Below are 56620 nucleotides of genomic sequence, written 5' to 3'. Positions count from 1 at the left end.
CGGCGAACTACCGGATCACCGTGACCCCCGAGGGCCACGAGGACGGCAACTGGGCGATGAGCGGAGAAATCACGCTCAGCAACCCGAACGACTGGCAGGACGCGCCGGTTACGGTGCAGGACTTCGCCGATGTCGGCGGGGACGTGGCCTGTACGATCACCGGGGTGCGCGGCGAAGCGGTGGCGGACATGTCCGCCGAGCAAGCCGGCTTCCAGACGGTGATCCCGGCAGGGGCCGAATGGGTGATGACCTACTCGTGCACCTTCGAATCCCAGCCTGACTACGACGGCAGCAATACCGCCACCGTGGATTGGGATGCCCAGGCGCTGAGCACGGTCAACAGCCAGGACTCGGATACCGTGGGGATCTCGGAAGCCGACTGGACCCAGACGCCGCTGAATGACACGGTAACCATCACCGACAGCGCCCACGAGTTCGATCCGCCATGGATCGTGGACGTCTCCGATGGGCCGCAAAGCCGGGACTACTCGGTGACGTGGACCGTGGACGAGGCAGGCGCCTGCCAGGTCTTCGAGAACGTCGCCACGCTCACCGGAGATGACGGCTTCACCGCGACGGACAATGCGCTCGCCGAGGCCTGCCGCGAGGCGGCCCTGGAAATCAGCAAGACCGTTGACGCCCAGTACGACCGCACCTACCAGTGGCAGATCGAGAAGTCGCTGGCCGAAGGCCAGGACGAGAAGATCACCACGGACGGTGCGGCCAGCGAGCCGGTGGGCTACGTGGTCAAGGTGGAGAACACCGGGCACGAGGATTCGGGATGGGTGCTGGAAGGGAAGATCACCATCACCAACCCGAACCAGTACACGGGTATCGATGCCACCATCCAGGACGTGGTCGATCTGGAGGGCATCACCTGCACCACCTCGGAATCGCTGGTGAGCATCCCGGCCAACTCGACGGTCACCGTCGGCTACAGCTGCGATGTCTCGGCAGGAGTCGATCCCGGCTCCTACAGCGGCGGCACCAACACCGCGACGGCCAGCTGGGGCGATGACCGGGCATCGAGCACGCAGGTGCCGATCGAGTTCGCCCTTGACACCGAAATCGACCGCGAGGTCGAGATCTGGGATGACCAGACGAATCCCGAGGAACCGGTGCTGCTTGGCACCGTGGGCATCGTCGATTCGCCGGTGCTCATCGAATACCAGCTGGAGCATGATGCTCCCGCCGGCGAATGCATGAGCTACACGAACACCGCCTGGGTTGATATCGATGCGGGTGAGGATCCGCGGGATGACGCGACCGTGCAGCTGTGCGGCCTGCTCGACCTGATGCTCACCAAGGACGCCGAAGCCAGCTTCGACCGGACCTACTTCTGGGATCTTGAGAAGAAGGCCGACCGCACCGAGGTCACCGTGGCCGAGGACGGCACCGCCGACTTCTCCTACACGGTATCGGCCATTCCGATGGCTCGGAGGATTCCGGGCATGAAGTGCACGGCATGATCGTGCTGGTGAATCCGAACCGCTTCGCATCGGCCTCGACGGTGGCCACCATCACCGACGAGATCAGCATCGAAGGGGTGACGTGCACCATCGAAGCCGAGGATGCCGATCCGCAAACCGAGGGCCTGCAAGTCGCGGTCCCGGTGGGCGGCGACGGGGTCGGCGCCACGGTGCAGCTGCCCTACAGCTGCTCGGGCACCCCGGATGAGCTCAGCGGCAGCAACACCGTCACGGCTACCTGGGGCGAGGATTCGATGGCCACGGCCACCGCGCCGGTGGACTACCTGCTGGATGCCGAAACCGACAAGCAGGTCACCGTCATCGATGACAAGACCCACCCCGAGTCGCCGGTAGTGCTGGGCGAAGCGATCTGGAATGCCGAAGGCACCCCGATCGACTTCGACTACACCCTGCGCCACCAGGCCGAAGCCGGCACCTGCACCGAGTTCACCAACACCGCGGTGATCAAGCAGACCGGGGCCGAGGACTCGACCACCGTGACCCTCTGCGGCCAGAAGGCCCTGGGCCTGCAGAAGACCGCACAGGGGCTGGTGGACCTGGATTACGAATGGGAGGTAGAGAAGCGGATCGACCAGAGCAAGCTCACGCAGAATGAGGATGGCACGTTCACCGCGCACTACTGGGTGGAAGCTCGCAACACCGCAGTCGCCGAGCAGAATTTGCGGCTGTCCGGTGAAGTGATGGTGCAGAACCCGAATGAGTTCGGTTCCATCACCGCCACCTTGGAAGACCGGATCGATACCGCTGGCACCAGCTGCCGGATCGATGCGGAGGATGCCGATGAAGCGGCAGCTGGATTGCAGGTCGTGCTCGATGCCGGGGAGAACTTGGGGGCCCGGTATGAATGCGAACTGGCCAGCTGGCTCACCACCGATGCCTTCGAGGGAGCGGTCAACACCGTGATTGCCACCTTCGATGACCGCGAGGTGCGTGCCGAAGCACCGATCGACTTCACGATCGATGCAGTCACGGACGAATCGGTGACGGTCACCGATGACATGATGGATCCTGAGGCCGAACCGAAGGTGCTCGGGGTAGTCCATGTCCCGCAAGCGCCAATGCAGTTCGAATACGAACAGCTATTGGAGCCCGAAGCGGGTACCTGCACGGTATACATCAATACCGCGGCAGTGCACGAGGAAACGGACGGCAACGGCAAGGACGAATCCTCGGTGGACCTGCAACTGTGCATCGAGCAGGGACTGATGATCGCCAAGAGCGCCGACGCCCAGTACGCCAGGGACTACGACTGGTCGATCCGCAAGGATGCGAAGGAGACGAAGTTCGAGGTTGAACCGGATGGGCAAGCCACGGCCGAATACACGGTCGAGGCAAACCTGGAGGGCTACGAAGACCAGGACTTCACCGTCACCGGTGAGATCACCGTGGCCAACCCGAATGACTTCAAGGACACGCAAGTGCTCCTCGAAGACAAGCTGTCCATCGAAGGGGCCACCTGCTCCATCGAAGGATTGGCGGATGGGAAGCTGATGCTCCTGGCCGGGGAGACCCGGACCGTGAAGTACAGCTGCTCCTTCGAATCCCCGGTTGCCGAGGCCGATTACACCGGCCACGAGAACACGGTGAACGCCAGCTGGACCGACGTGGAAGGAACCACGCAGACGGTCAGTGCCAAGGCACCGCTGGAGTTCGAAGCGGCATCGGCCACCGATGAGATGGTGACGGTCTTCGATGACTACACGAATCCCGAGAATCCACGGGAACTGGGCAAGGTCAAGGCCGAAGAGCAGAGCAAGAAGTTCACGTACGAACTGGTCGTGGACGGCATTGCCGGCAAGTGCCGGACGATGACGAATACCTCGATAATCCCGGAAGCATCCGGCGAGGACTCGAACAATTCGGATTCGGCGGACGTGGAAGTTTGCTCCGAGGCTCCGCAGGCAGCGCCACCGGCACCGCCAGCTCCTCCGGCACCGCCAGCGCCGGCAGCACCACCTGCCCCGCCAGCACCGCTCGCAGCAACCGGCCTTGACCAGGGCACGTTGTGGCTGGCAGGGGCTGCAGGGATGGTGATTATCGCCGGAGCATTGATCCTGCTTCGGTACCGTCGCCGGAACCCATAGTCCGTGCGCCAGCTGGATGCCGGTCCTGCCTTTCGGGGCAGGGCCGGCATTCGGCGTGCCGGGCAAATGCAGAATCAACAGAGCAGGCCCGGACCTCTTATTCGCATAAGAGGTCCGGGCCTGTTGCCGCGCTCAAGCCTTCAGGCTAGATCTGCGATGCGCTCTGGGCTGCAGCTTCGCGCTCATGGGCTTCGCGCATGGCGCGTTCCACGCTGTCGACGTCGCGGACCGCACCCTTGTCTGCGGACAACGCCATGGCGGCGTAGGCGCGCAGTGCAGGGGAGACCACGCGTTCGCGGTTCTTCGGGTGGTAGCCGGTGGTGGCGATCAGGCGCTCGCGGCGCTGAGCCAACACCTCGTCGGAGACGTTCAGGGTCAGCTCGCGGGTCGGGATGTCGATGGAGATCGTATCGCCATCTTCCACCAGCGCGATCAGGCCGCCGGAAGCCGCCTCGGGGGAGACGTGGCCGATGGACAGGCCCGAGGTGCCGCCGGAGAAGCGGCCATCGGTGATCAGCGCGCAGGACTTGCCCAGGCCTCGGCCCTTGAGGAACGAGGTCGGGTAGAGCATTTCCTGCATGCCGGGACCGCCCCTCGGTCCTTCGTAGCGGATGACCACTACGTCGCCTTCCTTCACCTGCTTGTTCAGGATCTTCTCCACTGCCTCGTCCTGGGATTCGCAGACCACAGCCGGGCCGGAGAAGGTCCAGATCGATGGGTCGACACCAGCGGTCTTGACCACTGCGCCGTCCACGGCGATGTTGCCGCGCAGCACGGCCAGGCCACCGTCCTTGGAGTAGGCGTTCTCTACCGAGTGGATGCAGCCTTCGGCGTCATCGGTGTCCAGTGCCGCCCACTTCTCGGACTGCGAGAACGCGGTCGAGGAACGCTTGCCGCCCGGGGCCGCATGCCACAGGTCGAAGGATTCCTGCGTCGCCTTGCCGCCACGGATATCCCAGTTATCGAGCCATTCGCCCAGGGTTGCCGAGTGGACGGTGTGCACGGTTTCATCCAGCAGGCCGCCACGGCGCAATTCGCCGAGGATGGCAGGGATGCCGCCGGCGCGGTGGACATCTTCCATGTAGTAGATGGTGCCGTTGCCGGCAGCGTTCGGTGCCACCTTGGCCAGGCATGGCACGCGGCGGGAGACTTCATCAATCTCGTCCAGGCCGAAGTCCACGCCGGCCTCGCGGGCGGCGGCCAGCAGGTGCAGGATGGTGTTGGTGGAACCGCCCATGGCGATATCAAGTGCCATGGCGTTGCCGAAGGCCTTCTTGGTGGCGATGCTGCGTGGCAGCACGGTCTCGTCGTCTTCGCCGTAGTAGCGGTTGGCGATATCGACTACCAGCTTGCCGGCGTTCTGGTACAGGTCCTTGCGCGCGGTGTGGGTGGCCAAGGTGGAGCCGTTGCCTGGCAGCGAGAGGCCCATGGCCTCGGTCAGGCAGTTCATCGAGTTCGCGGTGAACATGCCGGAGCAGGAGCCGCAGGTAGGGCAGGCGGACTCTTCGATACGCAGCAGGTCGGCATCGGAGACGTTCTCGTTCACTGCCTCGGAGATGGCATCCACCAGGTCCAGGGTGCGCACGGTGCCGTCAACCAGGGTGGCACGGCCCGATTCCATGGGGCCGCCGGAGACGAAGACGGTCGGGATGTTCAGGCGCAGTGCGGCCATGAGCATGCCGGGGGTGATCTTGTCGCAGTTGGAGATGCAGATCAGCGCATCGGCGCAGTGGGCGTTGACCATGTACTCCACGGAGTCCGCGATCAGGTCGCGGGACGGCAGGGAGTAGAGCATGCCGCCGTGGCCCATGGCGATGCCGTCATCCACCGCGATGGTGTTGAATTCGCGGGGAATGCCGCCGGCTGCCTCGATGGCCTCGGACACGATGCGGCCAACCGGCTGCAGGTGGGTGTGTCCGGGAACGAATTCGGTGAAGCTGTTGGAGACCGCGATGATCGGCTTGCGCCCGAGGTCGGCGCCGTTCACGCCGGCTGCGCGGAACAGTGCGCGAGCGCCGGCCATATTGCGGCCATGGGTGACAGTGTGTGAACGAAGTGTGGTCATACCTAAAATCTCACCATATATTTGCCGTCAAACCCAGACGGTGACAATACTAGTAGTACTACTACCATGCAGAGGGTGGACCCAGTGAATCCAAGCCAGAGACGCAGAGAAGAGCTCGCGGCCTTCCTCAAGGACCGCAGAGCCCGGGCTGACAGGGCATCGCACGGACTGCCGGAGATCGGGCGCAGCCGGGTGCGCGGTTTGCGCCGCGAAGAAGTCGCCACCTTGGCCGGCGTTTCTGTTACCTGGTACACCTGGCTGGAACAGGCCCGGGACATCAATCCCTCCCGCCAGGTCTTGCAGTCATTGGCGCGCTTATACCGGCTGACCCCGGTGGAATCCTCGTATCTGTTTTCACTGGCAGGGCACGGCGAGCTGGAACCAATCGGCAACGGCGGCATGACCCCGGCCCTGCAGCGATTGCTGGATGCGTTGCAGTTCCCTGCCTTCCTGCTTTCGGCTGACTGGACCATCCTGGGATGGAACCGGGCCTACGCGGAACTGTATCCAAGGGTGGAGTCGCTGGAGAGCGAGGACCGGAATCTCTTGTGGCTGGTGTTCACCGACGCGCAGCTGCGCGAAATGCTGCCGGACTGGGAAGTGCAAAGCCGAGGTTTCGTCGGAAGCTTCCGTGCTGAAACGCGTGGGTGGCTCAGCCCTTCGGGAGAGAGCGGAATCGTTGCCCGGGTCTCGGCGGCCTCTCCGGAATTCGCCGCCATTTGGAATGAACGGGACGTTGCTGGGTTCCGCACGGGGGAACGGGTGTTCCGGCACCCTAAATTGGGGCTGACCCGCTATGAGCAGCACAATCTGACGCCTACCGAAGCCACCGACCTGACCTTGTTGATGTACACGCCGCTGTAGTCTCGGACTACGGCGCTGGTCCGATCTGATTCGGGAGTATATAAAGCTAAACTGCCCTACGGAAAGATCCGTAGGGCAGCCAACTGGTTGTGGGATTACGCCTAGGAATTCAAGAACCCCAGTGCCTTTTCCTTGAACTCGCGGCTGGTAACCGCGTTGGCGTGATTGCGTCCTGCTAGCCACAGCACTTCATTGCGTGTCCCCGCATTCTTCAGCAACCGACGCAGGTGCGGCATGGTCGTGGCGAGATCATCTTGGTCTCCAGCCACCAGCAAGGTCGGGACTGACGGTACCTTTGCGGCAGGGTCATACGGCTCGGACTTGATGGCTTCGATCAGCTCAAAGAGCGCCGAGAGATCATTGGACGGCTCAGCCTTGGCAATCTGCATGATGGTGGCAGTGTAGTCATCATGGATCTTTTCGCCCGTCTCGACATGGGCGCGGGCCTGATCCAATTCGAAGGCAGCCAGCGGATCGCCGGCCCCTGGACCTCCGATGACCAGGTGATTCACCAGGTTTGGATTGTATGCGGCGAACTCCCAGGCAAGCCGTGAACCCAACGAGTAGCCGATGACATCGACTGGACCTTCATCCAGATCCATCACAATGGCCGCCAGCGCCTGGCGAATCTGGCTTGGTGCCCAGCTGCCGTCGTTGCGTCGAGGGTCTTCTCCATGGCCGGGCAAGTCAATCAGAAGGACATCGCGTCCCGCATCGGTGAAATATTTCAGCCAACGCGAGCGGTCCCAATTCAATTCGCCGGATGAGGCGAAGCCATGGATGAAAAGCACGGATAGGCTTTTCACCTCAGCGTTTGCGCGAACCACTCGAAGATTCAGATCCAAAGTCATGCCATTGATCATAGGCTATCCGCCGGCGAAATGAGATCCGGGCTAGCGTGCCAAGAGTGTTAATGTCAGAATGACTCTAACGAAATCGAATGCTTTGAAAACGAGGCAAGAAAAAATGTCATCCGTACCTGGCTGGGCGAACGTCGAAGAACGCCGCAACCTGCCACCCGCTCTTGCGGTTTCCACGGTGATCCTGGGAATCCGCGAAGGCAAGGACGGTGGCCCTGACAAACTCTGCTTGCCCGTGGTCCGTCGAGTTCGCCAACCCCACGCCGGAATGTGGGCGCTGCCGGGCGGTCCAGTTGATCCGCGCGAATCCCTCGGCCAAGCGGCCGGGCGCAACTTGGCCGAGACCACAGGTCTACGCCCCACCTACCTGGAGCAGCTCTACACTTTCGGCGATATCGACCGCTCGCCAACTCACCGGCTGGTCACCATCGCCTACTTTGCGCTGCTGAACGCTGACCAAGTCGGCGCCACGGTCCAAGACGACAATGTGGCCTGGTTCGATATTGATGACCCGCGGATCGCGCAGATGGCTTTCGACCACCGGAAGATCCTGGACTACGCCATGTGGCGGCTGCGAAACAAGACCGAATACGGGCAGATAGCGCATCGGCTGCTGGGAGAGCGCTTCACCTTGGCGGCTCTGCGCGGAGTCTACGAGGCCATCCTCGGACGGCGCCTGGATCCCGCGAACTTCCGCCGCACGCTAAAGAGCACGGCTTCCATCGAGGAAACCGATGAGTATCTGGCCGGCGGACAGCACCGGCCTCCTCGGCTCTACCGCTACGTGGGCCATGGGCCGGACCCATTGGAAGTCGACCCGCTGCACGGCTAGCAAGCATCATCCACACTTATTTACCGTCATCCTGCAAGAAACGGACGAACCCATGAGCACCCAAATCACTGACAACGCCAATGCCTCGGTAGCCCAGAACATCGCTCGACTCAATCTGCTGGCACCGGGCTCCACCTGCTCCACCGACCTGGCGTCCAACCCGTGGGACACGCCGGCAGGCTACGGGCCCGGCGCCTCCCAAGGCGATTCGGTGCCAGCAGGCTACCCGGTACAGGGTTCCATCCCGGAAGAATATCTCAAGGCCAGCGACGCCGAGCTTGATGCTCGCATCATTGCTGCCAAGGAAACCCTGGGGGACAAGGCAGTGATCCTCGGGCACTTCTACCAGCGCGACGAAGTGGTGAAGTACGCGGACTTCGTAGGCGACTCCTTCCAGCTGGCCAATGCGGCCCTGACCCGCGACAAGGCAGAAGCCATCGTGTTCTGCGGCGTGCACTTCATGGCCGAAACCGCGGATATCCTCAGCCGCGAGGACCAGTCGGTAATCCTGCCGAATCTTGCGGCAGGCTGCTCGATGGCGGATATGGCCGACGGCCCGAGCGTGCAGCAGTGCTGGGAAGAGCTCACCGCGCTCTACGCGGATGAAGCCGATGACGGGCGGATGCCGGTGATTCCCGTGACCTACATGAACTGCTCCGCCGAGCTCAAGGCATTTGTCGGTCGCAACGGCGGACTGGTTTGCACCTCTTCCAACGCGGCAACCGTTTTGGAGTGGGCTTTCGAGCGCGGACGCCGTGTCCTGTTCTTCCCGGACCAGCACCTCGGACGCAATACCGCCAAGGCCATGGGCATTCCATTGGAGCAAATGCCAACGTGGACTCCGCGCAAGGAACTGGGTGGCAACGAAGCTGCTGCGCTCCTCGATGCCAAGGTTATCTTGTGGCACGGCTTCTGCTCAGTGCACAAGCGCTTCAACCCGGCGCAGATCGTCAAGGCGCGCCAGGACTTCCCGGGCGTGCGCGTTATCGTGCATCCTGAGTGCCCGATGGAAGTCGTCGACGCCGCGGATGAAGCCGGTTCCACCGACTACATCCAAAAGGCCATTGCCGCCGCAACCGAACCGACGGGTTTCGCCATCGGTACCGAAATCAACATGGTCAACCGCCTGGCTGCCCAGTACCCGCAGCACAACATCTTCTGCCTTGATCCAGTGATCTGCCCATGTTCCACCATGTACCGAATCCACCCCGGCTACCTTGCCTGGGTGCTCGAAGAGCTGGTTGCCGGACGTGTGGTCAACCAGATTTCGGTGCCGAAGGAACAGCAGGCAGATGCCAAGATCGCCTTGGAGCGCATGCTGGCTGCCAAGCCATGAGCCAGGAGCAGCGAACACCAGAGAAGCTGGTGATCATCGGCTCGGGCGTGGCAGGCCTGTGCGCTGCCCTGCAGGCCGTGCAGCTGGGCATCCGCCCGGTACTGCTGACCAAAGGCAAACTCGGCGACTCCAATTCCGAGCACGCGCAGGGTGGCCTGTCGGCTGTCACCGAAGCATCCGTAGCCCACGGCGACTCGGTGTCCAAGCATGTTGCCGATACGCTGAAAGCGGGCGCGGGACACTGCCGTCTGGAACCGGTGGAACACCTGTGCTCCTCGGGCGACAAGCTGGTGCAGGCCTTGGAAACCTACGCGGTGGAGTTTGACCGAAATTCAGACGGCTCCTACCAGCTCGGCCTAGAGGCCGCGCACAGCGCCCACCGAATTCTGCATATCAACGGGGATGCCACCGGCGCCTCATTGGTGAAAACGCTGGTTCGAGCCGTGCGCCAGCTGGAGGCAGAAAACAAGCTCAGCATCATCGAGGACGCGCTTGCCACCGACCTGCAGCTGCAAGATGGCAGAGTCTCCGGGGTGCACTATCTGCGCCACGACGCGGAGCAGCTGCTTGAAGCCGCGTCGGTGCTGCTGGCTACCGGCGGTATAGGGCAGTTGTACTCGGCGACCACCAATCCCCACGGCGCAACCGCCGACGGCCTTGGCCTGGCCGCCCGGGCCGGTGCTGTCATTGCTGACGCCGAATTCATCCAATTCCATCCAACACTGGTTGACCCTGCCAAATATCCGAAGGCCGGCATGGTGTCCGAAGCCGTGCGTGGCGAAGGAGCCATCCTGGTCAACGAGGCCGGGCACCGCTTCATGCCTGGACTCCACCCGGACGCCGAACTGGCGCCCCGTGATGTCGTGGCCCGAGGCATCCATGGGCAAATCCAATCCGGGCACCAGGTTTTCCTTGATGCGCGGGCAGTGGAAGCAGCCCGTGGCGCAGGATTCCTCGCAACCCGTTTCCCTTCCATCACGGCCAAGCTCGCCTCGTGCACCGAAGACGGTTCTGGATTGGACATGGCTCATGACCTGATTCCGGTGGTGGCTGCCCAGCATTACTTCATGGGCGGGATCTACACCGACACCTCAGGTCGAACCAGTGTCCCCGGACTCTATGCCGCCGGTGAATGCGCCAACACGACAGTTCACGGTGCCAACCGTTTGGCCAGCAACTCCTTGCTCGAAGCCATGGTCTTCGCCCGGGATGCCATCATCGCTTTGAACAGCGACCCGGCGGATGCCCGCTGCGCTACCGATGCGCTGGATATCCGGCAAATCTCCGAGCCCATCCCGGAAGCGCCACTGGATCTTGAGCGGCTGCAAGCCGCTGCCAGCAACAGCCTTGGCGTTTACCGCACCGGTGGGCAGCTGGAGGACATGGCCTACATGCTGGCGACGAGTGCCCCGGTAGCCGCCACGGCGCGAGAGCAAGCAGAACTGTGCAATCTGTGGATCGCCGCACGGATCATTGCCGCAGGTTCCATGGCGCGTACCGGAAGCCTGGGTGCACACCATCGCCTGGATTCAACCGAAAGCACCAGCAACGGGCCAGGCCAGAGCGTGCGCTATGGCTGGACATTGCACCCAAGCGAGCTGAATAACAAGAACTTCTTGAGCAAGGAACTGAACGCGTGAACACTCTGATCCATCCGGTACCCACCGCAGCAATGGACCGCATCATTGAAATGGCGCTCGCCGAGGACAATCCGCGTGGCGACCTCACCGCCCTGACCATTGTGCCCGAGGGGGCGAGAGCCACTGCTGTGGTGCAGGCCCGCCAGCCTGGGGTGCTCTCCGGAGGTGCTGTATTCGCCCGGACTATGCAGCTGGTCGATGCGCAGCTGGAGGTCGAGCAGCTGGTAGCCGAGGGAAAGGCTTTCGCCACCGGGGATAACTTGCTGAAGGTCACCGGGCCGGCGGCGAGCTTGCTGACCGCTGAACGTGTGGGACTCAACCTCTTGCAGCGCATGAGTGCCATCGCCACCGCAACCGCCGAACTGGTAGGACTGGTTGCGCACACCAAAGCCCGCATTGCCGATACCAGGAAGACAACGCCAGGACTTCGCGTCCTCGAACGCTATGCTGTCCGTTGCGGTGGGGGAGTCAACCACCGCGACAACCTGTCCGATGCTTTCATGGCCAAGGACAACCACCTGGCCTTGCTGGATAACGGCGAGCAGCTGACCGCAGCCCTGAAATCCGTGCGCGCCCGGCTGGGGCACACCACGTCGATGGAAGTTGAAGTTGATTCCATTGAGCAGATTCCGCCGGTGCTCGCCGCTGGAGTGGACATCATCATGCTGGACAACTTTGATCCGGCTGACATTCCCGCAGCGATTGAACTGATCAACGGGCAAGCAGTGGTCGAAGCCAGCGGGAACATCAACGCGGCCACCGTAGCGGCAGTCGCCGAGGCCGGTGTCCATGTCATTTCTTCGGGTGCCATCACGCACTCGGTGAAAGCAATTGACCTTGGTCTGGATATGGTTATTGCATGATCTACATGGATGCCGCATCCACTGCGCCACCTCGCCAAGACGTTCTCGACATGCTCAACCCATTGCTGACCAAGGATTTCGGCAATCCGGCATCCTTGCATGAAGCCGGCCAGCAAGCCAAGCGGGCCAATGACTGGGCAAGAACGCAAGTAGCTAGCCGGCTGGGTGTGGCGGCAGAAGAAGTGTATTTCACTTCCGGCGGCACCGAGGGAGCTAACGCTGCCGTCATCGGCGCGGCCTTGGCAAAGCCCCGCGGACGTGTGGTGGTCTCCAGCGCCATTGAGCATCCAGCCGTGCTGGAAGCCTGCAAATATCTTGTTGAATTCCACGGATTTGAACACCGCATCATCCCAGTTTCGGCCACAGGTCTAGTAGATCTGGAAGCGGCCGGCCAGCTGATTGATGCGGATGTTGCTGTGGTTTCGGTGATGGCGGTGAACAATGAGGTCGGCACCATCCAGCCGGTAGAGCAGTTGGCCCAACTGGCACATGCGGCTGGGGCGATCATGCATACGGATGCCGTGCAGGCCGCCGGCTGGATCGATCTCAAGCCATTGTGCGCCGCCGTGGACGCATTGAGCATCTCCGGGCATAAGATAGGCAGCCTCAAGGGCAGCGGAGCAATGTACCTGTCAGCCAAGCACCGCTTTGTGCCGCTGATGCACGGTGGCGGGCAGCAGGGCGGACTGCGTTCGGGCACCGAGAACCCGGCTGCCGCCGTTGGCATAGCTGTGGCATTGCAAGCGGTGACTGCGCAGCGCGAAGCCGGACTAGGCGACAACTATGGCCCGTACCTGATTGAGAGGATTCTCAATGAGCTCAATGCCAAGCATCCGGGAAGTGTCCAGCTCACCGGAGATCCGGTGCATCGCGTTGGCGGCATCGCCTCTTTCGTCTTCCCAAAGACCGCTGGCGAAACGGTGCTGATTGAGTTGGCCCGCAGGGGAGTCCTCTGCTCTTCGGGTTCTGCGTGCGCGGCAGGCTCGACCGACCCTTCCGCAGTGCTCACCGCAATGGGCTATGAAGAAGAATTGGCCCACACGGCTGTCAGGCTGTCGTTCACACGTACGGCGAAAGAGAACGAGATCAGCCAGGTAGCGTCGGCTGTCGTTTCCTGCGTTTCCGGGCTTCTGAAATAGCCAAGGCTATAGCCTGGGTTGTCCAATGTTGTGTTTTCAGATTGGTGACATTGGCTCCGAGGGACTTCTTGACACATGGCAGCATCCTGCGATGTCCTAGTACGAATATTTCCCCAAAAGCTGTGATCGGCTGCTCCAGCTTTTGGGGAATCGTTCGAGATCGCTTGGCTATCAGTCGTCGGTTTCCTGTTGCTCATCGTTCGGAGCAGCGGGGAGTGCCTGTTGGTGTTCGGCTCGCTTCTTTCCGCCAAGTCGTCCGCTAGCTGCACCGGCCAACGATGACCCAAGATTTTTCGCCTTTGATACGCCAGCAGAAGCTCCAGACAGGCCACCTTTTACCAAGTTGCTGTCGCGCACGGAATCCGATACCTTGTGTGCCTTGTCACGGATAGAAGCTCCTGCTGAACTCAGCGTCGCCGACAGACCATTCTCGGTTTCGGCATTGTCCAGATCCTGAAGGGCAGCCAAATACTCCGCTGCGTCAACTAGCGGTGGCGGAAGCTCGCGCAAGTGCTGCTTCAGCCTATTGGACTGCACCTTGAGCGTAACGAAGGTCAGCCCTCCCGAGACCACACCGCCAACGACAGGAACAATCTTGCTGACGCTCTTCGCAAAGCTTTGCTTGGTGACATTGACGCCAATCAACTTCAGCGTTTGTTTCATCGGACCATACCAGGCGGTTTTTGTCAGAGCCTGTTTGGCTATATTCTTCTGAATAGCCGGTCCTGCTACCTGGGCAGCGAACCGGCCTACCGTGGTCGATGCACCGCTGACTCCCATCATCACGCCGAGAAAACCAGCAAGCTTGCCCAAGGTTTCATCATCGATATGATCCACGTCGTCGAGGAAAGATTGCCAACCGTAGGTGTAAGCAATTTTTTGCATGACCCTGAACGCATGGATATAGAACTGCGTGATATCCGCCGGGATGGTTCCGAACATGAACAAACCGCCGGGTAATCCACTGGCAAATGACAAAGCAGTGGATTTGCGGGTTTCAAAATCAATGGATTCGGAAGCGATTTCATCCAAGATCTTGGGCCCGATGCCTGCCGCGGCTGGGTTGGTAGAGACTGCTCTATCTATCTGATCGCGGCTGCATCCCTTTTTGTGCAGCTCTGCCGTGAGGAAATGATCACGATCGATTTTCACGCCTCTGAGCCGAATTACTTTCTTGAGGAAAGCAGTAGCGAATTGCTCGGCATCGACATTCTGATCCTTGAGCATATCGGAGAGGGTCTCGTCCGCTCCTTGATCCGGATTTGTGGCGTTCGGATCCACAGCACCTAGTTCTTCCTCCTGCTGGCTGGGGAGATCAGATTTCTGGTTCGTGCTTTCCTGCAATGTATTTCCCCCAAAGTTTTGTGCTGGAAACCAGCTGCGCGAAGTGTAGGCAAGTTGCTCTTAGCCTATCCAATAAGTGCTAGGAAACGGGATTCGTTTGGAACCATGAAGCGGCCAATCCTGTATCTGCCAGTTAGCGACTTGCGAACTTGCTATTGACCGTCGAAGCAAGTAATTGACCATGAAGCGGCAATTTCGCCGTACCTCGGGGAAGTGCAACAGCAAAAAGATAGGCGATTCATCTGAGAATGAATCGCCTATCTTTCACAATGCGGACACTGGTGCGCTAGTTCAAAGATTTAGCGCAGGTACTTGCCGGAGACCCAGCCGTTCTTCCCTGCATACTTCACCGGGTACCAGCCTGACTTCTTCGCACCGCGGAGAGTCACCGTCTTGCCCTTTGGAATGGTGAGGATGACTCGCTTACTCGTCCCAACACCGGTGCGCATGTTCAAATTAGCGATGGTCTTTTTTGACGAAGATTTCGAAGTCTTGGGCTTCGTCGTCTTCGGAGCGGTACCGGACGAGGAGAAACTGCTCAGGTAGGTACCCGAGACCCAGCCGTTCTTTCCCGCGTACTTCACCGGGTACCAGCCGGACTTCTTGGCGCCGCGAATGGCTACCTTCTTGCCCTGCGGGATGGTCAGCACGATGCGATTACTAGTGCCTGCCCCGGTACGCATGTTCAAGTTGGCCGTGGTCTTGGCCGACTTGGCGTTGCTGGTGTTCTTCTGCGGTGTGCTCTTTTTCGTATCCTTCTTTGGCGCAGATGGCATCGAGACGTTCTTCAGATACTTGCCTGAAACCCAGCCGGTCTTCGAGCTGTAGCGAACCTGGTACCAACCGGACTTCTTGGAACCGGTCAGCTGGACGGTCTTGCCCCTCGGAATGGTCAGCAGCACGCGATTGCCGGTGCCCGCCCCGGTGCGCATATTCAGATTCGCGGTGGTCTGGGCAGTGCCCTTGGATTTCTTCGGAGCGCTGTCAGACTTCTTGCCGGAAACACCGTAGTAGGCTTCGAGGCTCTTGGCCCCTGACTTCTTGACGCTCTTGGCCAGCGAGGTGCCCAAGTAGCGGAAGTGCCATGGTTCGTAGGCGTAGCCGGTAACGGATTCCTGGCCCTTCTGGTAGCGCATGATGAAGCCGTACTTGTGCGCATTCTTGCCAACCCACTTGCCCACTGGAGTGTTGGCGAAGCAGGCTTGCAATCCGCAAGCGCCGTTGGCATTTCCAACGTCAATGGCCAGACCGGTTTGGTGCTCGCTGGTGCCTGGTACAGCAGAAATGCGCGAAGCGTAGCTCTTGCCGTAGATGCGCGAGTAGTAGTTGAACAGCTCCGCCTGGCGGTTGTATGAACGGTATCCGCTGACGGCGCGAATCTTGACGCCATCCTTGGCCGCTGCCTTCACCATCTTGGTGTAGGCCTTGGCGGCCGAGGACCTCAGTCTGACGTTGGTGCCTTTGACGGCCACCGTCTTCGGAGCGTACTTCACGGGACTCAGCGGGTACTTCTTATTGACGAAGACATCATCCTTGCTTGGATTGCGCTGGATTTTCTTGGCAGCAATCTGCAGTCCGCTGTCAACTGCGAGCACTTGTGCCTGGGGCACTGACACGGCGGAGGCAGGAGCTGTGGCTAGTGCCGGATTTGCCGGCAGCACTGTTGCGAACAGCGCAGCCGATAGCGCGGCAGCCATGGAAATCTTGAACGCCCGAGGCTGTTTCATGGAATTCTCCGGTAGAGGTGACAAGCGATGCGACCATCATTCCATCACTTATCCATGAGCCATTCAAGGTGTTACTGCAAACGTTGGAGATGAAGCGGGCCTATTGCGACCGAACTTCTGCGGAAGCAAGCGGACCGTTTTATCCCGATGAAGAAGGCACGTGCCATCATCAGCGATGCCTTGCCTGCACCAGGAGAAGCATCTTCCCACGTGGGGGGAATCGGAAAATGTCCAGGTGCTGTGGCCCCTGCCCAGCAGCAAGCGGGAATTCCATTCAGCCTCGTAGTTCTACGAGGCCGGTTGCGCGGGAAATCGCGGTCCCAGACTTGCCCGCAAGTTGCTGCAATCTTTTCTCCAGCAGGCGCGGAGGTGCCTTGGGCAGGCGTTCTGGCAAATGGAAGACTGCGACGAGTCAATTTTTCTAGTTGGGCGAGATTTGGTAGGTTTGCGTGCATGCGTATCCGTCCAGAAGTCTTCGATGACCGAGCTGCGGTGTATGCAATTACGCACGCTGCGTTCGCCGGAATCGATCCGATGGTTGAGCCAGAGGAAGTCGGACTGCTGCAGCAGCTCTTCGAGTGCGACCAATATGACAACCGCTTCTCAATCGTTGCCCTGGACGACACAACGGTTATCGGCCATGTCATCGCGACATGGGGCACAGTCAATGGGGAACCCTTATTGGGGCTAGGTCCGCTGGCTGTCGCTCCGGAATACCAGCACCGGGGTGTCGGATCGATCCTGATGCAAGAAATTCATGACAGGGCTGAGCAAGAAAGCATCAGCGGCATTGTCCTGCTCGGTGCCCCAGGCTATTACAGCCGCTTCGGCTACGAAGCTGCCCAGCCCCGAGGTATCCACCCTTCGGTTCCGTCGTGGGGCGAGCACTTCATGGTACGCGTCTTCGATGACAGCTGCCTGCCGAGCGGCGACTACCGTTATGCCAAGCCGTTCGGCGTTTAGCCGCTAATTTTCGCTGGGAATTTTCTCGCTCCTATTGTCTCCTGTTCCCCTCGGGCGTAAACCTGACGTATGGAAACACATCAAGAGCTTCGCGAACTGTCCTTCTCCGTCTCAGGCATCATTTCCAAGTCGATCAGGCAAGTATTCGAAGCTGTGGCTGATCCGGAACAGCTTTCCCATTACTTCACTACCGGGGGAGCTGAAGGATACTTGGAAAACGGTGCCACCGTTAGCTGGGACTTCCATGATTTCCCCGGAGCTTTCCCGGTCAAGGTCTTGGAGGTCGAAGAACCAAAACGCATTGTCTTCCAATGGGGAGGCCAGCAATCCACGGCTGAAGATGGCATGAATACCGTGAGATTCGACTTCGAGTCCCTGGAGGACAGCACCCGAACCAAGGTGACCATCAGCGAAGCGAGCTGGATTGCCACCGATGAAGGGGCCAAGGCCGCCTTCGGCAATTGCGAAGGATGGACCGGAATGCTGGCCGCCATGAAAGCGTGGCTGGAATACGGGATCAACCTGCGCGAAGGCTTCTACAAATAGTTGGTGCCTGAGCTAGCGGCGCCGATGGTAGTACACGTGCGTCACGAGTGAAGTTTCACGGCGGGAAACGCGATCCATATGCGTTTCTATATCTTCAATCGTGATCGGCTCGCCGCGTCCCAGGCGGATCGGTGCGATATGCAGGCGCAACTCGTCAATGAGGCCGGCTCGCAGGAATTGCACGATGGTACTTGCACCGCCGGCAATGGCCACAGGATTTTCGCCAGCGGCTTCCCGTGCCTCGGCAAGGGCTTCCTCGATCCCCTCCGAGATGAATTGGAAGCTGTTCCCGCCCTGCAGGCAGATCATCGGCTTCGGATGATGGCTCAGCACGAAGACCGGGGCATGATACGGAGGATTCTCGCCCCACCACCCGATCCAGCCCGCGTCGTCTTCTCCGGCTGGAGGGCCGAACATCTTGCTGCCCATGATGAAAGCCGACGCCTGGGTAATGGCAGAAATTTCGGCCTGGTTTTCCTCAAGATTCTCGAACTGCCAACGGTGCAGCGTTTCGGCTCCTTCGCCCAGCGGCTGCGCCATGCTCTGATTGGGACCAGCACAGAATCCGTCCAAGGAGACGGTGACATCGCAAACTACCGGGCCCATGGCAAATGCCTCGATTCAACCTGTGTGCTGGCGGGAGGGTGGCTACTCCAACAATGAACCTGCACGCAAGCAGAATCAACCCCAAGCTCGGGAAAATCCAGCAGGGGGACTCAGTTCCCGGCATCCTTCGGCGCACCGGCAACATTCCACAGCGTAGCGTGGTATTTCCGGATCAACGCGGCTTCCAGCAGCAGGGCAGCCTTGCGGTGGATGCAGGTCACCCACCGGCCTTCGAGATGCAAGCGGTCAATGGCCAAGCGCGCCACTTGCTGGACGGTCCGGGACTCGCCGCGATCGGCCTCGGCTGCCAGTTCCCGAAGCCACTGCGGGTCAGCCAACGCTTCGTCGAAGGCGTACTTGCCCATGCCGGAGGTCGCACCCTTGCCGCTGGAATAGATCTTCAGCCGTCCGCGCAGGCCCTTGCCGCTGCGCTCGCCGGCCTGCCCCACGTAGATGGGCTCGTTGTCCCCGGCGCCGGCCCGGCGGAACATGTAGACTCCCGGAGCCACGGGTGCCGAGTCGGCTGTGGCTCCGAAGGATTCCCACGGCGACCATTCCAGCGAATCAATGACCTGGTCATCGACGGGCTTGAGGGCAATGTCCATTCCCGGTGCGCCGGCGAACTGCAGCTGGGCCAGCAAGGTGGTGGACACATGCCACGTGCCGCCTGGCTGGGGCGGCTTCTGGATTGCGCCCTTGGGACGATGCTGGCGCAGGTAGCTGCGCAGCTGCTTGGTGTCTACCCCAAGGGTGCCGGCGGCTTCTTCCAAGCTGAATAGCTTCTCGTCCTTCAAAAGTGATCTGCCTTCTGGGTGCCGTGAATGAACAGGTGATGATGAATCAATTTAATCCCATGCAATGCCAAAGAGCCCGGAAGGAGCTGCCTCATGGCATGTCCTTCCGGGCTCGGCTGATCCGCTACTGCACCGCATCTCGCAGCTTGGTGCTCAGGCGCTGCAGTTCATGGAATTCGTCTTCGCTCAGCGCGCTGCCCAGCAGGTTGTGCAGGTGCTTGACGTGCTCGCGCCCGATTTCCTGCTGCAGCTTGCGTCCCTTCTCGGTCAGCGAGAGCTGCATGGCACGGTGGTCATCCGGGTCGGGCTCGCGAACTACCAGCCCCTGGTCTTCCAATCGGGTGACCATGCGGCTCAGGCTGGGTTGCGAGATCAGCAGCTGCTTATTCAGGTCAACCAGCCGGCTCTTGCCTCCGGGGCAGGTGCGCAAGTTGAACAGTACGTCGTACTCGCGCATGGAGAGCTTGCCGAATTCCGGCATTGCGGTGATCTGGCGCATGACCGCCACCTGTGCGCGGAAAAGCGCTTCCCAGGCATCGGTGGTGACCTTCAATGAGGCTGCTGGATTACTGGTCCCGGTCACTTGCTGCTGGCTCCTTGGTGGTTGCTTGCTCAGCGACCAGTTTAGCGTTGCGAGCGGCCACCAGGCCTTCATGCGTTGGTGCCGGGGTGAGGTCCTTCGGTGCGCGGGACTCCATTTCCTTGTGCAGTTCAGGAAGCACGTACTCGCCGAACATGTCCAGCTGGTTCAGCACGGTCTTCAGCGGAAGGCCCGCGTGGTCGATCAGGAACAGCTGGCGCTGGTAGCTGCCGAAGTATTCCTGGAAGGACAGGGTCTTCTCCAGCACCTGCTGCGGCGAGCCGACGGTCAACGGGGTCTGCGCGGTGAAGTCTTCCAGCGATGGGCCGTGGCCGTAGACCGGGGCGTTGTCGAAGTAGGGGCGGAATTCCTTGACCGCCTGCTGGGAATCCTTGGCCATGTAGAACTGGCCGCCCAGTCCCACGACTGCCTGGTCTGCGCGTCCGTGGCCGTAGTGCTCGTAGCGCTCGCGGTACAGGCCGATCAGCTGCTGGTAGTGCTCCTTCGGCCAGAAGATGTTGTTGGCGAAGAAGCCGTCGCCGTAGTAGGCGGCGATTTCAGCTACCTGCGGGGTGCGGATCGATCCGTGCCAGACGAACGGTGCCACGTCATCGAGCGGGCGCGGCGTCGAGGTGAAGTTCTGCAGCGGGGTGCGGAACTTGCCTTCCCAGTTCACCACATCCTCATCCCATAGGCGGCGCAGCAGGTGGTAGTTCTCCACGGTCAAGTTGACCGAGTCCTGCATGTTCTTGCCGAACCATGGGTAGACCGGGCCGGTGTTGCCGCGGCCCAGGACCAGGTCCACGCGGCCATCGGCCAGATGCTGGAGCATCGCGAAGTCTTCGGCGATCTTCACCGGGTCATTGGTGGTGATCAGCGTGGTCGCCGTGGACAGGATGATGCGCTCGGTCTGCGCGGCAATGTAGGCCAGCGTGGTGGTGGGGGAGGAAGAGAAGAAGGGGCGGTTGTGGTGCTCGCCGATGGCGTAGACATCCATGCCGATCTCTTCGACCTTCTTGGCGATGGCCACCGATGCGTCGATGCGCTCTTTCTCGGTGGGGATGCGGCCGGTGGTCGGGTCGCGGGTGATGTCGCTGACTGAGAATACTCCGAATTGCATGTCCACTCCTGTTACAACGGGGCAAGCGTTTTATCCTGTCACCAATTTATATGCGTATGCATGTAATAACAAGTTGATGTGTCAAATATTCCCGTGAGGTTGACTGTGTCCTTCCCCATAGCCAACTATTGAGCGGCAATGCTGTTAACGATGGAACTCCCAGGGCGCAGCATGGAATCACACGGCGCCCTGGGAGTGCACGCAAAGCCGGAGGTTCGACTACATCGGAAGCTCGTAGCGAAGGGGCCATTCCTGGGCTTCGAGTATGGCCTGCAGGCATTGCCCGTTCGATGCATTGACCAGCAACGGTGCGAAAAGATTCGCGCTCGGGCGCACACCCGAAGTGGTCACCACGGCCAGGACCAGCAAGTCGCCATCCCCTGGATTGCCCACTAGAGATAGCTGGTTCTTGGAGAATTCCGGCGCGTAGTGGCGGATGTGCGCCGCAGTGTCCAAAGCGAACCAGTGCAAGGTTGGGGCCTGTGGAGAGGACAGGGCGAAGAGGCCTGCGGCACCTTCCACCGGAGACAGGGTAAGCGTGGAAGCCAGCGGGAAACCGGGCAGCGGCGCGGCGAGGGACAGGACCCGGCTCATCGCAGGAAGTCCATCAACGAGGGCTGCAGCGTGCGCGCCGTGGCCGACAGCGCCGCCTGGTAGGAGACCTCCTGGGTCTTCAGTTCCAAGATCGCGCTGGCCAGATCGATGTCCTCCAGACCAGCCCGTCGACCTTCCAAGGAGACGGCGTCACCGAGCAGGGATTCCTCCGCGGCGAGCACGGTGGAATGCGTGGCGCCGACCGTGGCCTGGGCCGCCAGCAGGTCCTGCATCCGGGCATCGACTGCTTCAAGCCGGCCGGAGGCACTCAGGCCATTGCGCAAGTCTGCGGCGATCCCCGCAACCAGCGCAAACACGCTGTCCGGTCCTTCCCCGAAGGCCGCCGCGCCGCTGGTGTCCACCCGCACGGTGGCGACAGGGCCAATGCGCCGCTCGACTGCTGTGCCGGCCGGGAACTGGTGGTTCGCGTCGACGGCCGCCGCGCCATCATGGGTGCCGGCGAAGACGAAGCGCCCGTTGAACTGGGTGTTGGCCGCCGCAGCCATTGACTCGGACAGCTGGTCGAGCTCCAGCGCAATGGCTTGCCGGGCCTCGGGGGACAAGGCCCCGCTGTTGGACCCCCGCATGGTCAGGTCGCGGACCCGGTGCAGCAGGTCGGTCGCGGTCCCCAGGGCGACATCGGCGGTGGACAGCCAGCCGGCGGCATTCGAAGCGTTGCGGGTGAACTGCTCGTTCTGCCGCTGCTGGGAGTGCAGCGACATGACTTCCGCGGCGCCGGCCGGGTCATCGCTGGGCCGGTTGATCTCTTTCGTGGAACCGATCTTGTCCTGGATAGCCGCCAGCCGGGAAGCTGCCGCGTTCAGGTTGCGTTCGGCATTGAATGCCATGGTTGCCGGGGTGATGCGCATGGTCATCGCTCCTATCGTCCTACCAGGCCGGTTCGGTTGATCAGGGTATCGAGCATTTCATCGACAGCGGTCAGCACCCGCGCGGCCCCCTGGTAGGCGTGCTGGTTGGTGATCAGGGCGACGTTCTCCTCGTCGATGGACACCGCCGAGGCCGACTGGCGCGCGGTGATGGCGCTGTCCGCCGCGACGGCGCTGGACAGGGCCTGCTGGGCTTCGGAGTGGGTGGCGGTGCCGATGCCCAGCACCATGGTCGACCAGAGCTCGTTCGGGCCTCCGGCAGCATCGGCCAGGGCCGCCAGCTTCTGGGCATTGGAGCCGTCCAGGGCGCCGGTTGACGGTGCGCCCGTGGCCAGGTCGCCCGCACCCGTGGCCAGCACGCGCAATGACCCCGCGGGGTTGCCCGGATCGAAGGCGAAGAAATCGCTACTGGGCATCCCGGCGGTCGTGGAGCCCTGGGAGTGCACCTCGTTGACCATCGTGGCCAGGGTGCGTGCGGTCTCGTCCAGGGAGGCGGCGGCCGTGGCCAGCGGCCCGCCGGAGCCCGAAGGTCCGGCCGGCGCGAGCAGGTACAGGGCACCGGCGATGCGTCCGGAGTCCAGCGCCGCGGCATCCTGCGGCCGGTGGCTCCAGCTGACCTTCACCGGTTCGCCGTCCATGGATTGCCCGCCAGAGACCCGAAGGGACCGTGCGGTACTGCCGGTGACCAGGGGGCTGCCGTCGATGAGCACGTCCACGGTGCCATCGGGCAGTTCCCGCACGGTGGCTCCTGAGAGGCCCGCGATGTGCTCGGCCAGCTGCGAGCGCTGGTCCAGCAGGGCATTGGCGTTGCCGCCGCCGGCCAGGGTGCTGCGGATCTGGGCATTGAGCTCGGCGACACCCTGCGCCGAGACATTGACGTCCGTGACCCAGGTTTCCAGCTTTTCATGCTGCTGTACCCAGAGATTGTCGATCTCGCTGCTCATCAGGGCCATCCGGTCAGCGACCGACTGCCCGCCCTGGATCACGACCGCGGCGGCCGCCTCGCCGCCAGGCTGGTTGGCCACCTCGGACCAACCGGCCCAGAAGTCGTTCAGCAGGGACGACAGGCCGTTCTCCCCGGGTTCACGCAGGAGTCCTTCAAGCATTTCCAACGCATCGGCCCGCACATCCGTCTGCGAGGCCAGTGCAACGGTGCCCCGAACGCGGGCGTCCAGCTCGGCATCGGCCAGCCTGGCAATGCTGCCCACGATCACGCCCTGGCCGATGGATTCGCCAGAACCCAACTTGCCCACCTGTGCCAGCGGGGCGGCTGCCTGCAGTTCTGCACGCTGCCGGGTGTAGCCGGCCGAACCGACATTCGCCAGGTTGTTCCCGGCCACCTCGATGGCGGCCCGCGCCGCATTGAGCCCGGACAGGGCGGTATTCAAGCTTCCAAAAGTGCTCACGTGATGTCCTTAGAGGTTCGTATCCAGAATGCGAGCGCCCGGCTGGTCGTGCTTCGGGGTGCTATCTGGTCCGTAGGTCGCAGGCGACGTGCCAAGATTGGCTAGTGATTCCTGAGTGGATCTGAGAGCGGCACGCAAATGCTCGTCGTTTGAATCGCGAATGCCGGCAATCGATGCGGCGAGTTCCCGAAGCGCCTGAAGGTGGGAACGCAGGATCTCGCCCCACATCTGGTTCGGCACGAGGTCGGCGAGCTCCGCCAAGGTCGCCTCGGTGGCTGCTCCCAACTGCTTAGCCACCGCTTGTGCCACCATGCTCCGTTCCAAGCTTGCATGATGCAGGCTGTCGAGCACTTGTTCGATTTCCGCCGAAGCCCTGGAAATCCATTGCGTTTTCCCCGAGATCAGCAGAAGGCGTTGTTCCTCCAGCTTGAACCGCAACAGGTCCAGGATTTCTCGTTCCTTGAATAGCAAGGCCGATAAATCATTAATGCGTGTAGTCATGATTCCCCAATCCACCGCCATCCCACAAAGCGTTGTACCTAACATTATCGGTCGACTTGGCGCAGGCGTAAGTGAACGGACCTTTAATGCGGTAAGAACGGCCAAGATCACGGCTGAACTGCATATGAGCGAATGGGCTGCGGGACAGTGAGGCTGCTTTGATTATTTTCCATGGAACCTCTAAGGTTTGTGTGCGTGGCTGGATTTCTGCATGGGGCGGAAACAGGGTCGCGCACTCGTAGATTAAGGGAATAGCTGTGGAGCAAGCCGCGCGCAATGAGTTGGTTCTGGAAAACCTTCCACTTGTTGGCTACCTCGCCTCCGAACTCGTCGCCAAGGCCACGCATCTATCCCACGAAGATCTGGTGTCCGTCGGAACCCTGGCGATGATTGCCGCGGCCGATGCCTTTGATGCATCTCTGGGTGTGCCCTTCGGAGCCTATGCCCGTCGCCGCATCCTAGGGGCGTTTGCCGATGACATGCGGTCCAATGACTGGGCAACGCGTGGTGCTCGGAAGAAGATCACCGCTCTGCGGTCGATCGAGGAAAGTCTCACCGCTGCACTGGGCCGGAATCCCAGCGTGCGTGAAATGGCAGATGCCTTGGGCGTGGCCGACTCGGAAGTCCGCTCCATCATGGAAGATGCCGAGCGCACCGTCGTCACCCTGGAAGGATCCGACCACAACCACTTGGCGGCGGCCTTCGGCATTCCCGGCGAGGAATTGCTGGACAGCGAGCGACGCAGCAAGATCCACGGTGCCGTCGAGGCGTTGCCGGAGACGATGCGAACCCTGATCCGCCGCCTGTATTTCGAAGGTGCCACCGTCAAGCAAATCGCAGCCGAAGCAGGCGTGACCCATTCGGCCATCTCGCAACAGCGTAGCGCGGCCATCAAGCTGCTGCATGAGGCACTCCAAGGCAACTACTTCACCGAGGAAGCGCCACTTCCTGAAGCCAAGCTCACCAAGTCTGCTGCCGCCCGGCGCGAGCAATACCTAGCGAATTTCGAACGTCTCAACGCCCGGTCCATCCCGGCTAGCACCGCGCTGCCTGTCGCGTAAAGCGTCGCTTCTGGTGGCGGGAAGAACCTTTACCTACCATTCGATTGCCGATTCAACTAACAGCATTCAGCGCTCTGACGATAGTCCTCTTTGAGGTCCACGGATGGACCTCGTAGAACAGTAAGCCCGTTCTCATGGAGGAAAACATTATGGGTATGCAGATCAACACCAATATTGCGGCGCTGAACGCTCACCGCAACCTGTCCAACACCCAGAACGACCTGTCGAAGTCGCTGGAAAAGCTGTCCTCGGGCCTGCGCATCAACCGTGCAGCCGATGATGCCGCTGGCCTGGCGATCTCCGAGGGCCTTCGCTCGCAGGTCAACGGACTGAACGTTGCGGCCCGCAACGCGCAGGACGGCATTTCGGTGATCCAGACCGCTGAAGGTGCCCTGACCGAGGTGCACTCGATCCTGCAGCGCATGCGCGACCTAGCTGTCCAGGCAGGCAACGATTCAAACAATGCAGATTCTCGCGCAGCTATCACTAAGGAAGCTGCCGACCTCACTGCGGAACTGACTCGCATCAGCGAAACCACGAACTTCAACGGAATCAACCTGCTGGATGCCTCGGCTGGCGCTGCTAGCGATGGAAAGATGTCCTTCCAGATCGGTGCAGGTTCAGGAACCGACTCGCAGATCGTAGTCGACCTGGCCGGTGCCGACGTATCAGCCGTGGCTACCGCGGTAGGCGCTGCAACGTTTGACAACCCAACCAATGCAGCAGCCGCTATTACCGCTATCGACGGCCAGATCACCGCGATCTCCACTGCGCGTGCCGAACTGGGTGCCAAGCAGAACCGCTTCGAATCCGCGATCAACTCGCTGAACGTCTCGCGCGAGAACCTGCAGGCCGCGGAGTCCCGCATCCGCGACGTGGACATGGCTGCCGAGATGGTGAACTTCACCCGCTCGAACATCCTGTCGCAGGCCGGCACCGCCATGCTCGCGCAGGCCAACCAGTCCAACCAGGGTGTACTGCAGCTGCTGGGCTAATCACCAATTACTGACCAGCATTGATTCCCAGGCCCGGCAGCCGTTCCTTCGGGAGCGGTGGCCGGGCCCGGGAATCGGCAGGCAAACCTTCGCGCACGAGCCAGGAGACCGACAACCATGGGGCTATCACTTGACGGCCTGGCCAGCGGCCTGGATTCGACCACGCTGATCAATTCCTTGATGCAGGTCGAAGCCATCCCGCAGGCACTGCTCAAGAACAAGGCCAGCGCCACCCAGACAATGATCTCGGCGCTGCAGGAACTGAACACCAAGGTGGCCGGGCTGGCCACGTTGTCCAAGGACCTGTCCGCGCCGGAGGCCTTCCAGAAATTCAATGCGACCTCCAGCTCGGAGTCTGTCGTCATTACCGTGGCCGAAGGAGCGACCTCCAGCTCCCTGGATATCGTGGTCGGCCAGCTCGCCACCAGCCAGGTCACGGTCACCGGACCGGTCACCGAATGGGACACCACCGACTTCACCATCACCAGTGCCGGACAGGACTACGCCATCTCGGCGGCCTCCACCTCCCTGGAAGACGTGATCACCGCCGTCAACGCCTCGGACTCTGGAGTGAAGGCCGTCAAATTCGACATGGGCGACGGCACCTACCGCCTGCAGTTCACCGCAAATGACAGCGGCGCGGAAAACGCGTTCACCCTTTCAGGAACCTCCATCTCCGGCACCCAGACCAGCGCCGCGCAGGACGCCGAAGTCACGCTCTGGGCCGGAAGCGCCGCCGAGCAGGTCATCAGCTCGCCGACGAATACCTTCGTCAAGCTCTTGCCGGGCACCGAGATCACGGTTTCCAAGGTTTCCACGGAACCGGTGACCCTGGCTATCGCCTCTGACCCCGAAGCCACCGCCGGCCAAGCCTCCTCCCTGGTGGACAATCTCAACGGGCTGTTCGAGTTCATCACCGCCAACTCCTCGGTCAACGTCGGAACCGGCGGCTCGACCCGCGGCATGATCTTCACCGGCGACAGCCTGGTCCGTTCGGTCAAGCAGCGGATCATCGATGCCGCCATCATGCCAATCGATGGCAAGTCGCCCTCCGAAATCGGCATCTCCATCACCCGGCAGGGAACCCTGGAATTCGACAAGGAGAAATTCTCAGCTGCCCTGGCCGAGGACCCGTCCGCGGTGCAAACCATCCTGGCCACCATCGCCTCGCGCGTGCACGCGGTGAGCGACGAATTGTCAGACCAGTACGACGGCGGGATCACCGCGCGGATCAAAGGCCAGGAATCGACCGTCGACCGGCTGCAGGAACAGATCTCCGACTGGGACCGACGCCTGGACAAGCGCGAAGCGACCCTGAAACGGACCTACGCCGCCCTCGAAGTCCAACTGAGCAACATGAATGCCCAGCAGTCCTACCTTGCCTCCCAGCTCGCGTCCCTGCCGTCAACCAAGGAGAAGTAGCAGCAATCATGAATACCGCGCAGAAGCTTGCCCAGCTCAATCGGGAGGCCATCCTCTCGGCTAGCCCGGCAACCCTGCTGACCATGCTCTACGACCGGCTGCTGGTGGATCTGAACCGCGCCCGCCAGGCCCAGCAAAACGGCGACTGGCAACGATCCTCCGAGAACCTGGTGCATGCCCAGGCGATCATCACCGAGCTGGATGCCAGCCTCATCGACGGTCAGTGGGACGGGAGCCAGGGGCTGCGCAGCCTCTATGCATTCCTGGCCCAGCTGCTCATCGACGCCAACATCAAGCGCGACGCCCAGCAGGTGGCCCAGGCCATCAACCTGCTCGAACCGCTGCGCACCGCCTGGCATGAAGCCGCCGCCGCACCGGCCGGCAGCACCGAAAGGACCATCGGTGAGCACCTTGGCTAATCCGGAGACGAACGAGTTCTCCGCCTGGGAGACCTGTCTCGACGAATTGGAAGCCGGCTGCGCACGCATGGCCTCCATGCTGTTCCTGGACCTTCAGCTGCAGCAGCAGGACCTGGCCCGGTGGGAACCGCCTGCCCACCTGGGCCAGATGCCGGCCAGCCTCGGTCCGCGGGCCCTGCAGCTCTCCGCGCAGCTGGGCGACCTGAAGGCGGCCTACGAGCAGCGCCAGAGCGATGTCGCCGCCCAGCTGCAGGCAGTATCCAGCGTCCCGCGCCCGGAAGAGGCCCCGGCGATCTACCTAGACCAGACCGGCTAACGGCGGCGTGGCTGCTGCCGATAGTTGCACTCGTCATGGGGGAGCATGGATCGCTCGTACGCCCCTTTGCCCACGGATGGGCCCAGTCCAAGACCCTGGAGCATCACGTCTTGTTTGATTCTGTGACGTCCTTGTCGCTGGAAAGCGCCCTGGACGCGTTGTCCCTGCGCCAGCGGGCCATCGCCAACAACATTGCCAACGTCAACACCCCGGGCTACCAGGCCCGCCGGGTGCAGTTCGAAGCCGCGCTCTCGCGGTCCATCGAGCAAGGCGGCGGCCAGGTCGAGGCCATCATCTCCAACTCGCTGGAACCGACCCGGCTGGACGGTTCGAACGTGAACCTGGACACCGAGACCCTGTCGAACATCGACACCATGCTGCGCTACCAGTTCGCCTCCCAGGCGGCCTCCGGGCCTTTCAACTCCATCCGCACTGCATTGAGGGGCAACTGATGTTTGACGCGATCGGCATCGCAGGAAGCGGGCTGACCGTCCACCGCAAATGGCTGGACGCCGTGGCCGACAACCTCGCCAACGCCAATACCGTGCGCGCCACCGACGACGAGGCCTTCCGCGCACAATACGTCGTGGCCCGCGCTGGCGCGGAGAATTCCGGGGCCTATGTCGCCGGCATCGAGCGCGGCAGCGCCGAGGGCCGCATCGTGCACGAACCAGACCACCCGCTGGCCGACGAGGAGGGCAATGTCCGCTACCCGGACATCGACATGTCCGAGCAGATGGGCGCACTGATCATGGCGCAGCGCGGCTACCAGGTCAACGCGGCCGTGGTGGACCGCGCCCGGGAGAGCTACCAGGCCGCCTTGCAGATCGGACGGGCACAATAATGGCACTCGAAATCAACGCGGTCACCGCGGTCGCGCCAACCCGGGCCAGCGGGTACCTCGCACCGAGCACCCCGACCACCGACGGCTCCGAATTCGCCACGGCACTCGGCGGCGCGTTGGACGAGCTGCAGCAACTACAAGCCACCTCCAACGACCTGTCGCTCAAGGCCGTCACCGGCGACCTCGCTGACATCCACACCGCCACCCTGGCCTCCGCCCGGGCCTCGCTGGCCCTGGAAATGGCGGCCACCTTCCGCAACCGCGGCGTCGAAGCCTTCAACGAGATCATGAGGATGCAAGCCTAGTGGCCGCCTTGCCCCCGGCGCTGGCCAAGGTCGGCACAAGCCTGCGCAACTTCACCCTCGCCCAACGCACCATCGCCCTGATCGGCCTGGCCGTGCTGGCCCTGGGCACGATCGCGCTGGTGAACTTCGCCAGCCAGCCGAAGATGACCCCGCTGTTCACCGGTCTGTCAGCCGAAGACGCCGCCGGCGTCGTCGAGCAGCTGAAGTCCGACGCCATCCCGTACGAAATCACCGGCGCCGGCGGCACCATCCTGGTGCCCCAGGCCAACGTCTACGAGTCCCGGCTGAAGGCCGCTAGCGCCGGCCTGCCCTCGGCAGGCACCAGCGGCTACTCGCTGCTGGACGAGATGGGCGTGACTTCCTCGGAATTCCAGCAGAGCATCACCTACAAGCGCGCCCTGGAAGGGGAGCTGGCCTCCACCATCCAGGCGATGGACGCGGTCAGCACTGCCTCGGTCAAGCTGGCCATCCCCGAGCAGACTGTCTTCGTGGAATCCGCTGCGGATCCCACGGCCTCCATCTTCGTGCAGACCCAGCCCAATGCGACGCTGTCCGGCGAACAGGTGCAGTCCATCGTGCACCTGGCTTCGGCAGCCGTTGAGGGGCTGAAGCCAGAGGACATCTCTGTGGTCGATTCCACCGGCAAGCTGCTCTCCGCAGCAGGGGTGGGAATGGAAGGCTCGGCCGGCCAGCAGGCCGCCGACTACGAAAGCCGGATCACCCGAATGGTCCAGGACATGCTGGACCGCGTTGTCGGCCCGGGCAACGCCTCGGTGGCCGTGGCCGCAGATGTCTCGCTGGAATCGGCAGAACGCGTCGAGGAAAGCTTCACCGCGCCGGAGGACAACCCCGTGCTGAGCGAAACCACCAAGGAAGAGGACTACGAGGGCAGCGGCAGCAACGAGGCCGGGGTGCTCGGCCCGGACAACATTGCCGTACCCGGGGGCAGCGGCAGCGAGGGGACCTTCTCCTCAACCGAGGCCAACCGCACCAACGCGATCAACAGGGTCACCGAGAACCGGATGATCCCCTCGGGAATCCTGAACCGCCAGAGCGTGTCGGTGGCGCTGGACTCGGAGGCCGCCCGCGGCCTGGATGTCGAGGAACTGACCGGCATGATCAGCGCCGCCGCCGGCATCGACCCGGAACGCAATGACACCGTCAACGTCTCGGTGCTGCCCTTCTCCACCGAAGCGGCCACCGAAGCCCAAGAAGCGCTGAACGCGGCCCGGGACGCGCAGAAGCAGGATCGCGACGCCCAGCTGTTGCGCACCCTGGTGATCGCCGGGGCCGTGCTGCTGGTGCTGGCACTGCTGGCTGCCTACCTGCTGCTGCGCAGCCGCAACCGCAATCGCCGCGAGCTGGTGGATCTCGGGGAGCTGCAGGAGCTGCGTGAGGCCCGCGATGCTCTCACCGCGATGCCCGATACGCAGACCACCGCCATGAGCCAGATCCCGGCTACCGAGCTGGCCGAGACCACGCCGGCCCGGGCCAAGCGCGAGCAGCTTTCCGCGCTGGCCGCCGAGAACCCGGCGAAGATGGCCGAGCACCTGCGCTCGCTGATGTCCGGCAAGGGCGAGCCATGAGCCAGCAGGAGTCCCGCCAGGTGGAACTGACCGGCATCCAGAAGGTCGCCGTGGTGCTCATGCAGCTGGACCAGGAGCAGGCCGCCGAGGTGATGCGCCAGTTCAACGAATACGAATCGGAGGAGATCGCCGCCGAACTGCTGCGCCTGAGCCAGGTGGACACCGCGGTGGTGGATCAAGCCCTCGATGAGGTCCATGAGCTGGCCACCGGCACGCTCACCGGCGGGCGCGAAGCAGCCAGCGAGCTGCTCGAAGCATCCTTCGGGACCGAGAAGGCCACCACGGTGATGAATCGGCTGAACTCCTCGATGGCCGGACGCACCTTCGAATTCCTCGACGGCACCGAGGCCGCGCACATTGTCTCCCTGCTCGACGGGGAATTGCCCCAGACCATCGCCCTGGTGCTCGGCTACCTGCGACCGGACACCGCTTCGCAGGTGCTCGCTGGCCTGCCCGCCGACACCAGGACGCTGACCGCGGCTGCGCTGGCGACCATGGGCACCGCCGTGCCCGAAGCGGTGCAGGTGGTCTCCGAGGAACTCAAACGGCGCACCGGGACCCTGGCCACCCGCCACGAGCCGGTGGAACAGGTCGGCGGCATCCAGCCGCTGGTGGACATCATCAACCGGTCCGAGGTCAGCCTCGAAAATGAGCTGCTCGCCTCGCTGGGACAGCACGATCCGGCCCTGGCCGAGGACGTGGCCTCCCGGCTGCTGTCCTTCGGCGACCTGGTGCGCTTCGAACGCCGCGACATCCAGCAGGTGCTGCGCGGGGTGGACCCTCGAACCCTGGCCTACGCGCTGCGCGGCGCGGCGAGCGAACTGGAAACGGTGATCCGGGCGAACATCTCCGAGCGCACCGCCGAACTGCTGGACGCCGAGAGCGCGGCCATGGACCGGGTGCGGGTCTCCGAGGTCGACGCTGCCCGGGCGGAAATCGTCCGGCAGATCCGCGCCCTGGAAGCCGAGGGGCAGATCACTATCAAGCGCGGGGAGGGCGACGAATTTGTCCAGTGACTCCGCCTTCATTCCCTCGGCCTTCCGCGCCCTGTCCACCACCGAGGCGGACAAGGCGCAGGCCGAGGCCCGCGCCGTTGGATACGCTGAAGGCTATGCCACCGGCATTCGCGCCGCGGAGGCCGCCGCCCGGGCCGCGCGCACCGAGCTGGCCCGGCAGGCCGCTGACGCCGAAGCAGCGCGTGCCAGCGAGCATGCCCAGGCGCAGGCAGCCCTGCAGGCAGCAGTGCAGCACGTGCAACGCCTGTCCGCCCCCGTCCTGCACGAGGCCGGCGGCATGTTGGCTTCGGCGGCGATCGAGCTGGCCGAAGCCATTCTCGGGCAGGTGCTGGACGATGCGCACTTCGCCGCTCGCAGCGCGCTCGAGCGCGCCACCGCAGAAGTGGCCCCCGGCGCCCTGTGCCAGGTGCGGCTGAACCCGCGGGACCTGCAGCTGCTGCGCCGCGGCACCGGCCCCGCAGCAGGCATCGACCTGTTCGCCGACCCAACGCTGGCCTCCGGGGACGCGATCGCCGAGCTCCCCGACGGCCTGCTCGATGCCCGCATCGCCGCCGGGCTGCAACGGGCCAAGGACGCACTGGCCGGAGGGGCGCAGTGAACGGCCCGCAACTGTCGGCGCTGCACCCGCACTGGACGCAGGCGCTGGCCGCGGCCGCCCCGGAACGCAGCGGCGTGGTCAGCGAGCTGGTGGGCCTGGGCCTGCGGGTGCAGGGACTGGACGTGCCGGTGGGCAGCGTGCTGCACGTCGGCGCGCAGCAGGTGGCCGTGGACGTAGTGGCAGCCAGCGGCGACGGGCTGCACTGCATGCCGCTGGCTTCGCTGCAGCAGGTCAAGCTCGGGGACCGGGTGCACGCCAGCCTGCGCGGCAACGTCGTTCCGGCCGGGCCCGGGCTGCTCGGGCGCGTCATCGACGGGCTGGGACGGCCCATCGACGGGCGCGGTCCGCTGGGCGAGCACCAGCTGGTCGACCGGGAGCAGTCCAGCCCGCCGGCCATGGAACGCGGCCGCATCACCGAGCCCCTGAACCTCGGGGTGCGCGCCCTGGATACCCTGTGCACGGTGGGCGCCGGGCAGCGCCTGGGCCTGTTTGCCGGGTCCGGGGTGGGCAAGTCCTCGCTGCTGTCAATGATCGCCCGCGGCACCGCCGCCCAGGTGAATGTCATCGCGCTGATCGGCGAACGCGGCCGCGAGGTGCGCGAATTCCTCGAAGACGACCTGGGCCAAGCGGGCCTGGCCCGCTCCGTGGTGGTGGTCTCCACCGCGGACGAACCAGCCCGGATGCGCCTGCGCGCCGCGCAGAGCGCCACCCGGATTGCCGAGCATTTCCGCGCCCAGGGCGCCCAGGTGGTGCTGATGATGGATTCGCTGACCCGTGTAGCCATGGCGCAGCGCGAAATCGGCCTGTCCGCCGGGGAACCGCCGGCCACCCGCGGCTACCCGCCCTCGACCTTTGCCGTGCTCGCCGGGCTGCTCGAACGGGCCGGGAGGGACGCAGCCGGTTCGATCACCGGGATCTACACGGTGCTGGTGGACGGCGATGACCACAACGAGCCCATCGCCGATGCCGCGCGCTCCCTGCTCGACGGCCATGTGGTGCTCGATCGCGCATTGGCGGTGCAGGGGCATTTCCCCTCCATCAACGTGCTCGGCTCGGTCTCCCGACTGGCCAGCAAGGTCGCCACCGCACAGCAGAAGCAGCAAGCCGGTGCCCTGCGCCGCGCGCTGGCCGCCCGGGCCAGTGTCCAGGACCTGATCGACGTCGGCGCCTACCAGCCCGGGGCCAACCCGGAGGCAGATGCCGCGGTGGCGCACCGGACGGCCATTGACGGCTTCCTGCGCCAGCGGCTGGAAGAACCTTCCGCGGCCACGGACTCCTGGAGGCAGCTGCAGGCGCTGCTGGCATCGATGGGAATCCAGCCATGAGCCGCGGTTTCAGCCTGGCCGGGCTGCTGCGCGTGCGCCAGCTGGCCGAGCGCCGGGCTGCCGGGGAACTGGCCGCCGCGAACGCCGCTGTGCGTGGCAACCGGCGGCAGCGCGAACAGGCGCTGGCGCAGCTGCACGGCACCGGGGACGACCCGGTGGACAGCAGCAGCCTGCTGGCCATTGCCGCGGCCCGTTCCGCCGGGCGGGCGGCGCTGGCGGACCTGCAGGCGTTGGACGCCAGGCTTGTGCAGGACGCCGAACGCGCCGCCGAACGCTACCAGGTGGCGCACAGCGAGCTGAAGGCCGTCGAGAAGCTCGAAGAACGGCACCAGCAGCAGGAACGCACCGAGCAGCTGCGCACCGAGCAGCAGCTGCTCGATGAAATGGCAGGAACCACGGCACGAAGGGGCCACGTATGAGTTATGCAGCCGTTGCCGCACGCATTGGAGCTATCGAGGCGAATCTGTCCAGAGTGGCCGGGACCGTTCCCGGCGCCACGTCGCGCGGCACCCCTGCGGCCACCGCGCCCCAGGTCGCCGCAACCGAAGTCGCCGCCCAGGCCGCCGGGTTCGCGCAGCTTCTGGATAATGCCGTGCTCGGCGGCGGAACCGCCGTCCCCAACTCAATGGCCGCCGGCGCAATGTCGGCGTCCGTGAAGAACGCACCGTCTGCTTCCATGCTCGCCGGAACGGTGTCCGGCGCAACCCGGGCCGAAGCCGCCGCTCCGCCAGCAGTCCAGCAGAAACCGCAGGTTCAGGCCAAGGAACCGGAAGGCGCCGTTTCCGGGGCGGATGGAGGTGACGTCGTGGCAGCCTCCAAGAAGTACCTGGGCGTGCCGTACGTTTGGGGAGGGAACAACCCGGCCGTCGGCCTGGACTGTTCCTCCTTCGTGCAGCACACCTTCCGCGATTTGGGCATCGAGCTGCCGCGGGTGGCCCGCCAGCAGGCCAAGGAAGGCACGGAAGTGCCCACCCTGGCCCAGGCGAAGCCAGGTGACCTGATTGTCACCCGTGGCGGAGGCCATATCGGCATCTACCTGGGGGAGAACAGGATGATCCATGCCCCGCGCCCCGGGGAACAGGTCAGCATCCGCGAACTGTTCGAAACCGACAAGGACATCATGACGATCCGGCGTATCGTGCCCTCCCAGGCCGCGGACACGGCACTGGTCCAAGCTCAGGGCCAGCAGCTGGCCGCAGCCCAGCGCGCCAGCTTCAACCACACTGCGGGCGGTGCCTCATGATCGCGACAACTGCCGCAGGCAGTGTCCTGCCATTCGGTACAGCGCCGGCCGCCGCCCCCACCGGCACTGCCCCCGACAGCGGAGCCGCAGAGCTGTTCGCCGGCCACGTGTCCCGCCAGGCCGCCGCACAGTCCGCCGGCGGCTCAGGACATGCGCCGAATGCTGCCCCGGTGCCGGGGAAGGCCGACCCGGCTGATCCGTCCGGACCCGCCGTTTGGACCGAGCCCCGCAATGACGTCCCCCCTGCGCTACAGAATCCGGAGAATGGCCGGATGCTGCCGATTATCGCCCAGAACCTGCTGCTACGTGTTGACCTGTCCCACATGCAGCGTCTGGCGGGTCCTGGCCCGAACACCGGCATCCAGCCGTTAATCGGCAATCCGGCAGTGCCGGGGCAAGATGCCGGCGGGAATACCGACGGCTTGCCGGAGACGCTGGTGCTGGGACCGGATACAGCCATGTCACCAGTCCAGGATCTTGCCATCCACGCGGCACCGGCAGGGCTGCCAGAGGTTCCTGCTGGATCAACGATTACAGGAGCCCTCGCGCCGAACCACATCCCTGCGCCCACCGTGGCGCACCCGACTCCGGAGGGGACAGCTGCGCCACCAGCGCTGCCCGTTCCCGAAGGCATGGCCCGCGCTGAGGATGCTGGCCGTGGCAAACGTTCCTCGGCCCTGGCTGGGCCGGCAGAACCCCCGTCCGCCGGTGCAGTTAATGCAACGGGCCCGAGCGGTGGAGCCAACTTGGCGGCCGGTCCCGTGGCGGGCACGCAGCCTGGCGGAGTGGTTTCAGCTGGACCGATGCCGGCCGATGCTGTCCAAGCCGTTGCCCTGCCGGGGCACGCCATGGGAAGTTCCTTGATGGCCCCGGGCAGTTCCGTCGCGCAAGCACCAGAACTCGACGCTGCTACCGTCCCTGCCATCGCCGCCGACCCTGCCGGGAACGCAGCCGCGCGCGGGGCCGTGGATGCGGTGCAGTTGGCCACCGGCAGCATTACCGAGGCGGCACCGGCAGCGAAGCCTGCGGCGGAGGTTGCTGCTCGCCCGGCAGCCCCGCCACCGCTGCTGCGCCAGCTCGCGGTCCCGCTGGCCACGGTGCTCACGGCACCGAACGGGCTGCACACGCTCACCGTCCAGGTCGCTCCGGATTCACTGGGTCCGGTCGTGCTCACCGCGAACTGGGGTGCCGAGGGGATGAAGCTGGATCTGGCGGCCCCGAGCGACGCTGGACGCGAAGCCCTGCGCGCCCTGCTGCCCGAGCTGCGCCGCGACTTCGCGATGCTCGGCCACGGCAGTGTCCAGGTGCTGGCCGCGGCGCCGGAGCCGGCGGCCGCCGGTAGCTCGCCCAACTCGCAATCCTCCGGGCAGCAAGGCCTGCCGGCCGGCGGCCAGGGACAGCCCGGCCAGCCGGGCCGGGACGGATCCGCACCGGAACCTGGACCGCAACCGGCGCTGCCGGCGGCCGGCGAAGTCACCGGGAAGCCGGAACAGTCCATGGCCCCGCTGGCCCCCGGGACGCCCAACGATCCTGCAACGCGCCACCTCGCCGCATCCGCACTGGACCTGCTGGCCTGACCCACGGAAGAGAACCATGAGCATTTCACCGATAGAACCGGCCGGAGCGTCCCGGGAGGCGGCCACCGCCGCCCCTGCCCGTGCGCCGAAGCAGGTCATGGACTCCGAGGTCTTCCTGCACCTGCTGGTGACCCAGCTGGCCAACCAGGACCCGAGTTCGCCGATGGACACCAACCAGATGATTTCCCAGACCACGCAGCTGGCCTCCATGGAGCGGCTGAATACCATGGCGGCCGCACAGCAGTATTCGCTGGACATCCAGCAGCGCACCGCCGCCTCCTCGCTGATTGGCCAGCAGGCCACCTCGGCGGACGAACCGGCGCTCACCGGCCTGGTCACCGCGGTAGCCTTCACGGCCGAGGGGCCGGTGCTGACCGTGGGCGAGAACCAGATCCCGCTCTCGCGCATCGCCCAGGTGCAGCAGGCTCCAGACACTGCCCAGCCGCCAGCCGACCTCGCCGAGCCTCCAAGCCCGGCGGAACCCGATGGCCCGGAGGAGAACCTCGCCGGACCAGAAGCGCTCACCGCCTGAATGACAACCACCCCACCGAACACCTAGCAGAAAGCCACACCATGCTCCGCTCCCTGTACTCCGGCATCTCGGGCCTGCGCGCCCACCAGACCATGCTCGATGCCACCGGCAACAACATTTCCAACGTGAACACCACCGGATTCAAATCATCCTCGGTGCAGTTCCAGGACACCCTCTCGCAGCTCACCCAGGGCGCCACCGGCCCGGCCGCTGACCGCGGAGGCGCCAACCCCGCCCAGGTGGGCCTGGGCGTGCAGGTGGCCGGAATCTCCACGAACTTCGCCCAGGGATCCAGCCAGAACACCGGCCGGTCCACCGACATGATGATTTCCGGGGACGGCTTCTTCGTCACCCGCAACGGCAATGCCACCGAACTGACCCGCGCCGGCGCGTTCGGCTTGGACGCCAACGGCCGGCTCACCAGCCCCGACGGCGGGCTGGTGCAGGGCTGGATGGCCGGGGCCGATGGCCAGCTGGCCACCGGTGGGGCACTGTCCGATATCGCCCTGCCAGACGGGCTGATCGCCCCGGGAGCGGCCACCGGCGTCGCCTCGGTGGGCGGCAACCTGCCCAAGGAAACAGCCGTGGGAGAGCAGCTGGTGCGCGACGCCCAGGTCTTCGCCGCGGACGGCACCGAGCACACCCTGACCCTGTCCTTCACCCGCACCGCCGGCGGCTGGAACGTGGCCGGGACCCACAGCGCCGGCGGCAACGGCACCGCGCAGCTGGCCCTGGATGCCAACGGAGAGCTCTCCGACGCGGTGCTCGCCGTGGGCGGCATCGAGGTGGACCTGGCGGGGCTGACCGGCTACGCGGAGCTGAGCACCGCAAGCATCTCCGGGGTGGACGGCAACGCCGCGGGCACCCTGGAAAGCTTTACTCTGGGAGCGGACGGCTCGCTGACCGGAACCTTCTCCAACGGCGCCCAGCAGGTCGTGGCGCAGATCGCCATCGGTAACGTCGCCAACCCGGCCGGGCTGTCCAAGGCCGGCGGCTCTTCCTACACGTTGACCGGCAACTCCGGCGAGCTGCAGCTGGGCACCGCCGGCAGCCCTGGCTTCGGGGCGCTGGCCGGGGGCATGCTGGAGATGTCGAATGTGGATCTCTCCCAGGAATTCACCAACCTGATCGTCGCCCAGCGCGGCTTCCAGGCCAACGCGCGGATCATCACCACCAGCGACGAGCTGCTCCAGGAGCTGTCCAACCTCAAGCGGTAGCTGGCGGCTAACCCCGGGCGCCGCGCTGCCGACAGTCAAGGGTGGACTAACGAGGTGAGGGCCCGATGATCATGCTGACCCGGCTGAACGCCACGAAGCTGGCGCTGAATGCCGATCTGATCGAGCGGATCGGGCAGGCCCCGGACACCGTGGTGGTCATGGCCAACGGGGCGCAATACGTGGTGCGCGAATCCCCGGAGGAAATCATCGAGCTGACCATCGACTACCGGGCCCGGGTGCTGAATGCCGCCCGCGTTCCGGCACCGCGCTAAAGGGGAGGGATCCATGGATCCGGCAACAATCATCGGGCTGCTGCTGGCCTTCGGCGCCATGTTCACCATGCTGTTCATGGAGGGGGCCAGCCCGTCATCCATCCTGCTGCCCGCACCAATGATCATCGTGTTCTTCGGCACCATCGCCGTGGGCATCGCCAGCGGCACCATCAAGGACATGCTTGCCGCCGCCAAGGCGCTGCCCGGGGCCTTCCGGGGCAAGGTTGGCAATGCCCGTGAACTGGTCGATCAGCTGGTGGCGCTGGCCGAGGTGGCCCGCCGCGACGGGCTGCTGGCCCTGGAGGCCGAGGTGGCCGGGGCCAAGGATCCGCTGGTGGCCCGCGCCCTGCAGGCCATGGCCGACGGGGTGGACACCGATGAGCTGCGCGACATGCTCGAGGACCACCTGATGGCGGCCGAACGGGACAGCGCCATCGCCAGCAAGTGGTTCAATACCCTAGGCGGCTACGCGCCGACCGTGGGCATCATCGGCACCGTGGTGTCGCTGACCCACGTGCTGGAGAACCTCTCGCAACCCGACGAGCTCGGGCACATGATCGCCGCCGCCTTCGTCGCCACCCTGTGGGGACTGGTTTCGGCGAACTTCATCTGGCTGCCCATCGGCGCCCGGCTCGGCCGGCTGGCCGAATTGGAATCCGAGCGGATGAACCTGGCCATCGAAGGGCTGCTGGCGATCCATTCGGGCACCCCGGCGCTGGTGCTGCGCGAGAAGCTCGAAGGCCTGCTGCCTCAGGCAGCGAAGGCCCCGTCCAAGACCGGCGCGCCTGTGCAGCGCGAGGATTTCGAGGCAGTCCCGTGAGCGCAGCGCGGTCCCCGCGATCCAGGCGCCGCGGGCGGTCCGGCTCGTCCGCGCATGAGGAGGGGAATTCCGAACGCTGGATGGCCTCCTACATGGACATGGTCACCGTGCTGATGTGCCTGTTCATTGTCCTGTACGCCATGTCCAGCGTGGACCAGGACAAGTACGCCGCGCTGCGCAATTCCCTGGCCACCGGCTTCGGCATGGAAAGCAGCCAGAGCGCGGACACGGCACAGGGGATCGTCGTCCCGCCCGAGCTGGCGGGCACCGAGGGGCTGCTGACCACCTCGGCCGGGGAAGAGCTGGGCCGCGAGCAGGTCCAGGAGCTGGCAAATGCCGAAGCCCAGCGGCTGATCGCGCTGAAGGACAAGATCCAGGGCGCGCTGGCCGCCGAAGGCTATCCGCAGGCCGCGGCCTACCAGATCGACCGGCGCGGGCTGAGTGTGCGGCTGGTCAGCGCCGAGACCTTCTTCGTGCCCAACAGCGCCGAGCTGACGGGCAAGGCCGAGCGCATCGTGCGGGCCATCGGCCCGGTGCTGGTGGATGCCGGGATGCAGATCGCCGTGGAGGGCTTCGCCGACGTCCGCCAGCCGGTCGACCCCTATCCGACCAACTGGGAGCTGTCGGCCAGCCGGGCTACCGGGGTGCTGCGCGTGCTGGTGGAGGACAGCGGTGTCGATGCGGCGAAGATCTCCTCGGTGGGCTACGGGGATGCCCGCCCGGTGCACGGCAGCCAGAAACTGCAGCTCAACCGGCGCGTGGATATCGTGGTGCTCTCAAACCAGCGCGAAGAGATCCGCGAGAAGTTGCCCGAACTGACCGGGTAGCCGGCCACCGGCGCCGCTTCGGCCGGCTGTGTGGCGCATCGCACGCAGGATCGGGCCGAGCCGGCTTACCGCGCCCCGGAAGCGGCCGACAGTGGGTACCGTGACATCCCTGCCATCGGGCCTTGGCGGACCGGGCCCTGAGCGTATCGCCGCCGCGGCGCAGGCCGCCGCCCCGGTCTACGATTTCCGCCGCCCCACCACGCTCGCGCGCGAGCACGCGCGCATCCTCGAACTGGCCTTCGAGACCTTCGCGCGCCAGTGGGGCACCCAGCTCACGGCCAAGATCCGCGTCATGTGCCAGGTGGGCTTCGTCTCCGTGCAGATGCAGGCCTATGACGACTACGTCGCGGGGCTGCCCGCGTTGACCACCATGGTGCTGTGCGAGCCGGAGGGCACCGAGGCCCGGGCGGTCATCCAGTTCCCGGCCAGCGAGGCGCTGAGCTGGGTGTGCCGGATGCTCGGCAGCCCGGCCCCGGGAACCTTGCCCGAGCGGGCCTTCACCCGCATCGAGGCCACCCTCATCCGTTCGCTGATGAACGAGGCGCTGGAGGATCTGCACTATTCGCTGGGCACCCTGCTCCCGCGCAGGCTGCAGGTCTCCTCGATCGCGCACCAGTCCCAATTCGCCCAGGCCGCGGACAAATCCCAGCTGCTGATCACCGCCTGGTTCACCGTCCGGGTGGGCGAGCGCAGCGCCAGCGCCTCGGTCGCCCTGCCCGCCGAGCTGCTGCTGGAGCAACTGGGGGAGAATCGCGAGCCGGAACCGGGCGGGAATTCCGAAGCCCTGCTGGCTGCCTCGCTGGGCACCGTGCCGGTGGACGTGCAGCTGGCCACCGCCCCATCGGCGGTCAGGCCGCAGGCCATCCTGGATTTGGCTGTCGGGGACATCCTGCCGCTGGGTCACCGGGTGCACCAGCCTTTCGACCTGCTGGCCGGCAACCACCGGGTCGGCACCGCGGCTGCCGGCTCGCGCAGCGGCCGGGCCGCCGCCGTCATCGTCACCACCCAAGAAAGCTGAGCATGAACGAGACCCCAGAGCACGCCCCGGTGCTGCATTCCACCGCCCTGTACACCTCCGCGGCCAGCGCCCTGGCCGCCATGCTGCCCACCGCCGAAGGCATCGAAGCGGTGCTGCATACCGGCTCGCGGCACCAGTGGCTCCCCGCGGCCACCGGCCCGGTGGTGAGCGCCACGTTCGTCGGCGAGCAGTCCGCCGACGTGGTGCTGCACCTGCACTCCAGCCAGCTCGGCGAGCCTTCCGAACGGCGCGGCGCCCGGCTGGGCGCCGAGGACCTGCTGCGCCCGGCGCTGGATGCGGCCACCGGCGTGCTCGGGGCCGGGGTGCTCACCGTGGAACCCTCCAGCGGCGCCGAGGCCACCCTGGCCGCCACCGACACCGTGGGCTTCGAGCTGCGCACCGCATCCGGCGAGCCGGCAGGCTTCTTCGCGCTGCGCCTGCGCGAGAACGCGCAGAGCGCCGTGGCCCCGGCGCCGGCCGCAGAACAGGACATGGCCAGCAGGCTCTCGCGCATCTCGAATGTGGAAATGGCGCTGACCGTGCAGATCGGGCGCACCCGGATGTCGGTGCGCGACGTGCTCGGCCTGGAACCGGGCACCGTGATCGAGCTGGACCGCTCGGCCGGCGCCCCTGCCGACGTGCTGCTCAACGGCCGGCTCATCGCCCAGGGCGAGGTGGTGGTGATGGACCAGGATTACGGCGTGCGCATCACCCGGATCCTGGACACCGAGGCGATGGGCGCCTGAGCGTGGACAGCCTGTTCCTGCTGCTGCGGGTGCTCGTCTCGCTGGCGGCGGTCTTCGGCCTGCTTTTCTACCTGCGCAAGAAGCTCCCGGCACGCTTCACCGCACCCAAGGACGAGGCGCTGAAGGTCATCTCCCGCCAGGCCATCGGCCCCAAGTCGTCGGTGGTGCTCGTTGAGGCCTGCGGTTCGCGCTACCTGCTGGGGGTCTCGGACTCCGCGGTCAACGTCCTGGACAGCATGCCCGGCAGCCATCCTGCCGGCCCCGGACGGGGCGACGAGTCCCTGGACTTCGCGGAGCACGAGGGGGCGGACGAGCAGCCGACCGCCGGACTCGAGCTGCCCGCCGCCATCGAGCCGGCAGCTGGCGAGGCACCGACCGCCAGCCAGCCGGTGCTGCGCGGGCGGCGCACCGTGCCCGAGGTGGTCGACTTCGACGCCGAGCTGCGCCGCCACCGGGCCGAACTGCCTGAGCCCGGGCCGCTTGCTCCACGCCGTGCCGGGCGTCCCAGCCTGGTCGCCGGATCCATCCTGGACGCGCAGACCTGGCGCGATGCCGGCCAGGCGCTGCGCCAAGGACCGAAGCGGTGAGCGCCCGCACACCGCGGCGTGCGGCGTGCCGGGTGCTGCTGGTGCTGGCCGCGGTGCTGGCCTGGCTGCTGCTGCCCGCGGCCGGGGCGCTGGCCGCCCCGATCGAGCCCGGCGGCGACGGCAACGGCGGTCTGTCGGTGGAAATCAACGGCCCCAACGGCACCCCGAGCTCGGGCATCGTCACGCTCATTGCCATCACCCTGCTCTCGGTGGCTCCGGCGCTGCTGCTGATGGCCAGCTCCTTCACCAAGATCTTCGTGGTGCTCGCCTTCACCCGCAACGCCCTGTCCCTGCCGAGCATTCCGCCGAACCAGGTGCTGGCCGGCCTGGCCCTGTTCCTTTCGCTGTTCATCATGTCGCCGGTGCTCGGGCAGATGAACGAGCTGGGCGTGCAGCCCTACCTGGATGGCACCGCCGACTTGTCCACCGCCCTGGAGCACGGGCTGGCGCCGCTGCGCGAATTCCTGCTGGCCCACACGCGTGAGGCGGACCTTGCGCTGATGACCCGCGCCGCGGAACTGCCCAACCCGGCCAACCCGGAGGCCGTCCAGCTGTCCACGCTGATCCCGGCGTTCATGGTCTCCGAGCTGCGCGCAGCCTTCATCATCGGCTTCGTGATCTTCGTGCCTTTCCTGGTCATCGACCTGGTGGTGGCCTCGGCCCTGATGTCCATGGGCATGATGATGCTCCCTCCGGTGATGATCTCCCTGCCCTTCAAGATCCTGTTGTTCGTGCTTGTCGACGGATGGTCCCTGGTGGTCACGGCCCTGGTCGACTCCTACCAGCTGGCGGGAGGCTGAGCCATGGATTCCGCGTCCGTGCTGGACATCGGCCTGTCCGGGCTGGTGCTCGCCGCCAAGCTGGCCGCCCCGGTGCTCGTCACCTCGCTGGTGGTGGGCTTCGCCATCTCGCTGTTCCAGTCGATGACCCAGATCCAGGAGATCACCCTGTCCTTCGTGCCCAAGGCGGTGGCCGTGGCCATCGCTCTGGTGGTCTGCGGGCACTGGATGATCTCCGAGGCCGTGCTGTTCACCCACGAGCTCTTCGGCCGGATCCCCGGGCTGCTGGGAGGGAGCTAGATGCAGTTCACCCTGCCGCTGGCCTTCCTCGAGGTGCTGCTGCTGGCCGCAGTGCGGATCACCGCCTTCCTGGTGGTGGCGCCGCCTTTCTCGCACGGGGCGATCCCTCTGCGGATCCGCGGGATGCTGGGCGTGGGCTTGGCGCTGGCCACCACCCCAGGACTGCTGGAAGGCTACCGCTCGCTGGACACCGCCGGGTACCTCGGCGCGCTGCTGGCCGAGCTGCTGGCAGGGGCCGGCATGGGCTTCCTGGTGATGCTGGCGTTTTCCGCCATCCAGTCGGCCGGAAACCTGATCGACCTGTTCGGCGGATTCTCCATGGCCCAGGGCTTCGACCCGCAGTCCATGGTCAACGGCGCGCAGTTCGCCCGGTTGTTCCACTTCGCCGCCCTGGCCCTGCTGGTCTCCTCCGACGGCTACCAGCTGATGCTGGCAGGAATCTACCGCTCCTTCTCCGCGATCCCGCTGGGTGCCGGGCTGGCGCTGCCGGCGATGGCGGAGAACCTGGGCGAGCTGCTGGGCAGCATGTTCCTGGCCGCCGTGCAGATCGCCGGGCCGCTGCTGGTGGTGCTGGTCCTGGCCGACCTCGGGCTGGGGCTGCTGACCCGGGCCGCGCCGGCGCTGAACGCCTTCGCCATGGGCTTCCCGCTGAAGATCTTCATCACCCTGGCCCTGGCCGGGACCGTGTTCGTGGTGCTGCCCTCCGTCGTCTCCGCCCTGGTGGGCGACGGGCTGTCCGCGCTGCCGGCGGTGGTGCCGCGATGAGCCAGGAAGCGGGGGAACGCAGCGAGAAGGCCACCAGCCAGCGGATGAAGGAGGTGCGCTCCAAGGGCAAGACGACCCGCTCGCAGGACCTGGCCGCCTGGCTGGGGATCGCGGCGGCGGCGCTGATGGTCCCCGGGGTGCTGCACCGGGCGCAGGAAGCCGGCCGCGAGCAGTTCGCCGCCCTGGACGCACTGGCCGCCGACCCGCAGCCGGCGGTGGCCCTGGCGCTGCTCGCCCGGGCGCTTGGGGCGATCGGCGGGATCATCCTGCCGCTGTTCGCGGTCTGCCTGGTGGTGCTCGTGGCGGTCTCCGCGCTGCAAGGGGGCATCAGCTTCCGCAAGTTCACCCTGGACCCGGCGCACCTGAACCCGGTGTCCGGCCTGCGCCGCGTCTTCGGCTTCGGCGCCCTGTGGCAGGGGGCCAAGGCCCTGGCCAAGGTGCTGGTGATCGGGGTGGTGCTCTGGCTGGTCATCGCCTGGATGATGCCGCTGCTGCTGCAATCCGGGGCGCTGCCGCTGTCCTCGCTGCTGTCCACCGGCGGGCAGGGAGCCAGCTGGCTGATCCGCGCCTCGGTGGCCGCCGGGCTGGTGCTGGCCGCCGCCGACGTGCTGGTGGTCATGCGGCGCAACCGCAAGCACACCCGGATGACCCGCAAGGAGGTCGCCGACGAGCACAAGCGCAGCGAGGGCGACCCGCTGCTCAAATCCCAGCGGCGCAGCCGGGCGCTGTCGCTGAGCCGCAACCGGATGATCGCCGCGGTGGCCGATGCCGACGTGGTCATCGTGAACCCCACGCACGTGGCGGTGGCCCTGCGCTACCAGCCGGGCGTATCCGCACCGACGGTGGTGGCCAAGGGCGCCGGGCAGATCGCGGCGAAGCTGCGCGAGGAAGCCGCGGCGCACCGGGTGCCGCTGGTGCGCGACATCGCCCTGGCCCGCTCGCTGCACGCGGACTGCGAGATCGGCCAGGAGATCCCGGCGGCGGCCTACACCGACGTGGCCCGGGTGCTGGCCTTCGTGATGCGCCTGAAAGCCCGGGGAGCGGCCTCCGGAATCCATACCGCCCCGTCCGCCCCGTCCGCCCCGCCGGCCGCCGGCTAGGAAGCGAGGAAGAACAATGAACTTTGCCAACCTGTCCAAGGTAGCCGTGCCCGTGGGCGTGGTGGGGATCGTGCTGCTGCTGGTCGTCCCGGTCCCGGCGGCGCTGCTCGATGCCCTTTTCGCCACCAGCATCCTGCTCTCCCTGGTGATCCTGCTGATCACCATGTTCGCAAAGCGCCCGCTGGATTTCTCCGTCTTCCCCTCGCTGCTGCTGGTGGCCACGCTGCTGCGCCTGGGCCTGAACGTGGCATCCACCCGGCTGGTGCTCGGCCAGGGCTACGCAGGGCAGGTCATCGAGGCCTTCGGGCAGATCGCCATCGGCGGTTCGCTGGTCATCGGCTTCGTCGTTTTCCTGATCCTGGTGGTCATCCAGTTCGTGGTGGTCACCAAGGGCGCCGAGCGCGTGGCCGAGGTGGGCGCGCGCTTCACCCTGGACGCCATGCCAGGCAAGCAGATGGCCATCGATGCGGATCTGAACGCCGGGCTGATCACCGACAGCCAGGCGCGCGAGCGCCGGGCCGAGGTGGCAGCCGAAGCTGACTTCTATGGGGCGATGGACGGAGCCAGCAAGTTCGTCAAGGGCGATGCCATCGCCGGGCTGGTGATCATCATCATCAACCTGCTCGGCGGCATCGGCATCGGGATGCTCTCGCGCGGCCTGGGCCTGGCCGAGTCGCTGGAAACCTACGCGCTGCTGACCATCGGCGACGGGCTGGCCACCCAGATCCCGGCCCTGCTGATGGCGGTGTCCACCGGCATGATCGTCACCCGCTCCAATGCGGCCGACGACATGGGTGCCACCGCCAGCAAGCAGCTGGGCCAGTCCCGCGCCGCCCTGCTGATCGCCGGCGGCTCGGCCATCGCCCTGGCCCTGATCCCCGGCATGCCCAAGGTGCCCTTCGTGCTGATCGGCGCGGCGCTGATCTGGTTCTCGCTGCGGATCAAGGCCCGCGAGCAGCGCGAGGCCGACGCCGAGAAGGTCGCCGAAGCCAACCAGCAGGCCAGCGAAGCGGCCGAAACCCCGGAGCAGCTGCTGGAGAAGATGCGCGTGCACGCCATCGAGGTGCAGTTGGCCGCGGACCTGGTGGACATGGTCAACGGCGGGGCAGACGACCTGCTGGCACGGGTGCGCGCGCTGCGCCGGCGCGTGGCGATGGAGCTGGGACTGGTGCTGCCCCCGGTGCGCACCAGGGACAACGTGGCGCTGCCGCCGGCGAGCTACGCCATCCTGGTCGCCGGGGTGGAAGCCGGGCGCGGCACCGCCCCGCGCGGCAAGGTGCTGGCATTGGGCGAGCAGCTGGGCGCGCTGCCCGGGGAACTGGTGCACGAGCCGGTCTTCGGGCTGCCGGGCAAGTGGGTGCCCGCCGAGCTGCGGCACAATGCGGAGATGGCCGGAGCCACCACCATCGACCGGGTCTCGGTCATCGTCACCCACCTGTCCTCGATCGTGCGCGCCCAGGCGCCGCGGTTGCTTTCCCGCGAGGACGTGCGCGTGATGACCGACGCGCTGCGCGAGCAAAGCCCCTCGGCGGTGGAGGAGCTCATCCCCGGGTTGCTCTCGCTGGCCGAGGTGCAGCGGGCGCTGCAGGGGCTGCTGGCCGAGGAGGTGGCGATCAACGACCTGCCGCGCATCTACGAGGCCCTGGCCCTGCAGGCCAAGAACGGCACCGCCCCCGAAGCGCTGGTTGAGGCCGCCCGCGAGGCGCTGGGCCCCGCCATCGCCGCGCCCTACCTGGAGGGCTCGGTGCTGAAGGTGGCGATGATCGACCCGGTGCTCGAGCAGGGAATGCTCGAGGCGTTGCGCCCGGCCGAGGGCGGCAACCAGATCATGCTCGATGCCCCGCGGCTGGAGGGCGTGCTCGACTCGGCCAAGACGCTCGGCGCCGAGCTGGAGGCCCGCGCGGTTTCGGCGGTGCTGGTGTGCGCCCCGGCGCTGCGCCCTGCGGTGCGCCGGCTGCTGGGGCAGGCCGGAGGCTTCGCCGCGGTGCTCTCCTACCAGGAGGCCACCGCCGGCGGGGCACAGATCGAGACGGTGGGGGTGATCCGCGGTGCCAACGCGCTTCCTGCTTAAGGGCAGCAGCCTGCGCGAGCTGCAGGAGCGGGCCGTCGCCGAATTCGGCCCCGATGCTTTCTTGGTCTCGGCGGAGAAGATCACTACGCCGCGCGTCGGAGGGCTGCTGCGCGAGCACCATTACGAGGCGGTCATCGAGATCCGCGATGCCCTCCCGCCAGTTGCACCGTCCCCGGCAAACCTCGTGCAGCCCAAAACGGCCCAGCCCAAAACGGCCCAGCCCAATCCAGGGCAGTCCGGCTCGCGCTTGCGCACCCGAGCGCGGATGCAGGTCCCGCGGCGGCCCGGAAACCATCCCGAATCCGGGCTGGAACGCCTGCTGGCTGCCGCCGAGTCCTCCGAGACCCGCCTGGCAACGCGGCAGGCCGCCCCAGTCGGCAGCCAGGGCAGCGACTTTGCCTCGATTCTCGACGAGCAGAGTTTTGCACTGGAACCGGCGGCCGGGCGCCGTGCCGCCGGCCGCGCCGAAGCACCAGGCGGGCAAAAGCTTCGCCCTGCAACACCCCGCCAAGCCGCCCCGGTGGCCCGTGCCGCAGAGCTCGCCGTGCGCCGCCAGGTGGGGGACCTGGTGCTGCTGGTCGGGCTGGGCACCGATGCCGTGACTGCGGCCGCGGCACTGGACGACGGATCGGTGATGCTGCGCACCACCGGACAGCCAGATGCCCTGCACCGGCCAGTCACCGACCGGCGCAGCGCCATGAAAACCCGGGCGGCGGCCGTGGCCGAAGGCTGCAGCGTGCTGCTCGCCGATTCACTGGCCGAGATCCGCGCCGCGGCGGACGCGGCCGAACGGCTGGAGGTCCTCGGGGCCGACCAGTTGCTGGTGGTGGTTGATGCTCGGCACAAGTCGGAGGACACCGCTCGCTGGGTGGGCGAGCTGGGCGGGAGGATCGGGATCCACGGGGTGCTCGTGCTGCATTCGCAGTTGACCGGTACCCCGGACTCGGTGCTTGAGCTGGGCTACCCGTTGCTGCGCCTGGATGCCGCCGGGCACCTCCCGGTGCCTCGCGGCACCCGGTAGGATGGAACGGTGCTGGTACTTACTCGAAAAGTTGGAGAACAGGTCCTGATCGGCGAGGACATCGTGGTCACGGTCCTGGAAGCCAAAGGCGACTCCCTCAAACTGGGCATCGACGCGCCAAAGGGCGTGAAAATCCACCGGGCCGAGGTGCTCGCCGCGGTGATCGAGGCAAACAAGAAAGCAGCCGCCAGCACAGGCCCGGCCGCCGAGGACAAGCTCAAGTCCTTGTTTGCCGCCCCGGCACCGGATGCCGCGCACCGGCAGCCTCCGGCCGGGGGCTAGGCGCGCGCAACACCTGCCTGATAGGCCAGCAGGGCCGCCTCCACCCGATTGCGTGCGCCGAGCTTAAGCAGGATCGAGGTCATATGCCCCTTGACTGTGGCCTGGGTCAGCACCAGCTGCCCGGCGATTTCCGCATTTGACTGCCCTGCCCCGACCAAGGCCAAGACGTCCAGCTCCCGACCGGTCAGGGCCGAGACCCGCGCCACGGCGGCGGCCGCGGACTGCGTGTCGATGCCGCGCACCCGTTCGACGAGCCGCCGTGCAATGCGCGGCGAGAGCGCCGCAGCTCCGTCGGCCACCGCGTGCACCCCGGCAATCAGTTCCTCGGGTGCAGAACTCTTGAGCATGAAGCCGCTGGCCCCGTGGGCCATGGCCCGATCGATGTATTCTTCTTCCCCGAAGGTGGTCAAGATGATGACCTTCGCCGCAGGATCCCGGGCGATGAGCTCTTCCAAGGCGGAGAGCCCGTCCAGCTGCGGCATCCGGATGTCCATGAGAATGACATCCGGATCCAGGCGGCTGGCCAGTTCGAGACCGCGCACCCCGTTCTCTGCCTCGCCGATAACCCGCAGTCCCGGAGCGCTGCCGAGGATGGCCGCCAGCCCGGCGCGAATCAGCGCATCGTCATCCACCAGCAGCAATGTGAGCACGCGTGCATCTGCCATGTTCTTCCTTCTTCCTGGAATCATCACAGTCCTAGTCCAGCGGGTAGAGGTGATCCATGGCCACTAGTGTTCCCTCGCTGAAGCACAGACGGAACATGTCGCTGCCCAGATCCAGCGGACCGTTGCGTGCGGCGTAATAGCGGCATTGGGCACCGGCCGGGGCCAGCGGGGCATCGATGATTGGCAACGGCTCATCCAGTCCCTTGGCCGTGGCGATGGCCTCCACCTGCTCGCGGTCCATCCCTATTGATAGCTGGCTGAAGCTGGCCGGAGACAGGACGGTGGCCCGGTAGGTAGCCGCCTGCAGCTGGTACAGCCCGAAGCAGAAGGCGAGCACGATCACCGCCGGGATGAGCACAGCCAGCCACCGGCGCGGCCTGCGCGTGGCAGTGGCCGGCACGGATGCCAGTGCAACTGGCGCGGCGCTGCGGGGGATCTCCGCATGCACGGTGAACCGCCCGGCAGACGGACTGGCCTGCAACTGCCCGCCCTGGGCCTCCAACCGGTCCCGCAGCGAGGCCAGGCCGGTGGCCCCGGATCGGCGGGCGGGGGCAGGGTCGGGCAGGTCGGTGGAAATCTCGAGGGAAACTCGCTGCAGATCCCCGGCCATGGTGATCCGTACCGCCGAATCCGGCGCGTACTTGGCCGCATTGGTCAGGGCCTCCTGGATTACGACGGCCAGCAACGGCCCCCAGGAGGAGGTGGCCGCCTGCGCCAGCAATCCCTGCTCGTCGATGCAGGCCAGCGACATCCCCTGGGACTCGGCGCGCTCGATGATTTCCAACGGGGCCAAGCCAATAGGACCCAGGATCCCTGGCACCGCAGTGCCCGGAGACAGGGGAGCCGCAGCCTGGGGATCGTTGAGGACGCCAATGATGCGGTGCAAGTTGTCCACCGAGGCGTCGGCCTGCTCACGGATTTTCGCCGCCTGCGCGTGGGCCGGCGAGTCCTTTGCCACGCTCACTTGCAGCACCGAGGCCTGCAGGGCCAGCAAGGCAAGGTCGTGGCCCAGCTGGTCATGCATCTGCCCGGCCAGCCGCGAACGTTCCCGCAGGCCCGCCTGGATGACAAGGTGCTCGCGCTCCTGCTGCCGGAACTCCACCGAGATGCGGCGCGAGCGGCCGATGAACCAGGGCAGCAGCACGAAGAGCACCACAGCTGTCAGCAGGTTCAGCACGAAGCCCAGCACGCTTAGGTGGGCGGAGAAGACCAGGGAGATTGCGGCCAAGGCGCCGCCCAGGCATAAGGCGGTGACGCCGGCCGACAAGGAAGCAACGCGTCGCCCGGCCCCGTAGCCGACGGCGATGGCCGCAGGGGCCAGCAGCAGCCAGGCTCCAGATGCGGAAATAGGCACCAGGTAGGCCGCCAGGCCCAGGCCGGACAGCCACAGCCACTGGGACCATTTTTGGACCCGCCAGCCGGCCCGGGAAACGCGAGAAGAGAGCATGTTTTCATGCTAGTCAGGCTGGAGCCCAGGCAACACCGACTTTAGTAGGGGAATGGCGGGCCGAAGTAGGGACCAATGCCCGGGGCGCAGGGACGGGGCGGGTTCCTACAGTGGAAGCCAAATGGAAGGAAACCCCATGATCACCCTAGACTCGCTGACCAAGGACTACGGGAACAACCGAGCCGTCAACGAACTGAGCTTCACCATAGAGCCCGGAACCGTCACCGGGTTCCTGGGACCCAACGGGGCCGGCAAATCCACCACCATGCGCATGATCCTCGGACTTGATGCGCCCACTAGCGGGAAGTCGCTGATCAACGGGGTGGGCTATGAACAACTGCGCTATCCGACGCGCACCGTGGGAGCGCACATCACAGGAACCGCCGGCCACCCCGGACATACGCCTCGTACGCACCTGAAAGCCCTCGCGCAAAGCAACAAGATCCCGGCCAGCCGCATCGATGAAGTCCTGGCCCACGCCGGACTCGAATCGGTAGCGGCACAACGCATCGGCGGTTTCTCGCTCGGCATGCGCCAACGCCTGGGCATCGCCGTCGCTCTGCTCGGCGACCCGCAGATCCTCATCCTGGACGAGCCAATGAACGGACTGGACGCCGAAGGCATCGCTTGGATCCGCCAGCTCATGAAGAACCGGGCCGCGCAGGGAGGAACAGTATTCGTTTCCAGCCACCTCATGAGCGAAGTGCAGCAGGTTGCAGACCAGCTGGTCCTCATCGGACGGGGAGAATTGATCACCCAGGCACCTACCGAAGAGCTCATCAAGGGCTTCGCCCAGCACGTGCTTACAGTCCGTTCGCCGCAAGCTTCGGCGCTCGCCGGGGCATTGGCCGGCCACGGTGCTGAAATCACTGAGGGTGGCGGAAACCATCTGGAAATTACCGGTATTTCCCTGGCGGAAGTCGGCGCCATCGCGTTCAGCAACGGTTTCGAACTGCACGAGTTGAGCCAGGCACACGGATCACTTGAATCGGCCTATAACCAATTGACACGAGACACTGTGGAATTCACTTCAAGCACGGCAGGAAAGGCGATGGGCAAATGAGCTCGCCAGCAATCAACCAAGCAACGTCCGGTTTGTCAGCCCCATCGCTGATGGCCGCAACCCGAGCGGAAACCACCAAGTTCTTTGGCCTGCGATCCCTGACCGGGTTGTTCCTTGCCGGGTTCGTGGCAACCATCGCGTTGAGCTGGGTCCTGGGCATCAGCGCGAAAGCCAGCGGGGACAACGGCTTCCACACCGCGATGCCAGCCCCTTTGCTGGCCTTCGCCACCTTGCAATTCGGCCAGCTGTTCTTCGCGGCCGCCTCAGCGCTGCACATCACCAACGAGTACCCCAGCGGAACCATCGCCAGCTCCCTGCAGGCTGTCCCGCGACGCGGCATATTCCTCGGGGCCAAAGCGCTACTGCTGTTCATCGTGAACTTCCTGACCGGTGTCGTGATGATCTTGCTGGCCACCATTCCCACAGCGCTGAGCGCAGGGGAGTACGGCACATTCAGTTTCCCTGACATGGTGTCCGCGGCACTAGGAGCCGGAACCTACATGGCGTTGCTGAGCTTGATGGTTCTTGGATTGGGTTTGCTCTGCCGCAATTCTGCGGGAACCATTGTCTGTGCAATCATGCTGGTCATCGGGTTGCCGCAGATTCTGCAGCTGATCCCTATTGAGTGGATCCAAGAAGTGATCCAGTATTTGCCAACCAGCGCGGCGACGTTCATGGCGACCGGAGCCAGCGAACCCTACGGGCCAACGGTAGCCCTGCTGGTGTTGGTAGCCTGGAGCGTGGCCTTGCTGGGCGCCGGATGCATCAGCTTGAAACGTCGGGATGCCTAGCCATGGGCGGTCGCCAGGCCGCCGGCCAGCGAAATTGCGCAGGCAGTGCACGGCGGGGCATCCGGCGTGATGCCCGAAACTCCCGCCGTGCGCATGCCGCCGCTTTTCTAGGCCTTGGACCGCAGCTGGGCCCGGTCGCGCCATGCTGCGGTGCTCCACAGCGCGAGCGCTATCAGCGCCGGCTGGAAGAAGAGCCGGGCCAGTCGTTTCGCGTCGGTGTCCAAGCCGAACGCATCGCGTCCCTCCTGCCACTGGGCTAAATTGCCGGGGAACACCGCGACGAAGAAGAGCGCGGCGATCCAGCCCACGGCTACCCGATTCTTGAGCAGCGCGAGCAAGGAAAGTCCCAGGCCGATTTCCACGACTCCGGAAAGGATGACCGTCAGATCCGGATCCAGCGGGACGAAGTCCGGGACCTGGGAGCGAAATTCCTCGCGGGCAAAGGTCAGATGGCTGACCCCGGCGAAGCCGAGAAATGAGCCGAGCGCTATCCGTGCTCCGTGCCGGGCGAAGCCCAGTGGCTTCCCCTCCCGGGAGCTAGTCATCGCTGACGCTCACCAGGACATCGATGTTGCCGCGGGTGGCATTGGAGTAGGGGCAGACTTGGTGAGCCGCGTCGGCCAGTTCCTGGGCCAGTGCGGGTTCCAGGCCGGGAATGATGACTTCCAGCTCTACCGACAACTTGAATCCGTTCTCCCCGTCGCGGTTCAGGTGGACACGGCCGCCGACGCTGGAGTCGTCAATTTTTACCTTGCGGCCGCGCGCGACCAGATTTAATGCCGAGTGGAAGCAAGCGGCGTAGCCAGCGGCGAACAGCTGTTCCGGGTTGGTACCGGCTCCCGAGCCGCCTAGTTCTGCCGGGGAGGCCAGGACCAGGTCGAGGTTGCCGTCGGCGGTCTGGACTCGGCCTTCGCGGCCTTGGCCGGTGGACAGGGACTCTGCGGTGTACAGGGTTTCCATGGAATTGCCTTTCGTTGATGTTAAAAGCTCGCAGCTATTTTCCGGAGGATCCCTCCGGAGCAGGGATTTCCTGCATGGAAGTGGTGATGCGGTGCAGGGTTGCCAGCAGCGCTTTGGCGCTTTGCATATCCGGCAGTCCGGTACCGCAAGCAATCTGCGCCGGTATGTGCGCCAAGTCTTTGCGCAGGGATGTGCCAGCGGGAGTCAAGCTGACGTTGACGACGCGGCTGTCCTGGCTATCGCGGCGCCGTTCAATGAAGCCCTTCTGCTCCAGCCGGCGGAGTAGCGGAGACAGGGTCCCGGAGTCCAGCTGGAGCATTTCGCCGATCTCGCGCACCGGCTTATCGCCTTCGGTCCACAGTGAAACGAGCACCAAGTACTGGGTGTAGGTCAGCTGCCACGGGGCGAGCAGTTCGGTATATGCGCGAGTGGTTGCCCGGCTTGCCGAGTAGAGGGAGAAGCACACCATATCGTCAACTATTGCCATGGAATAATGATTGCACACAATTCAATTGTGCACAACTTAAATATTAATGGTTTATCCGAGCTTGGAGCTGCAATCAACGCAGAACGGGGATTCGGACGTGGACGCGCTTCGCGTCCGTGAGCTGCCGTCGCTAAGCTGGGATCCATGAGCATCGGAAAACACCCGGCGAAGGCCGGCGGGCGCAACTGCCCCCGCCTGGCGGTCGTCCGCTCGCTGTTCCTGATCAGCGCGGTGCTTCTCGGCTTGTTCTCGATGCATGTGATGAACCATGGAGCCCAGGCGCAGTCCTTGGCCCCGGTGGCCCATGCACATCCGGCAGACGCCGAGCCCACGCCACATGCGCCGCCAGCCGACGCGGGTGGCTCGGAGCAGGGCTGCGCCGACTGTCCGATGGACCATGGCATGGCCGCCGCGGGTTGCGTGTTGGCGCTGCTGGCCATGCTGCTGTTCTTACGGCCGCCGCATACCGTAGCCGTGCTCCCGACGGCGTTCCCGCAGACGTTGTGCGCGGCATCGGCGCTGCCTGGTATCGGGCCGGAAAAACCTGATCTGGTTGCCTTGGGGATCTGCCGAACGTGAGGGCTTGGCCGGTCCACGCACCGGCCTCCGGCTGGTTCCGGCGCCGCCGCAGGCGGGCGCCGTTCACGTTCGATATCCACCAGGAGAATTACCATGAACAAGCAGATCCTCATTTGCAGCGCCCTCGTGCTGGGCGCAACGCTCGCCCTCGCCGGATGCGCGGGGGAATCATCAAGTACCCCGGCGCCGAGCGCCTCAGCGTCCGATTCGCATGCCGGCCATTCCATGGACCAGTCAGCGTCAGCCAACGATGCCGATATGGCTTTCGCTTCGGGCATGAAGGTGCACCATGAACAGGCGATCGAGATGTCCGAGATGATCTTGGGCAAGAAAGACATCCCGCAGGAGGTCACAGCCTTGGCCGAGCGCATCAAGGCAGCCCAGGCGCCGGAGATCGAGCGCATGGATGGATGGCTGGACGAGTGGGACATGCCAGAAGGCATGGACCACGGCAGCATGGAGCACGATGGCATGGTTCCGGAAGACGGGATCAAGGCACTGCAGGAAGCTTCCGGAAAGGAAGCGGCGCAGCTGTTCCTCGAGCAGATGATCATGCATCACGAAGGTGCGGTGGACATGGCCGAGTCGGAGCTGGAGGACGGCCAGGATGCCGAGGCCAAGGAATTGGCTGGGCAGATCATCGACTCGCAAACCACTGAAATCGACGAGATGAAGCAGCTACTGGCCGGCCTGTAAACGGTGCTGCGAACCAGGAAGATGGGATATCACTTGACTCAACGAATTTCGCCCCCTTGCACTGCACGCTGGAAGGCGGCGGCAACTGGCGCTGGAACCGTCCTGGCACTGGCCCTCCTCGCAGGGTGCAGTGCCGGGCAGCCAGCAAGCCAGTCTGCCACGACGGCGATCGGCGCCGAGCACGCAGAGCAGTTCCTTGCCGAGCTGGGACTGGAGGGGTTGGACGCCAAGCAGGTCATCGACCAGCTCGATCGCTTGCCGCAGGACCAACGGCCTCAGGACTTCACCGCCCAGGTGAAGCCAACGCAGCTGGTACTGGCCGATGAATCGGGACGCACCGCGAACCTGCCGTTGCCCGAAGACCAGTACTACCTCTCAGCCGCACCCTACGTGGACCAGACGCACAGTTGCCATTTCCATAGCCTCACCACCTGCGTGGGGCAGCTGCAAGGTGTGGAAATGAAGGTCAAGGCAGTCAACTCGGATACCGGTGAAGTTCTGGTGGACAAGGAAATGGAATCCTTCGACAACGGATTTATCGGACTTTGGGTTCCGCGGGGAATTACGGTGGACCTGGAGTTCACGTATCAGGGAAAGACCGCGCAGACCACGGTGTCCACCGCCGGGGATGAGAACGCGACCTGCCT

At 65.0% G+C, this 56620-nt stretch carries 61 protein-coding genes and 1 pseudogene (2 of these 62 only partly in view); 45 read left to right on the top strand and 17 right to left on the bottom strand.

What is annotated here, in order from left to right:
• Together BKX98_RS17060 and BKX98_RS16885 are read left to right on the top strand one after the other, a co-directional pair.
• Positions 1-1469 carry the final stretch of a hypothetical protein gene (locus BKX98_RS17060; RefSeq protein ID WP_158024698.1) on the top strand. Its footprint begins 3748 nt before the window's first position, so the window shows 1469 of its 5217 coding nt (coding positions 3749-5217); its start codon lies off the left edge, out of view; it ends in the stop codon at positions 1467-1469.
• Positions 1466-3574, top strand: coding sequence for an LPXTG cell wall anchor domain-containing protein (locus tag BKX98_RS16885; RefSeq protein ID WP_073707596.1), 2109 nt, complete (start codon positions 1466-1468; stop codon positions 3572-3574). The genes BKX98_RS17060 and BKX98_RS16885 overlap by 4 nt, the downstream gene beginning before the upstream one ends.
• A 145-nt stretch (positions 3575-3719) precedes the next feature.
• On the opposite strand, the gene ilvD is transcribed toward BKX98_RS16885, so the two are convergent.
• Positions 3720-5639: a dihydroxy-acid dehydratase gene (gene ilvD, locus BKX98_RS13200; protein ID WP_038991343.1), complete on the bottom strand. Its 1920-nt coding sequence runs from the start codon at positions 5637-5639 to the stop codon at positions 3720-3722.
• An 84-nt stretch (positions 5640-5723) separates the two neighbouring features.
• Here ilvD and BKX98_RS13195 point away from each other — a divergent pair, with 84 nt between their 5' ends.
• On the top strand, positions 5724-6503 hold the full coding sequence (locus tag BKX98_RS13195) for a helix-turn-helix transcriptional regulator (RefSeq protein ID WP_083586929.1): 780 nt from the start codon (positions 5724-5726) through the stop codon (positions 6501-6503).
• 101 nt (positions 6504-6604) lie between these two features.
• Here the strand turns inward: BKX98_RS13195 and BKX98_RS13190 are convergent, their stop codons facing one another.
• A complete protein-coding gene (locus BKX98_RS13190; protein WP_158024697.1) occupies positions 6605-7294 on the bottom strand; it encodes an alpha/beta fold hydrolase in 690 nt (229 codons plus the stop codon).
• Positions 7295-7469: 175 nt separating this feature from the next.
• Between BKX98_RS13190 and BKX98_RS13185 the strand changes: the two genes are divergently transcribed.
• From BKX98_RS13185 to BKX98_RS13165, 5 genes are read left to right on the top strand one after another with little or no spacing between them, the layout of a single operon-like run.
• Positions 7470-8195, top strand: a complete 726-nt coding sequence (locus BKX98_RS13185) for an NUDIX domain-containing protein (RefSeq protein ID WP_073707593.1) — start codon at positions 7470-7472, stop codon at positions 8193-8195.
• A gap of 52 nt (positions 8196-8247) precedes the next feature.
• A complete protein-coding gene (nadA, locus tag BKX98_RS13180; protein ID WP_073707592.1) occupies positions 8248-9531 on the top strand; it encodes a quinolinate synthase NadA in 1284 nt (427 codons plus the stop codon).
• Positions 9528-11171 (top strand): L-aspartate oxidase, encoded by a 1644-nt coding sequence (locus BKX98_RS13175; RefSeq protein WP_073707591.1) that lies wholly within the window; start codon positions 9528-9530, stop codon positions 11169-11171. The genes nadA and BKX98_RS13175 overlap by 4 nt, the downstream gene beginning before the upstream one ends.
• Positions 11168-12034 carry a carboxylating nicotinate-nucleotide diphosphorylase gene (nadC, locus tag BKX98_RS13170; protein ID WP_198934382.1) on the top strand — a complete coding sequence of 289 codons (867 nt, stop codon included), beginning with the start codon at positions 11168-11170 and terminating at the stop codon, positions 12032-12034. The genes BKX98_RS13175 and nadC overlap by 4 nt, the downstream gene beginning before the upstream one ends.
• Entirely contained in the window at positions 12031-13173 is a 1143-nt protein-coding gene (locus tag BKX98_RS13165) for a cysteine desulfurase family protein (RefSeq protein WP_073707590.1), read from the top strand. Before nadC ends, BKX98_RS13165 begins: the two co-directional genes overlap by 4 nt.
• Positions 13174-13344: 171 nt before the next feature.
• Here the strand turns inward: BKX98_RS13165 and BKX98_RS13160 are convergent, their stop codons facing one another.
• Positions 13345-14517, bottom strand: coding sequence for a hypothetical protein (locus BKX98_RS13160; protein ID WP_073707589.1), 1173 nt, complete (start codon positions 14515-14517; stop codon positions 13345-13347).
• Between the two features lie 299 nt (positions 14518-14816).
• Positions 14817-16244, bottom strand: a complete 1428-nt coding sequence (locus BKX98_RS13155) for a D-alanyl-D-alanine carboxypeptidase family protein (protein WP_083586906.1) — start codon at positions 16242-16244, stop codon at positions 14817-14819.
• Positions 16245-16697: 453 nt separating this feature from the next.
• On the opposite strand from BKX98_RS13155, the gene BKX98_RS17055 reads away from it, so the two are divergent.
• Both BKX98_RS17055 and BKX98_RS13145 read left to right on the top strand, forming a co-directional pair.
• Complete coding sequence (locus BKX98_RS17055) at positions 16698-17207, top strand: GNAT family N-acetyltransferase (protein ID WP_038991348.1); 510 nt, start codon at positions 16698-16700, stop codon at positions 17205-17207.
• 69 nt (positions 17208-17276) lie between these two features.
• Positions 17277-17753, top strand: a complete 477-nt coding sequence (locus BKX98_RS13145; protein ID WP_066137729.1) for an SRPBCC domain-containing protein — start codon at positions 17277-17279, stop codon at positions 17751-17753.
• A gap of 12 nt (positions 17754-17765) precedes the next feature.
• Here the strand turns inward: BKX98_RS13145 and BKX98_RS13140 are convergent, their stop codons facing one another.
• The 8 genes and pseudogenes from BKX98_RS13140 to BKX98_RS13105 all read right to left on the bottom strand — a co-directional run bounded on the left by BKX98_RS13140 (position 17766) and on the right by BKX98_RS13105 (position 24241).
• Positions 17766-18359: a dihydrofolate reductase family protein gene (locus BKX98_RS13140; RefSeq protein ID WP_038991352.1), complete on the bottom strand. Its 594-nt coding sequence runs from the start codon at positions 18357-18359 to the stop codon at positions 17766-17768.
• Between the two features lie 110 nt (positions 18360-18469).
• Entirely contained in the window at positions 18470-19153 is a 684-nt protein-coding gene (locus BKX98_RS17150) for a hypothetical protein (protein ID WP_198934381.1), read from the bottom strand.
• A gap of 124 nt (positions 19154-19277) precedes the next feature.
• Positions 19278-19736, bottom strand: coding sequence for a MarR family winged helix-turn-helix transcriptional regulator (locus BKX98_RS13130; RefSeq protein WP_066137733.1), 459 nt, complete (start codon positions 19734-19736; stop codon positions 19278-19280).
• Positions 19720-20853, bottom strand: a complete 1134-nt coding sequence (locus BKX98_RS13125) for an LLM class flavin-dependent oxidoreductase (protein ID WP_073707587.1) — start codon at positions 20851-20853, stop codon at positions 19720-19722. The genes BKX98_RS13130 and BKX98_RS13125 overlap by 17 nt, the downstream gene beginning before the upstream one ends.
• A gap of 288 nt (positions 20854-21141) precedes the next feature.
• Positions 21142-21447, bottom strand: a pseudogene (gene fliW / locus BKX98_RS13120) (flagellar assembly protein FliW); the annotation flags it as partial.
• Positions 21444-22322, bottom strand: coding sequence for a flagellar hook-associated protein FlgL (flgL, locus tag BKX98_RS13115; RefSeq protein ID WP_073707585.1), 879 nt, complete (start codon positions 22320-22322; stop codon positions 21444-21446). The gene flgL and the pseudogene fliW, both read right to left, overlap by 4 nt.
• Before the next feature lie 5 nt (positions 22323-22327).
• On the bottom strand, positions 22328-23740 hold the full coding sequence (gene flgK / locus BKX98_RS13110) for a flagellar hook-associated protein FlgK (protein WP_073707584.1): 1413 nt from the start codon (positions 23738-23740) through the stop codon (positions 22328-22330).
• A gap of 9 nt (positions 23741-23749) precedes the next feature.
• Positions 23750-24241, bottom strand: coding sequence for a flagellar protein FlgN (locus BKX98_RS13105; protein WP_073707701.1), 492 nt, complete (start codon positions 24239-24241; stop codon positions 23750-23752).
• A 257-nt stretch (positions 24242-24498) separates the two neighbouring features.
• Between BKX98_RS13105 and BKX98_RS13100 the strand changes: the two genes are divergently transcribed.
• From BKX98_RS13100 to csrA, 30 genes are all read left to right on the top strand, one after another.
• On the top strand, positions 24499-25302 hold the full coding sequence (locus tag BKX98_RS13100) for a sigma-70 family RNA polymerase sigma factor (protein ID WP_073707583.1): 804 nt from the start codon (positions 24499-24501) through the stop codon (positions 25300-25302).
• 149 nt (positions 25303-25451) lie between these two features.
• Positions 25452-26297: a flagellin gene (locus BKX98_RS13095; RefSeq protein WP_073707582.1), complete on the top strand. Its 846-nt coding sequence runs from the start codon at positions 25452-25454 to the stop codon at positions 26295-26297.
• Positions 26298-26414: 117 nt separating this feature from the next.
• The gene (fliD, locus tag BKX98_RS13090; protein WP_073707581.1) at positions 26415-27719 is read left to right on the top strand and encodes a flagellar filament capping protein FliD; all 1305 of its coding nucleotides are present in this window, start codon (positions 26415-26417) and stop codon (positions 27717-27719) included.
• Positions 27720-27727: 8 nt separating this feature from the next.
• The gene (gene fliS, locus BKX98_RS13085) at positions 27728-28138 is read left to right on the top strand and encodes a flagellar export chaperone FliS (RefSeq protein WP_073707580.1); all 411 of its coding nucleotides are present in this window, start codon (positions 27728-27730) and stop codon (positions 28136-28138) included.
• Entirely contained in the window at positions 28122-28454 is a 333-nt protein-coding gene (locus BKX98_RS13080) for a hypothetical protein (protein WP_073707579.1), read from the top strand. The genes fliS and BKX98_RS13080 overlap by 17 nt, the downstream gene beginning before the upstream one ends.
• Before the next feature lie 110 nt (positions 28455-28564).
• Positions 28565-28906 carry a flagellar basal body protein gene (locus BKX98_RS13075; RefSeq protein ID WP_073707700.1) on the top strand — a complete coding sequence of 114 codons (342 nt, stop codon included), beginning with the start codon at positions 28565-28567 and terminating at the stop codon, positions 28904-28906.
• Entirely contained in the window at positions 28903-29298 is a 396-nt protein-coding gene (locus BKX98_RS13070) for a flagellar basal body rod protein FlgC (protein WP_073707578.1), read from the top strand. The genes BKX98_RS13075 and BKX98_RS13070 overlap by 4 nt, the downstream gene beginning before the upstream one ends.
• Positions 29298-29603 (top strand): flagellar hook-basal body complex protein FliE, encoded by a 306-nt coding sequence (gene fliE / locus BKX98_RS13065; protein ID WP_073707577.1) that lies wholly within the window; start codon positions 29298-29300, stop codon positions 29601-29603. Before BKX98_RS13070 ends, fliE begins: the two co-directional genes overlap by 1 nt.
• A complete protein-coding gene (fliF, locus tag BKX98_RS13060; RefSeq protein WP_233125384.1) occupies positions 29603-31189 on the top strand; it encodes a flagellar basal-body MS-ring/collar protein FliF in 1587 nt (528 codons plus the stop codon). Before fliE ends, fliF begins: the two co-directional genes overlap by 1 nt.
• Positions 31186-32205 carry a flagellar motor switch protein FliG gene (locus BKX98_RS13055; protein ID WP_073707576.1) on the top strand — a complete coding sequence of 340 codons (1020 nt, stop codon included), beginning with the start codon at positions 31186-31188 and terminating at the stop codon, positions 32203-32205. Before fliF ends, BKX98_RS13055 begins: the two co-directional genes overlap by 4 nt.
• Complete coding sequence (locus BKX98_RS13050; RefSeq protein WP_073707575.1) at positions 32195-32803, top strand: FliH/SctL family protein; 609 nt, start codon at positions 32195-32197, stop codon at positions 32801-32803. The genes BKX98_RS13055 and BKX98_RS13050 overlap by 11 nt, the downstream gene beginning before the upstream one ends.
• Positions 32800-34128 carry a FliI/YscN family ATPase gene (locus BKX98_RS13045; RefSeq protein ID WP_233125383.1) on the top strand — a complete coding sequence of 443 codons (1329 nt, stop codon included), beginning with the start codon at positions 32800-32802 and terminating at the stop codon, positions 34126-34128. Before BKX98_RS13050 ends, BKX98_RS13045 begins: the two co-directional genes overlap by 4 nt.
• Positions 34125-34547, top strand: a complete 423-nt coding sequence (gene fliJ / locus BKX98_RS13040) for a flagellar export protein FliJ (RefSeq protein ID WP_073707574.1) — start codon at positions 34125-34127, stop codon at positions 34545-34547. Before BKX98_RS13045 ends, fliJ begins: the two co-directional genes overlap by 4 nt.
• Positions 34544-35371 (top strand): C40 family peptidase, encoded by an 828-nt coding sequence (locus BKX98_RS13035; RefSeq protein WP_073707573.1) that lies wholly within the window; start codon positions 34544-34546, stop codon positions 35369-35371. Before fliJ ends, BKX98_RS13035 begins: the two co-directional genes overlap by 4 nt.
• On the top strand, positions 35368-36948 hold the full coding sequence (locus tag BKX98_RS13030) for a flagellar hook-length control protein FliK (protein WP_073707572.1): 1581 nt from the start codon (positions 35368-35370) through the stop codon (positions 36946-36948). The genes BKX98_RS13035 and BKX98_RS13030 overlap by 4 nt, the downstream gene beginning before the upstream one ends.
• Before the next feature lie 16 nt (positions 36949-36964).
• Entirely contained in the window at positions 36965-37480 is a 516-nt protein-coding gene (locus BKX98_RS13025) for a flagellar hook assembly protein FlgD (RefSeq protein ID WP_073707571.1), read from the top strand.
• Positions 37481-37521: 41 nt separating this feature from the next.
• The gene (locus tag BKX98_RS13020; RefSeq protein WP_073707570.1) at positions 37522-38697 is read left to right on the top strand and encodes a flagellar hook protein FlgE; all 1176 of its coding nucleotides are present in this window, start codon (positions 37522-37524) and stop codon (positions 38695-38697) included.
• A gap of 65 nt (positions 38698-38762) precedes the next feature.
• Positions 38763-38969 carry a flagellar FlbD family protein gene (locus tag BKX98_RS13015; protein WP_073707569.1) on the top strand — a complete coding sequence of 69 codons (207 nt, stop codon included), beginning with the start codon at positions 38763-38765 and terminating at the stop codon, positions 38967-38969.
• Between the two features lie 13 nt (positions 38970-38982).
• Positions 38983-39789, top strand: a complete 807-nt coding sequence (locus BKX98_RS13010) for a motility protein A (protein ID WP_073707568.1) — start codon at positions 38983-38985, stop codon at positions 39787-39789.
• A complete protein-coding gene (locus tag BKX98_RS13005; protein WP_073707567.1) occupies positions 39786-40616 on the top strand; it encodes a flagellar motor protein MotB in 831 nt (276 codons plus the stop codon). Before BKX98_RS13010 ends, BKX98_RS13005 begins: the two co-directional genes overlap by 4 nt.
• A 100-nt stretch (positions 40617-40716) precedes the next feature.
• A complete protein-coding gene (locus BKX98_RS13000; RefSeq protein WP_233125382.1) occupies positions 40717-41634 on the top strand; it encodes a flagellar motor switch protein FliM in 918 nt (305 codons plus the stop codon).
• A gap of 2 nt (positions 41635-41636) precedes the next feature.
• Positions 41637-42380, top strand: coding sequence for a flagellar motor switch protein FliN (fliN, locus tag BKX98_RS17050; protein WP_073707566.1), 744 nt, complete (start codon positions 41637-41639; stop codon positions 42378-42380).
• Between the two features lie 2 nt (positions 42381-42382).
• On the top strand, positions 42383-42967 hold the full coding sequence (locus BKX98_RS17045) for a flagellar biosynthetic protein FliO (protein WP_073707565.1): 585 nt from the start codon (positions 42383-42385) through the stop codon (positions 42965-42967).
• Positions 42964-43767: a flagellar type III secretion system pore protein FliP gene (gene fliP / locus BKX98_RS12985; protein ID WP_073707564.1), complete on the top strand. Its 804-nt coding sequence runs from the start codon at positions 42964-42966 to the stop codon at positions 43765-43767. The genes BKX98_RS17045 and fliP overlap by 4 nt, the downstream gene beginning before the upstream one ends.
• A gap of 3 nt (positions 43768-43770) precedes the next feature.
• Positions 43771-44046 (top strand): flagellar biosynthesis protein FliQ, encoded by a 276-nt coding sequence (fliQ, locus tag BKX98_RS12980; protein WP_073707563.1) that lies wholly within the window; start codon positions 43771-43773, stop codon positions 44044-44046.
• On the top strand, positions 44047-44811 hold the full coding sequence (locus BKX98_RS12975) for a flagellar biosynthetic protein FliR (protein ID WP_073707562.1): 765 nt from the start codon (positions 44047-44049) through the stop codon (positions 44809-44811).
• Positions 44808-45911 (top strand): flagellar biosynthesis protein FlhB, encoded by a 1104-nt coding sequence (locus BKX98_RS12970; RefSeq protein WP_073707561.1) that lies wholly within the window; start codon positions 44808-44810, stop codon positions 45909-45911. The genes BKX98_RS12975 and BKX98_RS12970 overlap by 4 nt, the downstream gene beginning before the upstream one ends.
• Before the next feature lie 16 nt (positions 45912-45927).
• Positions 45928-47982 carry a flagellar biosynthesis protein FlhA gene (locus BKX98_RS12965; protein ID WP_073707560.1) on the top strand — a complete coding sequence of 685 codons (2055 nt, stop codon included), beginning with the start codon at positions 45928-45930 and terminating at the stop codon, positions 47980-47982.
• Positions 47960-49003 (top strand): hypothetical protein, encoded by a 1044-nt coding sequence (locus tag BKX98_RS12960; protein WP_073707559.1) that lies wholly within the window; start codon positions 47960-47962, stop codon positions 49001-49003. The genes BKX98_RS12965 and BKX98_RS12960 overlap by 23 nt, the downstream gene beginning before the upstream one ends.
• 9 nt (positions 49004-49012) lie before the next feature.
• The gene (csrA, locus tag BKX98_RS12955; RefSeq protein WP_073707558.1) at positions 49013-49285 is read left to right on the top strand and encodes a carbon storage regulator CsrA; all 273 of its coding nucleotides are present in this window, start codon (positions 49013-49015) and stop codon (positions 49283-49285) included.
• Here csrA and BKX98_RS12950 read toward each other — a convergent pair.
• A complete protein-coding gene (locus BKX98_RS12950) occupies positions 49282-49950 on the bottom strand; it encodes a response regulator transcription factor (RefSeq protein ID WP_083586897.1) in 669 nt (222 codons plus the stop codon). The genes csrA and BKX98_RS12950 overlap by 4 nt on opposite strands.
• Before the next feature lie 31 nt (positions 49951-49981).
• Complete coding sequence (locus BKX98_RS12945) at positions 49982-51397, bottom strand: sensor histidine kinase (protein WP_073707557.1); 1416 nt, start codon at positions 51395-51397, stop codon at positions 49982-49984.
• Positions 51398-51533: 136 nt separating this feature from the next.
• Here BKX98_RS12945 and BKX98_RS12940 point away from each other — a divergent pair, with 136 nt between their 5' ends.
• Both BKX98_RS12940 and BKX98_RS12935 read left to right on the top strand, forming a co-directional pair.
• Positions 51534-52460, top strand: a complete 927-nt coding sequence (locus tag BKX98_RS12940) for an ABC transporter ATP-binding protein (RefSeq protein WP_073707556.1) — start codon at positions 51534-51536, stop codon at positions 52458-52460.
• On the top strand, positions 52457-53251 hold the full coding sequence (locus tag BKX98_RS12935) for a hypothetical protein (RefSeq protein WP_073707555.1): 795 nt from the start codon (positions 52457-52459) through the stop codon (positions 53249-53251). Before BKX98_RS12940 ends, BKX98_RS12935 begins: the two co-directional genes overlap by 4 nt.
• Before the next feature lie 107 nt (positions 53252-53358).
• Here BKX98_RS12935 and BKX98_RS12930 read toward each other — a convergent pair whose 3' ends face one another.
• From BKX98_RS12930 to BKX98_RS12920, 3 genes are read right to left on the bottom strand one after another with little or no spacing between them, the layout of a single operon-like run.
• Positions 53359-53796 (bottom strand): DoxX family membrane protein, encoded by a 438-nt coding sequence (locus BKX98_RS12930; RefSeq protein WP_073707554.1) that lies wholly within the window; start codon positions 53794-53796, stop codon positions 53359-53361.
• A complete protein-coding gene (locus BKX98_RS12925; RefSeq protein ID WP_073707553.1) occupies positions 53789-54211 on the bottom strand; it encodes an organic hydroperoxide resistance protein in 423 nt (140 codons plus the stop codon). The genes BKX98_RS12930 and BKX98_RS12925 overlap by 8 nt, the downstream gene beginning before the upstream one ends.
• Before the next feature lie 34 nt (positions 54212-54245).
• Positions 54246-54698, bottom strand: coding sequence for a MarR family winged helix-turn-helix transcriptional regulator (locus BKX98_RS12920; protein ID WP_233125381.1), 453 nt, complete (start codon positions 54696-54698; stop codon positions 54246-54248).
• Positions 54699-54842: 144 nt separating this feature from the next.
• On the opposite strand from BKX98_RS12920, the gene BKX98_RS12915 reads away from it, so the two are divergent.
• The 3 genes from BKX98_RS12915 to BKX98_RS12905 form a co-directional block, all read left to right on the top strand.
• Positions 54843-55277, top strand: a complete 435-nt coding sequence (locus BKX98_RS12915) for a DUF6153 family protein (RefSeq protein ID WP_073707552.1) — start codon at positions 54843-54845, stop codon at positions 55275-55277.
• Positions 55278-55370: 93 nt separating this feature from the next.
• Positions 55371-55973, top strand: a complete 603-nt coding sequence (locus BKX98_RS12910; protein ID WP_066137750.1) for a DUF305 domain-containing protein — start codon at positions 55371-55373, stop codon at positions 55971-55973.
• A 33-nt stretch (positions 55974-56006) separates the two neighbouring features.
• On the top strand, positions 56007-56620 hold the 5' portion of the coding sequence (locus BKX98_RS12905) for a CueP family metal-binding protein (protein ID WP_143181125.1). It continues 22 nt past the right edge of the window; the window shows 614 of its 636 coding nt (coding positions 1-614); its start codon is at positions 56007-56009; its stop codon lies off the right edge, out of view.

Source organism: Glutamicibacter sp. 0426, assembly GCF_001906485.1.
GTDB classification, from domain to species: Bacteria; Actinomycetota; Actinomycetes; order Actinomycetales; family Micrococcaceae; genus Glutamicibacter; species Glutamicibacter nicotianae.
The sequence above is the reverse complement of the archived record's forward strand: the minus strand, read 5'-3'. Positions and strand labels throughout refer to the sequence as shown.

Bases quoted from the DNA above. Each gene is read 5' to 3' on its own strand.
- BKX98_RS13155 (WP_083586906.1), bottom strand. From the start codon at position 16,244: ATGAAACAGCCTCGGGCGTTCAAGATTTCCATGGCTGCCGCGCTATCG.
- BKX98_RS13145 (WP_066137729.1), top strand. From the start codon at position 17,277: ATGGAAACACATCAAGAGCTTCGCGAACTGTCCTTCTCCGTCTCAGGC.
- fliJ (WP_073707574.1), top strand. From the start codon at position 34,125: ATGAGCCGCGGTTTCAGCCTGGCCGGGCTGCTGCGCGTGCGCCAGCTG.
- BKX98_RS13015 (WP_073707569.1), top strand. From the start codon at position 38,763: ATGATCATGCTGACCCGGCTGAACGCCACGAAGCTGGCGCTGAATGCC.
- BKX98_RS12975 (WP_073707562.1), top strand. From the start codon at position 44,047: ATGCAGTTCACCCTGCCGCTGGCCTTCCTCGAGGTGCTGCTGCTGGCC.
- BKX98_RS13030 (WP_073707572.1), top strand. From the start codon at position 35,368: ATGATCGCGACAACTGCCGCAGGCAGTGTCCTGCCATTCGGTACAGCG.
- nadA (WP_073707592.1), top strand. From the start codon at position 8,248: ATGAGCACCCAAATCACTGACAACGCCAATGCCTCGGTAGCCCAGAAC.
- BKX98_RS13140 (WP_038991352.1), bottom strand. From the start codon at position 18,359: ATGGGCCCGGTAGTTTGCGATGTCACCGTCTCCTTGGACGGATTCTGT.
- BKX98_RS12940 (WP_073707556.1), top strand. From the start codon at position 51,534: ATGATCACCCTAGACTCGCTGACCAAGGACTACGGGAACAACCGAGCC.
- BKX98_RS12925 (WP_073707553.1), bottom strand. From the start codon at position 54,211: ATGGAAACCCTGTACACCGCAGAGTCCCTGTCCACCGGCCAAGGCCGC.
- ilvD (WP_038991343.1), bottom strand. From the start codon at position 5,639: ATGACCACACTTCGTTCACACACTGTCACCCATGGCCGCAATATGGCC.
- BKX98_RS13025 (WP_073707571.1), top strand. From the start codon at position 36,965: ATGAGCATTTCACCGATAGAACCGGCCGGAGCGTCCCGGGAGGCGGCC.
- BKX98_RS17055 (WP_038991348.1), top strand. From the start codon at position 16,698: ATGCGTATCCGTCCAGAAGTCTTCGATGACCGAGCTGCGGTGTATGCA.
- BKX98_RS12915 (WP_073707552.1), top strand. From the start codon at position 54,843: ATGAGCATCGGAAAACACCCGGCGAAGGCCGGCGGGCGCAACTGCCCC.
- fliQ (WP_073707563.1), top strand. From the start codon at position 43,771: ATGGATTCCGCGTCCGTGCTGGACATCGGCCTGTCCGGGCTGGTGCTC.
- BKX98_RS13175 (WP_073707591.1), top strand. From the start codon at position 9,528: ATGAGCCAGGAGCAGCGAACACCAGAGAAGCTGGTGATCATCGGCTCG.
- fliE (WP_073707577.1), top strand. From the start codon at position 29,298: ATGGCACTCGAAATCAACGCGGTCACCGCGGTCGCGCCAACCCGGGCC.
- BKX98_RS13105 (WP_073707701.1), bottom strand. From the start codon at position 24,241: ATGACTACACGCATTAATGATTTATCGGCCTTGCTATTCAAGGAACGA.
- BKX98_RS13020 (WP_073707570.1), top strand. From the start codon at position 37,522: ATGCTCCGCTCCCTGTACTCCGGCATCTCGGGCCTGCGCGCCCACCAG.
- BKX98_RS13035 (WP_073707573.1), top strand. From the start codon at position 34,544: ATGAGTTATGCAGCCGTTGCCGCACGCATTGGAGCTATCGAGGCGAAT.
- BKX98_RS16885 (WP_073707596.1), top strand. From the start codon at position 1,466: ATGATCGTGCTGGTGAATCCGAACCGCTTCGCATCGGCCTCGACGGTG.
- BKX98_RS12920 (WP_233125381.1), bottom strand. From the start codon at position 54,698: ATGGCAATAGTTGACGATATGGTGTGCTTCTCCCTCTACTCGGCAAGC.
- BKX98_RS12945 (WP_073707557.1), bottom strand. From the start codon at position 51,397: ATGCTCTCTTCTCGCGTTTCCCGGGCCGGCTGGCGGGTCCAAAAATGG.
- BKX98_RS12965 (WP_073707560.1), top strand. From the start codon at position 45,928: ATGAACTTTGCCAACCTGTCCAAGGTAGCCGTGCCCGTGGGCGTGGTG.
- BKX98_RS12930 (WP_073707554.1), bottom strand. From the start codon at position 53,796: ATGACTAGCTCCCGGGAGGGGAAGCCACTGGGCTTCGCCCGGCACGGA.
- fliN (WP_073707566.1), top strand. From the start codon at position 41,637: ATGAACGAGACCCCAGAGCACGCCCCGGTGCTGCATTCCACCGCCCTG.
- fliS (WP_073707580.1), top strand. From the start codon at position 27,728: ATGAATACCGCGCAGAAGCTTGCCCAGCTCAATCGGGAGGCCATCCTC.
- BKX98_RS12970 (WP_073707561.1), top strand. From the start codon at position 44,808: ATGAGCCAGGAAGCGGGGGAACGCAGCGAGAAGGCCACCAGCCAGCGG.
- BKX98_RS13185 (WP_073707593.1), top strand. From the start codon at position 7,470: ATGTCATCCGTACCTGGCTGGGCGAACGTCGAAGAACGCCGCAACCTG.
- BKX98_RS13095 (WP_073707582.1), top strand. From the start codon at position 25,452: ATGGGTATGCAGATCAACACCAATATTGCGGCGCTGAACGCTCACCGC.
- BKX98_RS13010 (WP_073707568.1), top strand. From the start codon at position 38,983: ATGGATCCGGCAACAATCATCGGGCTGCTGCTGGCCTTCGGCGCCATG.
- BKX98_RS12910 (WP_066137750.1), top strand. From the start codon at position 55,371: ATGAACAAGCAGATCCTCATTTGCAGCGCCCTCGTGCTGGGCGCAACG.
- BKX98_RS13165 (WP_073707590.1), top strand. From the start codon at position 12,031: ATGATCTACATGGATGCCGCATCCACTGCGCCACCTCGCCAAGACGTT.
- BKX98_RS13125 (WP_073707587.1), bottom strand. From the start codon at position 20,853: ATGCAATTCGGAGTATTCTCAGTCAGCGACATCACCCGCGACCCGACC.
- BKX98_RS12935 (WP_073707555.1), top strand. From the start codon at position 52,457: ATGAGCTCGCCAGCAATCAACCAAGCAACGTCCGGTTTGTCAGCCCCA.
- flgL (WP_073707585.1), bottom strand. From the start codon at position 22,322: ATGACCATGCGCATCACCCCGGCAACCATGGCATTCAATGCCGAACGC.
- BKX98_RS13055 (WP_073707576.1), top strand. From the start codon at position 31,186: ATGAGCCAGCAGGAGTCCCGCCAGGTGGAACTGACCGGCATCCAGAAG.
- BKX98_RS12950 (WP_083586897.1), bottom strand. From the start codon at position 49,950: ATGGCAGATGCACGCGTGCTCACATTGCTGCTGGTGGATGACGATGCG.
- fliD (WP_073707581.1), top strand. From the start codon at position 26,415: ATGGGGCTATCACTTGACGGCCTGGCCAGCGGCCTGGATTCGACCACG.